Source organism: Paraburkholderia sp. SEWSISQ10-3 4 (assembly GCF_030464785.1).
GTDB lineage: Bacteria > Pseudomonadota > Gammaproteobacteria > Burkholderiales > Burkholderiaceae > Paraburkholderia > Paraburkholderia aspalathi.
On sequence record NZ_JALPRI010000002.1, the window covers coordinates 517,740 to 575,410 of the forward strand.

Consider the following 57,671-nt stretch of genomic DNA (forward strand, 5'->3'; position numbering starts at 1 on the left):
TGAACATGGTCGGTACGCCGTACAGCGCCGTGCATTTTTCTGCCTGGACAGTCTCCAGAACGGCTTCGGCGTCGAAGCGCTCCGCAGGGTAGACGATCGTCGAGCCATGGGTCAGACAAGCCAGGTTGCCCATCACCATGCCGAAGCAGTGGTACATCGGAACCGGAACGCAGACTCGATCCACGTGAGTGAGCTTCATGCACTCGCCCACGAAGAAGCCGTTGTTCAGGATGTTGCGATGACTCAGCGTAGCGGCCTTGGGAAGCCCTGTTGTCCCGCTGGTGAACTGGATGTTGACGGCATCGTCCGGGCGCACGGCGCGGCGTACGTCCTGAAGCTTTGCGCTGTTTGCATCGCCGGAGCGGAGCAGGTCGGAGAAGCGTTGCGCGCCGGCTTCATCCGGACAGTCCGCATCGTCGATCCACCAGATCGTCTCAAGGCTCGGAAGCCGGGCCTTTCCCAGCTCCCGCAACATGTTCAGATACTCGCTCGACCGGTATCGGACCATCGTCACGATGGCTTTGCACCCCACGAGGTTAAGCGCATGCTCCAGCTCAGAGGTCCGATAGGCCGGGTTGATGTTGACGAGTATCAACCCGGCCTTCGCCGTGGCCAACTGCAGTAGCAGCCAGGCGAGGTTCGTGTGGGACCAGATTCCGATCCGCTCGCCCGGCTTGAGTCCTGACTCGAGAAGCGCGGCCGCAAGCCGATCCGATTTTTCGCGAAGTTCGCCGTAGCTTAGCTGCACTCCTTCATGCCGGCTGACTACCGCGACGTGCTCACCCATCTTGCTGGCGATCTCGTCAAATGAATCGCCAATGGTTTTGTCGATCAGCTTTGGGGAACGTGTTCCGCGCTGATATGAAAGTGTGTTCATCGGACTCTTCCGTGCAATGCGCCTGACAAACGGCTTATTTGCCGACAAATACGACCGGAGTCGGTTCTTCGCCTCGAGCGAAGGCTTCTGCACGCGCAGTTCGCCCTTTCCTGGCGTCTTCCGTCATGTGCAGCCCCATGGTGAGGTCGAGGATCAGCGAGTCCGCACCGGGCACGCCGCCGCCTGACCATGCCTTGAGAAGGGCCCGAATGGCGCCATACGAGCGCGTAGGGCCGTTCGCAAGCTTGATGGCGAGATTGTCGGCAACGTTTTCGACCTCATCTTCGCCGACGACGAAGGCGGCAACGCCGAGCCGACCGGCGGTCGCGCCGGACATGGGTTCGCTCAGCATCGCGTAGCGCGCGGCATACGCACGACCCGCTCTTTCCGCGAGGCGCTGCACGCCGCCAGCGACAGGCGCCGAGCCAACGGACGCTTCAATGCAACGGAAGGTAGCGTTCTCCGCCGCGACGATGAAGTCGCAAGCAAGAGCGAGTTCGAATGCGCCGCCGAACACCGCGCCGCGCACGGCGGCAACTGTCGGGATCTGAAGGGATTCGATTGACCGATAGGTATGGTGAATCTGCGAGATGAACGTCCGCCAGTCATCGAAATCTTTGTCGATGAAATCGAGGACGTCGCCGCCCTTGCTGAAATCGGGGCCTTCCGCACGGATCAGGAGCGACCGGATATCGGTCTTGCTGGCGTCCCGGACGGCCTTTTCAAGGCAGTCAGCGAAATCAGCCGCGATGAGATTGGAGGGCGGGTTGGCCAACACGATATGGCCTACGTTCTGACGACGTTCAAAGTAGATGCTTTCCATTGAAAGGAATCCTTAATAAATGATGGCGATCGTAAAAACCTCGATGTCTCCTGCCGGGCACTGCACTGCATATATTCAACAATAGTGAATGCGTGCAGCATTGTTGTATATTAGGATGCCGGTGGAGACGTGTCAACCATTCGCTGATGACGTTCTGCCGTGCGCAATGGTGCTTTGCCATTCGGGACACTGGCGAGCGACCGTTGTGGATATAGGATTCCAGACGGGTCGAACCACAAACCATCGGCAATTTCAGTCGTTAGCGATTTGACCTGTGCTTCGCACGGCCCAGCCGAAAAAGTTCGGCATAGGCGACATTGGAGAATGTAATGAAGGCGATTGGCTATAAAGCAAAGGGTGGCGTCGAGGTTTTGACCGAGCTCGAACTTCCGATGCCGGAACCTGGCCCACGCGATTTGCGGGTCGCCGTGAAGGCGGTGTCGGTGAATCCTGTGGATGTGAAGCGCCGTCGCTGGGAGGATCCTTCGGAGAGTCCGCTGCCGAGAGTGTTGGGCTACGACGCGGCAGGCGTGGTCGACGCGGTTGGAAGCGAGGTCACGCTCTTCAGGCCGGGCGACGAGGTCTTCTATGCGGGGGCGATGGATCGCCCCGGGACCAACTCGGAGTTTCATCTCGTCGACGAGCGGATCGTCGGGCCTAAGCCCACCTCGTTGTCGTTCGCCGAGGCGGCGGCCTTGCCGCTTACTTCGATAACTGCATGGGAAATGCTCTTCGATCGCATGAAGGTGCCGCGTGGCTTGCACGCACCTGGCGGCACGCTGCTCGTTCTGAACGGCGCAGGGGGCGTTGGCTCCATGCTGATCCAGTTGGCGACCCGCCTCACGGGCCTCACTGTCATCGCTTCTGCGTCCCGGCCCGAAACTGTCGAGTGGGTGAAGAAGCTCGGCGCGAAGCACGTTGCGGACCACAGCAAGCCCATCGACGAAGCGCTGCACGCAATCGGCTTCGATGGCGTGGACTATATCGGGGCGATCACTTCGATGCCCGGTAGCGCCCCCAGTCTCGCCCGTGCGTTGAACCCCCAAGGCCATATCACGCTGATCGACAACTTCGACGACAGCATTGCGCCGTTCAAGCCGAAGAGCATCACGATTTCGTGGGAGATGATGTTTACCCGGTCGCTGTTCCAGACAGCGGACATGGATGCGCAACACCGCTTGCTGAAAGAAGTGTCGGAGATGGTTGACGCCGGCCTGCTGCGGACGACGCTCACGCACGTGGAAGGGCCCTTGACGGCAGCGAATCTTCGCCGCGCACACGAACGGATCGAAACAGGAAAGGCTATCGGGAAGACCGTGCTGGAAGGCTTCCAGTAATGATTGTCGAGTGTCGTTTCCGCGTGGCTTGGTCAGCGCCGCGTCATGATTGCGGGGTGTTAACCACACTTGACATTATATTTTCCAATCGTATAGTAATGCGACGAGGCGTGCATGGAGCGACATGGCTTACGAGCCGATGCTTCCAGCGTCGATCACGCGAGATTCGCAAAAATGCTTTGTCGGAAGAACCGCTGCAACAATCTTTGATGCCGGTTCGGCTGCTGACACAGAGGATGGCTAAACGATGTGGAAAGCATTGGTGGATGAATTTGCTCAGCAGGATGAACGTGAACCCGACTCATTGCGAGTGGCGCGGTCCGCGATCCGGCGAAAGAACGGCAGACTTCCGGAGGCTCCAACGGACGATCTCCGGAACACCATTCTTGAAGCTGCAGTAGCGCTTTTCTATCGCGAGCCGATCGAGTCGTTGAACCTCGATCGGCTCGCCGATCAAACGCGGCTCAGTAAGCGCCACATCTATCGAATTTTCGGCTCGCGCAAGGCGTTTCTACAAGCTTATGCTGAGCTGCTCTGTGATCGTCAGCGTGCGCAATGGCGGGAAGCTGGACATCGATCCGGCGAGGAGCCTGTCCAGCACTTGCTCGAGCTCTTTATCGATGTCGCCGTCGAACTGGCTTCCGATAGCCATCAGCCCAGGCAGCCGCAATTGTCGCCGATACAGTTCTCCGACGAGGATCATCCTGTCAGGCTATCGCGTATCGAACTTGGCCGGGAGTTTCGCGCACTATTGATGCGACTGGCTATTGCCGCACATGCAGTAGATGCCGAGGCGTTGGTGGATACCTTGATGATGCTTTGGGAAAATGCCACAAGCAACGCCAGATCAGGCAGCGATTCCCGGCGGGTCGCTCAGCGTCTGCCGACCCTGGTCGACCACGTCATCAGGAGCTATGTGATGTTGTAGGCACGCAGGGTGGAGGTCGCATCATCCGCTCTTGCATACTCAACGGCGACGTTCGCCGATTGTTGCCGCATCAGCAACAGAGAGTTCAAAAACTAGTACTTACCCTAACGATTTTTGCCCTTTAGACTGCGTGCAGCCTTGGCAGCGAAGCTGCTCTGAAGCGCAACTAAAACAATCGTTGAGGTAGGTCACCATGAAGTCGTTCACCAGGATGGTTCTCATTGCTGCTGTTTTTGCAGCACCCGTCGCATCGTTCGCCCAGTCCAGTCAGCCGGTAAGCCGTGAGCAGGTGCGTGCGGAGCTGGCTCAGCTCGAGAAAGCCGGTTACGACCCGCATGACTGGCTTCACTATCCGGAGAACATCCAGGCAGCTGAAGCAAAAGTCGCGGCGCAAAATGCCGCAGCCCAAGCCCCTGTTTCGGGCTACGGTGGTGCTGTTGACGGAACGTCCCGTTCAGGCGCAGCAAGCGGTCTGTAATATCGATGTAAAAGCGCGATTCTCGAAGATCGCGTAATTTGCGGCTGAGGCTTTCCACCGGTATTGGTGGGAAGCCTCAGCCGCTTTGCTTTATGGGCGTCTGCCAGCCATTATTCGAATGCGTTGATTAACTCTTGTCGTTCTGCCAAAAGCAACGATCCGTTGCACCCGCGGAGCTATGCGCCTAGGCATTTCAGCCGTAGCCTTCAGGTCGAGTCATCATTTCCCACCGTGGTACCACGCAGGTATAGGAAGGAGATCGAAATGTCGAAAGTTCTGGTTCTATATTATTCCTCGTATGGCCATGTCGAAGCGCTAGCGGATGCCGTCGCCGAAGGTGCGCGCTCCACGGGCGCCACGGTCGACGTTAAGCGCGTGCCGGAGACTGCGCCGGCGGACGTAGCCAAGGCCGCGTACTTCAAGCTCGACCAGCAAGCGCCGGTAGCGACCGTCGCCGAACTCGCCAACTACGACGCTATTGTCGTCGGCACGCCGACCCGATTCGGGCGCATCTCGTCGCAGATGGCGTCATTCCTGGATCAAGCCGGTGGGCTATGGATGAGCGGTGCATTGAATGGCAAGGTTGGCGGTGCGTTCACGTCGACGGCGAGCCAGCACGGCGGCCAGGAAACGACGCTGTTCTCGATCATTACCAATCTGCTGCACTTCGGCATGACCGTCGTCGGCCTGCCGTATAGCCACCAGGGGCAGATGACGCTGGACGAAATCGTCGGCGGTTCGCCGTACGGCGCCACGACCATCGCCGGTGGGCAAGGTCAACGCCAACCGAGCGCAATCGAGCTCGCCGGCGCTCGCCACCAGGGCGAACTGATCGCCCGAACGGCCAACAAGCTGTTTGGCTGAACGTTAGACCTGGTCGCACCGTTGGCGCGCGCATGAGACGGCCAGGTGGAAATCCGCCTGGCCGGCATGACCTGGATACGGACCGTCCTTCGACATTCGCCGAGGACCGGTGCCATTGACAACCATTCATTCGAAAGAGCTGAGCATGCAACGTTCGACAACTGAAGGTGCGTTGAAGGATTTCGTCGTAACCCATCCGCTCGACCCGGAAGACGCGAAGATCACCGCCGCGGCGCGAGCCATGGCAAGCCCCATGAAAGGCAAACTGAGGGGCATCGAAGCACGCGAGCCTTTCGACGCCATGATGGAGCGCGTTTCGCCACGCGACGACGTGAGCTTCGAAGCCGACACGGTTGGCGGCATTGCGGGCCTCTGGGTTCATCCTGCGCATGCCCGGTCTGACGAAGCGATCCTCCATCTGCACTCCGGATGGTTCAACCTGGGAAGCGCCAAAGCATTCCGTCACCTTGTTGGGCACATCGCCGCGAGGGCGGGCGCGAGCGCATTTATCCCGGACTATCGGCTTGCACCCGAGCATCGTTTTCCCGCGGCCGTCGACGATGTGCTGGCGTCTTACCGCGGGCTCGAGGAAAGGGGAATTCGCCGGATCGCCATCACGGGCGACTCTGCCGGCGGCAATCTCGCCCTGGTACTCGCCGCACGCGTCTCCGCCGACGCGGCTTCCGCGAAGGCGGCGCTTGTCGGCGTGGCCGCACTGTCGCCGGTTACCGATCTGACGCTCACGAGCGAGACGTATGTGACGCGCGCGGATGCCGATCCGTATTTCACCCTTCCGCAAGTCGCGGAACTGGTGCACGCCTATCTGGGGAGTGCCGACCCGAAACTTCCGCTGGCTTCGCCGCTCCACGGGCAGCTTTCCGGCTTGCCTCCCGTTCGCATTCATGTCGGCGACGACGAAGTCTTGCTCGATGATTCGCGCAGCTATATTGAGCGTGCGGTGGCCGCCGGAACCGATGCCCGGCTCGATGTCTGGATGGGGATGCCGCATGGCTTCGCCGGCAGCGTTGGAAGTTTGAAGGCGTCGGCACAAGCGCTGGATGCCATCGGCGGGTTTCTCACGGAGAAGCTGCAGGCAGGCGCCGACCCGCATACAGCACGCTGAAACCGCGCAGAAGGGCGGGCTCGTTGCGTGCCAACGCTCAACGAACGAACGCTCTAGCGCTGCCGGTTCTGACCTTCGAATCCGGCCACGAGCGTATCGAGCAAATGACGCACGGCCGGCACCATGCCCCTGCGCGTGGGAAAGATCGCATGCACGAGGCCCGGCGTGCTAGCCAGACCCGGCAGCAGGTGCTGCAGGCGGCCGGCCTGAATATCAGCCTCAACCAGTTCTCTCGGCAGCATGGCCACGCCGACACCGGATATCGCCGCCACGCGAAGGCTCGCCAGGTCGTCGGTGGCGAGGCGGGGCTGGTGCGCCCATGAGGTCACGCGCCCCTCAGCGTCGACCAGATTCCACACAAATCGCTCATTGCTGCTCGCCATGGAAAGGGTAGGCCATTCCTTGACGGATTCGATTGAGCTGGGCGCCGGATGGCGCGCGGCCAGTGCGGGACTGGCAACCAGAATGTGGATCGACAAACCCAACTGGCGGACGGCGAGATCGGTGTTCTCCAGCGGCGGCAGCCTGACCCGGATGGCAAAGTCCAGGCCTTCCTCGACGACATCCACGCGGCGGTTGGTTGCATCCAGCAGGACCTGGACATCAGGGTTGTCTTGCACGTATCGCGCGATGATCGTGGAGATTCCGGACTCCAGTAGGGCCACCGGGCAGGCGATGCGGACGGTGCCCTGCGGCTTGGAGCGCGTGCGCTCCACGATCTCTTTCGCGGCCTTGGCTTCCGCCACTAGCGCCAGGCAATGCTGGTGGAACTGCCGCCCGGTTTCCGTCAGGGAAAGGCTCCGGCTGGTGCGATTAAGCAGGCGAACGCCAAGCTCTTCTTCCAATGCGCGAACGCGCCGGCTGAGTTTCGAGGTCTGCAAGCCGAGGCCGCGCGCGGCCGCCGTATAGCTCCCACGCTCGACCACCTCTGCGAAGAGCCGAAGATCATTGAGGTCAGTGATTGCGTTCATAGGCGGACTTCAACTCCTTCTAATCGTTCTATTGGTGGCAACGAAACGTTTCATTGTAGGAGATATGCGCGAGTTCATTGCGAATATAGCATTCTTCCCATCAGCCGCATCACTTGTATCAGTGCCGAATCCGACCGGTCGTACAGGTGACAAGCGCCGCATCGGCGGCGGGAAATGGTGGCGAGAAACGGAGATGGACATGCTCACACACAGGCGTTGGGACTCACTGGACACGGCGAACCGGGATTGGCTGCGCGCGAAATACCATTTTGCGGTGAGCGCCGACGGCAATCCCGACCATGCCGCTCTCGGTCCCCTGATTGTGTGGAACGACGACGAGATCGCGGTTGGCAGCGGTTTCCCCATGCACGGGCATCGCGACATGGAAATCATCACCTATGTGCGCCAGGGCATGCTCGGGCATCGAGACACTTTGGGATCCGAAGGAACGATCCACGCAGGCGATGTCCAGGTCATGAGCGCCGGCACGGGCATACGCCACGCCGAGTTCAACAAGGGCGAAGTGCCGCTCAAGGTCTATCAGATCTGGCTGCTGCCGCGCAAAGCCGGTGGTGAACCCGCATGGGATACCAAGCCGTTTCCAAGAGGCGACCGGTCAGGGCGCTTTGTAGCCCTTGCCAGCGGGTTTGCCGGCGACGAAGGAGCGCTGCCGATTCGCGCCAATGCGCGCGTGTTCGGCGCAATGCTAAAGGCAGGCGAAAGCGTTCAGCACGAGTTGAGTGCGGGGCGTCGCGCCTATCTCGTCGTGGCCTCGGGACGCATCGAAGTAAATGGCGAGCCCGTTGGGCCGCTGGACGGCGTGGCGATTACGAAAGTCGCCGCGGCACAGATTTCTGCTCTTGAAGATTCCGAGCTGGTGATGGTGGACGCCGGCTAATTCTCTTTCTCTTAATCCACCTGCGTAAATTTATCTTAGGAGTTAGTCATGGAACGTTTTAAATTTCTTCCGTTGTTGGGTCGTGTTCTGATCGGTGCACCGTTTGTCATGAGCGGGCTGGGCAAACTCGCGGCGTATGGCGCGACGGTTGGCTACATTGCGGCCATGGGGCTGCCCGTGCCGCCACTCGCGTTCATTCTTGCCGTGCTGACCGAGTTGGGTGGCGGCCTGCTGCTGCTGTCGGGTTACCGCGCTCGCACTGTGTCGTTGGGGATGGCGGTGTTCTGTGTGGTCACGGCGCTGTTCTTTCACCATAACTTCGCCGATCAAAACCAGATGATTCACTTCCTCAAGAACGTGATGATGGCCGGTGGTCTGCTGCAAATCACCTGGTTCGGCGCCGGCGCATTCAGCCTGGACGCGCTCACCGGCCGGACAGCTTTGCGTGTCTCGCCTGCGAACGCGAGCTAAAAGTCTGATCCGCTGAGACGACCGGCCAACCAGCTGACCGGCTGGCTCGTCTCACCGGGATCGGCGCTCGCTGCAACGCCAGCGGGGCGCTGTCATACCGCTTACTTCCCCAACTGTGCAATGAAGGCGCGAGCGGCCGGCCCCGGCGGCGCGTCCTTGCGGTAAACCACCTTCATCGGCATCGTTACGTCGCGCGGCAGGCCTTCAATGCGAATCGCCACCAGGGTGCCGCTGTCGAGATCCTCCTTGACCATGTGCAAGGGCATATGCCCCCAGCCCAGGCCGGCCTTCAGAAATGCATACTTGGCCCCCAGATCCGCGAGCCTCCACGTCGAGGTGGACAGCACGCCGAATTCGCGTCCCTCGGTCAACGCGGTTCGGTCGCTGAGTACGAGTTGCACGTGCTTCCTGATTGCGGTGGCGGAAACGATGCCCCGGCTATTTGCGAGCGGATGAGCGGGGCCGACTACCGTCACCAGTTTCAGCTCGCGCAAGGATTCGACCTGTAGTTCATCTGTCACGATCGGCAGCGTGCCGATCACGCCAATGTTGCAGGTCCGGTCGAGCACCAGCTTCATCACACCGCCCAGCGCCTCGACATAGAGCCGCAGCGGCGTGTGCGGATAATCCTTCTGGGACTGAGCCGCCGCGCGCGTCAAACTATCCATGGGGTACATCACGTCCATCGCGACGGAGAGTTCGGGCTCCAGACCCTCTCGCATCGCGCGTGCTCGCGCCTTGAAACCGTCGATCGTGTCAGCCACTGAGCGGGCGTCGAGCAGCAAGCTCTTGCCTGCGTCGGTGAGTTGCGGGTAGCGGGCCGTGCGATCGAACAGCTTCACTTCGAGCTGTGCCTCGAGATTCGCAAGGGTCTGGCTAACCACCGATTGCGCGCGCCGGAGCTTGCGTCCGGCTGCTGAGAAGCTGCCTTCATCGACCGCGGCGATGAAGGTCCGAAGCTGGTCAAGCGTTACGCCGTCAAGCATATCCATCGCTCCAAACGATACCTAAAATCTAAAAATATAGGCTTTTCAGATGGAGTGCAAGCTCTTACCTTACGTGTATCGCGTTTTTCTTAAGGCAGAGCCATGAACACCGACACAGCCATACTCACCCCGATCGCAGAGACAACGCTGGCGCCGCGCCGGGTCGCATTTCGCACCACTGGCAGTGCGCACGGCGGCATTACGCGTCTCGCCAGTCCCTCCGATATCGGCGAGTTGATCAAGCCTTTTGTGTTCCTCGATCACGCCGTGGTCGTGCCGACCGGCAAGCCGATGTTCGGGATGCACCCGCACTCGGGGCTCGCCACACTCACCACCGTGCTGAGTGGCGGAATTTCCTATGCGGACACGACCGGCAAGAGTGGCGAACTTCACGCCGGCGGCCTCGAATGGATGAAGGCCGGCAATGGGGTCTGGCACGACGGAAACGTACTGCCGTGCGAAGCCGTGCGCCTCTTTCAACTCTGGGTCGCGCTGCCGCCCTCGCAGGAGAACTCGCCGGCGGAAAGCCAGTACATTTCGCCAGCCGAGGTTCAGCGGGATGGGCCGGTTCGCGTCATCATCGGCCGCCACGGATCGGCGACGAGCGATATCCGCGCGCCTGAAGGCATCAACTACTTTCATGTTGAACTGAACGCCGGGGAGACGTGGCGCTACGTGCCGCCCGCCGGACACAACGTCTCGTGGCTGGCGATCGACAAGGGGAGGCTGAATGCATCCGAGCCGATCGAGGCAGGGGAGCTCGCCGTATTCGAGGAATCCGACGGGGCGCCCATCGAGTTGCATGCCGAGCAAGCGACATCGTTCGTCATCGGCTCCGCAATCAAGCATCCTTATCCGCTGGTGCTCGGCTACTACTCGGTGCATACGAACGCCGATGCGCTTGCGCAGGGCGAGGCCGAGATCCGTCGCATCGGTCGCGATCTGGCCACGCAGCGCCGCGCCCGGTAAGCGCGGACATCGATGGAATGCGTGCCCGCCGTAGAAGGGTTCCCCGTGACGGTAAGTAAGTCACGGTAACCCCGGCGGGCACGATCTGCTTGCGAGATCGCCGAGCCGCCGGTTCACGCGATTTCGATACGTCACCGTGCGAATCCTAAAGCACGCCCGGACGAGCCGCGACACCATGATCGAAGTCAAACCGTGGCCGCCGGCATATGTGCCTGCACGCCCCGTTACCGGGAAAAGGAGGCGCATCGTGAATTACCCCCACGCTCATTCAGGTTCGCTGCCGCCCAAGGGGGCGGCTAAGTCCGTTGCGGTACGTCGGCAGGAGGCGTCATGACCACGGCAGCGGACTATCTGGTCGATGCCCTGACACAGGCCGGCGTGAAGCGCATTTATGGCGTCGTCGGCGACTCGCTGAACGGCATCTCCGATTCGCTCAGGCGCTCCGGCGAGATCGACTGGATCCACGTGCGGCACGAGGAAGGCGCAGCCTTCGCGGCCGGCGCGGAAGCGCATCTCACCGGTCAACTGGCGGTATGCGCCGGCAGTTGCGGACCGGGCAACCTGCACCTGATCAACGGACTATTCGACTGCCACCGCAGCGGCGTGCCCGTGCTCGCGATCGCCGCGCACATTCCCAGCTCGGAAATCGGCATCGACTACTTTCAGGCGACGCATCCGGAAATCCTGTTCAAGGAGTGCAGCCATTACGTGGAACTGGTGTCGCACGTCGACCAGTTGCCGCAGATCCTGACCCGCGCAATGCGCGCCGCGGTCGGACGGCGCGGTGTGGCGGTCGTCGTGATTCCGGGCAATGTCGCGCTGTCACCGACTACGGCCAAGGTCGCGCCCTGGCTGGTGCCGTCGGCGCCGCCCGTGCTGCGTCCCGCTGACGAAGAGATCTCGCGCCTCGCGGATGTGCTGCACGCGGCGTCGCGCGTGACGCTGATGTGCGGCGCGGGCTGCGCGGGCGCGCACGACGAAGTGGTCGAACTCGCGAAGCGCCTGAAGGCGCCGATCGTGCACTCGCTGCGCGGCAAGGAGCACATCGAACATGACAACCCCTACGACGTTGGCATGACGGGTATGGTGGGGTTCGCATCGGGCTACGCCGCGATGAAGGCGTGCGACATGCTGCTTCTGCTCGGCACTGACTTTCCGCACCGGCAGTTCTATCCCGAGGACGCCACGATTGCGCAGATCGACGTGCGTCCCGAAGCGCTCGGTAACCGCTGTTCGCTCGATCTTGGCCTTGTCGGCACGGTCAAGGACACGCTCGCCGCGTTGCTGCCGGTCCTCAAGGAAAAGACCGATTCGTCGCATCTCGACAGCGCGCTCGCGCATTACCAGAAGGCGCGCAAGGATCTCGATTCGCTTGCAGAGAGTAATCCGTCGAGCACGACGATCCATCCGCAGTATGTGACGCGGCTCGTGAGCCAGCTGGCGGCCGACGATGCGATCTTCACCTGTGACGTAGGCACGCCGATCGCCTGGACCGCGCGCTATCTGAAGCTGAACGGCCGGCGGCGGCTGATCGGTTCGTTCAATCACGGCTCGATGGCGAACGCGATGCTGCATTCGATCGGCGCTCAGGCCACGTACCCTGGCCGCCAGGTGATCTCGATGTCCGGCGACGGCGGCTTCACGATGATGATGGGCGACTTCATCACGCTGGTTCAGGCGAAGCTGCCGGTGAAGGTGATCGTGCTGAACAACGGCACGCTGGGTTTCGTCGAGATCGAAATGCGCGCGTCGGGCTTCGTCGATACCGGCACCGATCTCGTCAATCCGAACTTCGCACGCATGGCCGAAGCGATGGGCGTGAAGGGCATTCGCGTCGAGAAACCGCAGGAACTTGAAGGCGCGATCGCGGCAGCGCTCGCCCACGACGGACCCGCGCTCGTCGACGTCGTCAGCGCGCGCCAGGAGCTGATCATGCCGCCGAAGACCACCGTCGATGAAGCCTGGCATTTCGGCCTCTTCATGATGAAGGCGGTGATGGACGGACGTGGCGGCGAGTTGATCGATCTCGCGAAAGTGAACCTGACGCGCTGAACCTTGGTATCCGGAATGTCCGGTGCGCCAGGATCGCGCGATTCGGTTGAGTCGTAATGCTTCATTGCCTGCCATCAGGGAGAGACGGCGATGTCGAGTGGTGTGCGCCGTAGGCGCCATGGATGGACGGTCCTGATGTCGTGCGCGACGTTGACGCTGACAGCGTGTAGCGACGCGCCGTCGATCGGCGTGCTGGGCGCGTATTTTCCGGACTGGCTGTTTTGTATCGTGGGCGGCGTGCTGCTGGTCGTATGCGTGCACGTGCTGCTTTCGCGAAGCGGCCGTGGCGCCTGGCTCACGCCGCCCGCAATCGTCTATCCAGCGCTGACGGTGCTGTTTTCCATCGCGCTCTGGGTAGCAGGCTTCAACCTTTAACGCTTTTGATGATCCCTTTAACCTTTAGCTGATCGTGTGACCATGACTGCTGCCCAAAGCACGGACGCAGGAAAGCAGCGTCCGCGAACCTGGCCCGCCATCCTGCTGATCGTGCTGGCCGTGATCGCGATCATCGCCGTGATCTGGCGCGTGGATACTGTGCCGCGCACCGATGACGCCTATGCGTACGCCGACACGATCGGCGTCTCGCCCGAAGTCAGCGGCAAGATCGTGACGCTCGCGGTGCGCAACAACCAGGCGGTGAAGCAGGGCGATCTGCTGTTCGAGATCGACCCGCGGCCGTATCAGTTCGCGTTGCAGCGCGCCCAGGCGGCGCTCGCGCAACTCGATGCGCAGATTCCGCTGACGCAACGCACCGTCAATGCACAAGGATTCAGTGCCGAGGCGGCGAAGTCGTCAGTCGCACGGGCCCAGGCCGCCGCGAAGCAGGCGGGGGATACGCTGGCGAGAATGGAGCCGCTGATCGGCAAGGGCTACGTTTCCGCCGACGATCTGGATCGCGCGCGCACCACGCAACGCTCGGCGCTCGCCGAGCTTGCTGCGGCGCAAGCGCAGGCCCGCGAGGCGCAGGCGGCGGTCAGCAGCGTCGCCGCGCTCGTCGCGCAGCGCGCGGTGCTGACGGCTGAAATCTCCTCGGCGCAGCTCAACCTGGAGTACGCGACCGTGCGCGCGCCGTTCGATGGCCGCGTCGTCGAGTTGCGCACGTCCGTCGGGCAATTCGTGTCCGCGCAAAAGCCTGTTTTCACGCTGATCGATACGCGGCACTGGTACGTGATCGCTAATCTCCGCGAGAACGAGCTTGGCAACATCCGGCCCGGCACCCGCGCGACCGTGTACCTGATGAGCAATACGCGCATCCGTTTCAGCGGTTCGGTCGACTCGATCGGCTTCGGCGTCGATCCGCAGGACGGCAGCGGCACCGCGAACGGTCTGCCGAGTATTCAACGCAGCATCAACTGGGTGCACGTCTCACAGCGTTTCCCGGTGAAGATCCTGGTCGATCACCCCGATCCGCAGATGTTCCGGATCGGCACGTCCGCGGTCGCCGTACTGCAGCCCGAACGCCGCGAAGATCGTGACAATCGCGCGACGTCCAACGGAGCGCCGTCATGAGTGGGCTCGACGGTGTCGGGCGTCATCTTGCCTGGCCGCGGCCGCTCGGGCAACTGTCCGCGTTCCTGCGCGCGGAGCTCAGCGCATTTCCGGGGCGCGCCAACCTGACCATGCGCAGCGTGCTCGGCTGCGCGATCGTGCTGGTCGTGTCGATGACTTTGCGGGTGCCCGAGGTGGCGTTGTCGCTGATCGCGGTTTTTTTCGTCACGCAGTCGAACATCGTGCTGACCCGTCTCGTCGCATTGTTGGCCGTGATCGGCACGACTTGCGCGATCGCCTGCATCATCGGCGTCTTCAAGCTGACGTTCGACTATCCGCTGCTGCGCATCGTCGTCGCAAGCGCCATCTTTTTTTGCAGCGCCTATATGATGCGGGCCGTGGCGAAACTGGGGCTGGTGTTCTTTCTCGTCTCGCTGATCGTGATTTACGCGCAGACCTTTGCCGATCGGACCGATAACGCGGAAGCGCTGGTGCGTGCCTGTCTGTGGGTGTGGGTGGCGGTCAACTACGCAGTTGTGCTGTCGCTGATCATCAACACGCTGTTTCTGCCGGCCGAACCGGAGCAGCAGTTGCGCGCCGCCATGCAAGGGCAGCTCGCGACGGCCCGTGCGCGGCTCGCGATCATGATCGACGCGAATGCGCCGGCCGTGCGCATCGGCGCGCTCGATCTCGAGCGCGCCGCCCTCACGTTGCAGAAGCTGCTGCGCTTTTCGACCATGCGTCACCACTACAGCGAGGAAGATGCCTCGGCGTGGTTGGCCTGCGTGACGGTGGTATCGCGCATCTTCGAAGCTGCGGCGGTGCTGCCTGAGCATGCAGTCGCGCACGACGCCGGGCAGATCGATGCCATCCGCGTGGTGCAGGACGAACTCGTGTCGCTCGAACACGCGATTGGCGACAACCTGCAATGGCGGCATTGGGGCGCATCGCGTGAGGCGCCGGTGTTGACCTCGATACCCGCGCTCGACGCGATGCAACGTGCGCTCAACGTGTTCTCCGAGGCCACGCGAGGCGCTGTCGCGCCGCCGCCGGAAGACGCGGCCGCCGGCAGTGCCGCGGCCAGAGAGGCGAAAGCGGAGCAGGCGACGAAAGCGGCGGCGCCTCCCGCGCAGCCCGAACCCGACATCTTCGCGAATCCGCGTTACGCGCGCTTCGCGCTGCGTACGCTGTTCTCGGTATTGATCTGCTACGTGTTCTACAACGCGGTGAACTGGCCGGGTATCCACACGATCATGCTGACGTGTCTCGTAGTTGCGCTGCCGAGCCTTGGCGCGTCGAGCCGCCAGGGCGTGCTGCGGATCACCGGTGCACTGATCGGCAGTGCACTGGCGCTGTTCATGGTCGCGTTCGTGATTCCGCAACTGGAAAGCGTGACGGGGCTGCTGCTGATGAGTTTGCCCGTGATCGCGCTCGGCGCCTGGGTGTCGGCGGGTTCCGAGCGGAGCGCCTATGCTGGGATCCAGATCATGTTTACGTTTGCGCTGGCGCTGCTCGAATCGTTCTCGCCACCGTCGGATCTCACTGAGATCCGCGACCGGATCGTCGGCATCATTCTGGGTGTCGGCGTGGCCACCTTTATCCAGATGTCGATGTGGCCGGAGCGCGAATCGGATGGCCTGCGTGCGCAACTGACGTCGATATTGCGCAAGATCGCGGCGTTGGCTCGCATCGAGGCGAAGGCGGTACAGAGCGGCCCACGCGCGACGGATTCTGCAGCGGTGGTTGAAGCGTGGACCATGGTCGGCGATTGCGAGATGGCGCTCGCGCGTGTCGCGCTCGAACCCGACTGGCGCGAGGGGGAGACGTCACGTATCACGCTATTGTCGCAGACGGTGCTCGCGCAGAGCCGGGCGATGCTTGTCGCGCTCGAAGCATTTCACCATGAAGCGATGATCAATGCGTCGGCAAGCGCGCCGATGGAGCGCGCAGCGAAGTTTCAGTCGGATGTCGCGGATGCGCTGGAGCGATACGCGTCACAGCTCGTGGCTGAGCCATCGGCCGCGATGACGCCGGCGCGGCTCGATTCGAGTGGATTGCGCGCCACGCCGACGCATGCAGGGGCGGTAGGGGCGACGGATGGGCAAACGCTGGAGCGGCTCGCGCAACGCATTGACGCGGCGCTCGCCGGGTTGCCACGCTGGTTGCCCGACGAACATGCGTCCGGCGAATTTGCGAGTGCGGGGTGATCGGCGATGACGCACTTCGTTCTCATCCTGCGCCGTCTGCCGCGCTTACTGAGCGCACGACTGTTCAACCACTGGCTCGCGTCGCTCGCGCTGCCCTGGCTCGCCTCGTGCGCGATCATTCACCACGATAGTCCGCCGGCCGCGATGATCACGCCGCAGCAGATCCGTCTCGCCGACGACATCCATCTGGCCAACGAAGGCTGGCCGTCGGCACGCTGGTGGGAGCAGTATCACGATCCGCAGCTCAATACGCTCGTCGATCAGGCGCTCGCGCACGCGCCTTCGCTCGCCATTGCGCGCGAGCACGTCTCGCAAGCTCATGCGCAAGTCGAGCTGATCCGCGCGGGATCCGGTCTGCAGATGTCCGCGCTCGCGGAAGCCGATCGCGAGCATGTCTCGGGTCACGGGTTCCTCAGCGCGTACGCGTCGCACGACCCGCAGATCGGAGCGTTTGGGCCGTGGTACTGGACCGGGCTGGTGGGCGTCGACGCTCACTACGATATCGACATCTGGGGCAAGCAGCGCGACCTCGTGCGTGCGGCGATCGGCGAGCAGAACGCGCGGCGCGCGGAGGCGGCGCAGGCCGAGCTCGAACTCTCGGCAGGCGTCGCGCAGCTTTACTACAGCATCCAGATCACTTACGCGAGCCTTGATCTGTTGCGCCAGCTTCGCGAAGTGCGCGCCTTCGAACTCGATACGCGATCGGCGCGGCACGAACGCGGCCTCGAAGCGTTGACCCAGACCGCCCAGGCACGCTCGCAGGTGCTCGCGATTGACCAGCAGATCGCCTCGAGCGAGGAGCAGATCGTCCACGCACGCGAAGCCCTGCGCGCGCTGGCGGGCGTCGGTCCCGACGATCTGCCGGCAATCGCACCGGTGCCCTTGCCGGCGCCGTCGGCCTCGCTGCCGTCCACGTTGTCCTATGAGCTGCTCGCGCGGCGCCCGGATCTGCAGGCCATGCGTTGGCTGGTACAGGCGTCGTTCGACAAGATCGATGCGTCGAAGGCCGCGTTCTACCCGAGCTTCGACATCACGGCGTTCTTCGGTTTCAACGCGTTGCGAATGCGCGACCTGTTCCTGCATTCGAGCCAGCAGATCAACCTCATTCCCGGCCTCACGCTGCCGATCTTCGACGGTGGCCGCCTGAACGCGAACCTGCACGGCGCGCGCACGGCGAGCAACACGCTGATCGAGCAGTACGACCAGGCCGTGCTCGACGCGGTGCGCGACGTCGCGCAGAGCGGCAGCGCGATCGACGACCTCGATCACCGCGCGCATCTGCAGCGTGACCGGATCGACGCGTTGCGCTTTGCGAGCGACAGTGCCGAGGCGAGCTACCAGACCGGCCTCGGCGACAGGACGAGCGCGATGCAGGCGAAGGCGCCGGTCATCGCCGGGCGTCTCGAACTCGTGCAACTGACCGGCGACGAAATCGAAGCGGGCATCGTGCTGACTCGCGCGCTGGGTGGCGGCTATCGCAGCGACGACCTGCCGGCGGAGTCGGCCAGCACGAACAAGCCCTAGGCGGCGAGCACGCTGGCTTCTTTAATGCTGCCGGTTGCCCGCGCGAGCGTGTCGCCCCTCTGTCGGGGGATGGCTCGCCGTGCTTGCCGATGCAAACGCCGATGCAAACGCCGACGCTGACGCTAACGCGACCGATGACCCGTCTGCCATGGAGCCAGGTCATGAAGAATCATGATGCTTCGGAAATCCGTACGCCACTTCGGGCAACGCCGTTGCTCTGCCCGGAGCCGTTGATCCGTCGAGGCCGGTCGTGACGCAGGACATCAATCTGATCGAGCTCACCGCCGAAATCGTGGCGAGCTTCGTGTCGTGTAATCCGTTGCCGGCAGACGACTTGCCGGAGTTCATCTGGAGCACGTACGCGGCGCTGGCCGCATTGCACACGACGTCGGTACCGGCCGCGCGGCAGCGGGCGGCGGTGCCGATCGAGGAATCGGTGCGCGACGATTATCTCGTCTGTCTCGAAGACGGGCGCAAGCTGAAGTCGCTCAAACGCTACCTGCAGCGCCACTTCGCGATGACCCCTGACGAATACCGCGCGAAGTGGGGCCTGCCCGCGGACTACCCGATGGTCGCGCCGGCCTATTCCGCGCTGCGTTCGTCGATTGCGAAGCGCCATCCCGCCGGCGCAATCAAACCGCGTCGCGGTGCCTAAGATCGTACGAATGAGGGATGCCGCTCCCGTCGTACTCACCCAATGAGGGGATGTTGCGCCGCCGCCAGACTGCGCAAGATAGGGTCCGTCGACTTACACCCTGCGGAGGCGCACATGTTCACGCGGAGACTCAATGCAGCGTGCGGCAACGAGCCGGCAGACTTCGCCGCCGACGATGAGACCGCGCTCGACGAAGCCGAACGGGTCGCCGACGCGTCTCATCGGCGCCACTCGGACAGCGCCTGCGACGCGATTGTCGCTCGCCTCGTCGCGCAGGCCACTGAGCAAACGCGGCCGTCCACGCGGCGCGCGGCGTCGCTGCCGCAGTGGCGTCTGCGGCGCGCGCTCGACTTTATCGAAGCGAATCTCGCGCAGCCGATCGGACTAGCCGATGTGGCCGCCAGCACCGGACTCACCCGCATGCATTTCGCCGCGCAGTTCCGCTCGACAACCGGTTATTCGCCGCATGCGTATCTGCTACGGCGCAGGATCGAGCATGCCCAGATGCTGCTGCGCTCGTCGGCGCTCAGCGTGCTCGACGTCGCGCTCAGTTGTGGCTTCGGATCGCATGCGCACTTTACGACCGTGTTCGGGCGGATCGTCGGCGAGCCGCCCAACAGTTGGCGAACCCGCATGCGGGATGAGGAGCCGATCGCGGAGCCGGCGGTGGCTATCGACCCGCGCCGTGGCGACAGAGGAGCTTGATCATGCAGACCGACCTGGCGGATGATGCATGCTGGTGCGCCGCGTTGCGCCTGCTCGATGGGGGCGCGTGGGAGTGGGCCGCGAGCCGGCTGGCGCCGCGCGTCGAAGCGGCAAAGGTGCGGGGCGCGCCAATCGATGCGTGCCGCGAATGCGTAGTACGGGTGCTCGATCGCCTGTCGACAAAGGTAGTGGTCGTCTACTGGTGCGATGCAACGTCCTGCCGCTACGGCGACCAGTTGTGGCGGGTGGGCGTCTCGAGGCGGCGCGGCCGCTGCGCGTTGTCGGGTGCGCCGATCAAGGCCGGCGACGTGGTTTATCGTCCGCGCCAGGGGCGGCCGAGGCCCGTCAACGCGACCGCGATGATGCTGGCCTCCGAGGTCGAACGCGTCTCACCCGGTTGATCGCCGGCTGCATTACAAATCCCGGTATTGATTGCTTTCGTTTCAGTTTCAGTCCGGGCAATACCGGGCAACAACCCATCCTTTACCAAAAAAGAACCGAATCATCACGCTTTTCCGGACGGTCATCTCTAGTCTGGACGGTACTGCGTTCGTCCAGCGATTGTGACGATCAGGTGTCCGACGGAGCGAGGAATGAACGAGGCATGGGTCTGCGAAATTCATCAGGAAGCGGGGCATCTTCAACCCCGCGCGGCGCCGCCGCGAGGGCAGTCCGATGCCCTCTTGACGCGGGCGCTTCATGTCGTGCCGCCCGCGCCGGTGTTTGCCGACGAACTTCGGTCCGAACTTCAGTCGCTCGCGCGCGTCGGCCGGGAACGGCCTGCAGCCAGTGTAGCGCGCATCCATCTGGATCTGGCGCGCGCGTGGCAGATGGTGATCCGCGGTGAGGCCGCCGAAGCGCTGCTGAGCGCGCAGCGGCTTGAAGGGCAGGTCGGTCCGCTAACTGGCCCGGTTGCCGTTGCGGTGCGTTGCGAGATCGCGGCCGTACGCGCTGCGGCGCTCCTGCTGCAGGACGACGCGGGGGCCGCATTGGCCGCTGCGCTTTCCGCGCTGCGGCTCGGCACCGCAACACCCACCGCGCACGTCGCGCTGACGGTGTGCCGCTGCGCTTACTTGCGCCTCGGCGACCCCGAGAGTTTCTACGCGGTGGAACGCCGCGCGCCGGACGCTCAGCCGGGCCGGCTGCGCGCGGTCACCACGATGCTCGACATTGCGCTCGATGCCGCGGTCGAATTCGCCCAGATGCATTTCAATGCCGCGCGCCTGTTGGCCGATGACGCACTCGATGTCGCGCGCCGTTTCGGGGCCGGTCCGGCGACAATCGACGCGCTGCCCGCCTGCGTGATGGCGCAGGTGCTGTACGAGGAGGGCCGTGTCGACGAGAGCGAGGCGCTGGTCGCGGCACGGTTGCCGGGAATCCGGCAGGGCGGTGCGATCGAAGGCGCGGTGCGCGCTTACGGACTGCTTGCGCGCATCGCCGCGAACCGGCGGCAACCGGGACAAGCGCTCCTGCTGCTGGCCGAGGCGGACGCGCTTGGGATCAAGCGCAACTGGCCGCGGCTGCGCGCGGCGAGCCTCGCGCAGCAGGTCGAGATCCACGCGGGTGCGGATCGCCTCGACGAGGCGGCGCTCTGCGCACAACGGCTCGCCGTGCTGGCCGGGCAATGCGGCGCCGCGAGCAGCAGCGCGCGCTTCGAGATCGCGCGCTACCACGTACTTGCGCAGGCGCGGCTTGCGCTCGCAAAGACGCATTCATCAGCATGCGCTCCCGCGTTTCCTCAGGCACCCATCGAGGTATCCGCCGCGATCGATCTCGTAGCGCTGCGGCAGCTCCATAGCGATACCGTTCTAAGGCGTGACCGATACGGCGCGGTGACCATCGCGCTATTGCTGATCGAAGCGTTGCTGGTCGCCGGTCTGCGAGACGACGCGATCGAGGCGCTCGTCACGCTGCTCAAGCAGGGGGCTTCGGCGGGACTGCAGCAAACGCTCGTTGACTGCAGCGAGCGCGTGGCGAAGCTGATCGACGGGATGGCGCGCGGGTCGATCGTGCCCGCAGGCGACGTCCGCGAGCTGCTTCCCTATGCAGGCGCTTTGATGTCGCGACGCCGGCGTGGCGCCGCCCATGCGCAACCGGCGAGTGATACGGCACGGGACATCGCCCGGTCCGTGGCCGCCATGGGCCTGAGCGAACGTGAACGCGTGATCATCGGACTGATGGGGCGCGGGCTGACCAACAAGCAGATTGCGATCCGGCTGTGCATCGCGCCCGAGACAGTGAAGTCGCACGCCAAGCATCTCTACTCGAAGCTGTCGGTGAGGAACCGGATCGAAGCGGTGACGCTGGCAAGCCGCCTGGGTCTCGTCCGGCTATCCGCGTGTGGGCACGCCGGTGATTAACCCGCTTCGAACGTCTCGCGCAGACGATGACCCGACGGCAGCTTGGCAGCGAGTGCGTCTTTCATCGTCTTGCTGAGTGCTGCGTGGTAGTCGGCCGTTTGCATGTCGCCAGCCAACTCGCTGGCGCGGGCCGCGGTGCGATGGATACGCCAGTCCGCGAGCGGCGTCTGGTAACCCTGAGTCGCGTCGAGCGCATGCTGCACGCAGTGCAACGCATGGGTTGCATCATCCTGTTCGCACGCAACCCGCGCGCGCGTCTCCCACGCGAAACCCTGCCACGTGCGTTCTTCAATCGACGTCGCCAGTTTGACGAGACGGTCGGCATGCGTGATCGCAGCGTCGAGATCGCCGTCCGCCAGTGCGGCGCCCGCGAGCCCCCATTCGAGTGGCAGACGCCAGTACCAGTCGAAGATCACCGGCAGCGCGTCCATTCGCTGCATCACCTGCGTGAGCGCGTCGCGTGCGGCGCGCGTATCGCCGAGGCCGAGCTGTGCGAGCCCGGTCAGCAGCAGGCAGAGCCGGTATTCGGCCGGCAGGATCGATTTGCCGCTGCCCGGTTCGGGCGACTTGCCCGCCAGCACCTGCGTGCAGGATTGCAGCATGGCGTCAAAATCCATTGCGTGGAATTGCACCCAGCAGCGATAGAGCGTGAGCGTGTCCGCGCCGTACGGGTTGCCGTTGTGCGCGAACATCGCGATCGCCTTGTCGAACTCGCGCTGCGCGCGGTCGAAGTCGCCGAGATAGAGCTGCGTCCACGGCACACCCAGATGCACCATCCAGGTGGCGCGCGCCATGTTGAACTCGGGGCGGTTTTCGTCGTTCTCGACGAGGAAACGGTAGCTTTTGAGGATGGTGTCCTGGGCTTCCTGGTAGCGCGACGACACGAGCAAGACCATCGAGTATTCGCACAGCGACCAGGCGGTCGTGTAGGGATCCTCGCCGGCGCGCAGGGGGACGAGCGCGGCTTCGCAGCGCGCGATGTCTTCGGCGCACCAGCCGCGCACCCACATCCGCCAGACGTAGCAGCTGATGCGGGTGCGGGCCTGCTGCTGCGGGTCGGTCTGCCGATCGCTAAGCGCGAGCGTTTCGCCGATGATCTGGCTGCAGCGCAACTGGTCGCGCCAGCTATACGTGTACGCGAGGCTCATCAGCGCCCGGCTCTGGATATCGATCAGGCCGTGCTGCGCGGCACGTTCCGCGAGCTGCTCGCAGGTTTCCCGCGCGCGGGAATCGTGGGCCGCCGCGAAGATCGACGCCCGCCCTTCGAGGAATTCCGTTTCCGCCGCCGCGCGAGCTTCAGTGGGCAGGTTCGCCGCGAACATCAGCGCGCGGTCGAGGACCGCGAGCGCGTCGTTGTACGCGAGACGCTTCTTCGCCGTCTGGATCGCAATGCGCAGATAGCCGACTGCACGTTCCCAGCGTTTCGCGGCGGCGAAGTGCTGGGCGAGTTCGGCGGCGACCCCGCCGCGCTCCTCGGGTGCGAACAGCGCCTCGAGCGCTTCGGCAACGCGCAGATGAGAGCGGATGGTGCGCAGTGGTCCTTGCCGCTCGTAGAAGGTCTGCCGGTACATGGTGTGGCGGAACGCATAGGTGCTCGCGGCGAAGCCGTCCTCGAGCGCAGACGACGGTTCGCGCCGGATAAAGCTTTCCTGACGGCAGAGCGCCTCGCAGATATCTTCGAACAGCTCCTGGCTCAAGCCGGCGGCCGGCGCCGCGGTGATGACGCTAAACGCGAGGCCGGCGACGCTCGCGCCTTCGAGCGCGCGTTGCTGGTCGTAGTTCAGCCGCTGGATGCGATGCTCGATGACCTGGTTCAATGTGAGCGGCACTTCCAGCCGCACTTCCGAGGGCGACAGGTGCAGCTTCCAGCCCTCGGGCGTCGATTGCGCGATGCCTTGTTCGACCAGGTGATCGAGCGTCGCGACCATGAAGAGCGGGTTGCCGCCGGAGCGCTCGCGCACCAGCTGGGCGAAGCCGTTCGCGCTATCGGGCCTGGCATCGCGCGGGCCACCCGTCAGATATTCGGCGATGGCGCCTTCGCTCAGTGGTTCGAGCACGATGTCGTGACACAGCTTCTGCAAGCCCAGATCGCGGTTCAGCCGGCACAAGGGATGTTGCGCAAGTTCGGCGTCTTCCGGGCGGTACGTCGCGATGACCATCAGACGTGCGCCGCTACGATGGCGGGCAAGCGCGGAGAGCATGTCGACCGTCGAATAATCGGACCAGTGCAGGTCTTCGAACACCAGTGCGAGCGGCCGCTCCAGCGACAGTGCTTCGAGGAATTCGCAGATCTCCCTCAGCATGCGCCCGCTCGCCGCGCCGATCACCTGATGCTGAAGTTCGGCGCGGTATTGCTGCGGCACCGATCCCAGCATCTGGAGCGCCCAGGTCGGCGCGATCGACACGAGCGTGCGGGTGATCATCGGGCCCGCTTCGCTGCGAGTCAGTTGGGTGAGCGCGTCGAGCACTGGGTAGTAAGGCTCGATGCCGCCATAGCCTTCGACGCAGCGCCCGAGCGACGTCAACACCGTGGCATTGCCGTCGAGGGAGTCCAGGAAACGATTGACGAGCGTCGTCTTGCCGATGCCAGGTTCCCCCGCCACGAACACGATGCGCGATGCGCCATTGCGTGCCTCATCGAACAGCGTCTTCAAGCGGTTCAGTTGCTGCTTGCGGCCGACAAACCCGCCATGGCTGCGCTGGTCCGCCTCGCGCGGGCCGTTGCTGGAACTGGCGGAGAGCGGCGCAATGAAGCAATAGCCGCGGCCGCGATGGGTTTCGATAAAGCTTGGACGTGCGGGATCGTCGCCGAGCGCGGTGCGGATGGTCAGCATGTGTGCCTTCAGCACTTCGGGCTGGACATGCACGTTTTGCCAGAGGGCATCGAGGAATTCCTCGTGCGTGATGAGCCGCCCGGCATGGTCGATCAGGTATTGCAGCATGTCGTAGGCGCGTGGCGCCAACGTGAGCCTGCGGCTCGCGCCGTCGGGCGCGCATTGCCAGACGCATCGATTCACTCGATCCAGCCGAAAGGGTGGGAAATCGATCACCTAGGTTCTCCGATGGAGCTGCAGCCCGACTTGGTTGCCGCGATTTTATACTGCGCCTGTCGGTCATGCTGAGTGGAGCATTTCATTACACAATCAGGACCAGAAAATCACCCCTCCGGATTTCGAACACCTTACCCTGACGGGAGAAGTGTGCGTCTCGTCCTGGCAGGCGGGCGCGTTTGTTCTTCAGAGGGTTGGATAAAGGCATGAGGAGCAAGGTTGGCATGAAGGCTCATTCGAGCAGGATATCGTCGGTCAGTTTTGAAGGCTTTCGTCTGGATACGACGAACGAATGTCTTTGGCGGCTGGCTTCCTCCAGCACGGCGCCCGAGCGCATCGACCTGACACGCAAGACCTTCGGCGTGTTGCGGTTTCTGATCGAGAATCGCGGTGCGCTGATTACTCATGACGCGCTGCTCGAAGCCGTGTGGCCTGATGTGCACGTGCAGCCGGAAGTCGTGAAGAGCCACATACAGACGATCCGGGCGCGGCTCGGCGATAGCGCGCAGCGCCCTCGCTACATCGAAACACTGCGTGGACGCGGCTATCGTTTTGTCGCGCCCGTAGAGATTCCTGTCACGGAGCTTGTGCCGGCTGTGAACGGGGAGAGCTTCGGCGGCTTTGCCGGGCGCACGAGCGAATTGCAGCAACTGTGCGCCGCCATGGACCAGGCCCGATGCGGAAACACTCAGGTCGTGGTGGTTACCGGTGAACCGGGCATCGGCAAGACAGCGTTGCTCAGGCAGTTCGTTGCCGCGCAACGGTTCGAACGTGACGACGCGTGGGTTGCCGAAGGGCATTGTGTCGAGGGCTATGGCGGCACGGAGCCGTTTTATCCGGTTCTGCAGGCGCTCGGCCAACTGTGCCAGGGAACCGGCGGCAGCGAAGTCGTGAAAGCGCTGGTGACGCTCGCGCCCACGTGGGCATGGCAGCTCCCGGGCCACGTGGCGAGTCAGGTGCGCGAGTCCCTGCATCGGCAGCTTCCTGGCGCGTCGCGCGAACGCATGCTGCGGGAGATCCGGGGCTTGCTGAGCTCCCTGACGCAGACGCAACCGCTGCTTCTGATATTCGAAGATCTTCATTGGGCCGACTACTCGACCGTCGATTTTCTGGCGGCGCTGGCGCGCCAGCCAGGCGCGCTGCGTCTGATGGTTGTCGTCACTTACCGGCCGGACGAAGCGGCGCTGACCGAACACCCCATCGAGCAACTGCACCACGAGCTTGCACTGAGGGGGCTATGCCGCGAACTGGCGCTGGGTCCATTGCCTCGCGATGCCGTGCTTGCGTGGCTGACAGACCGCGATCACACCGACCCTGCCGAAGAAGAACTGTCTTTTCTCATCGCGCAACGTTGCGGCGGCAATCCATTGTTTATGCGGGCGACGCTTGCCGATCTCGTGGAGCGCGACATGGTCCGCAAAACGGTGACGGGCTGGCGGCCGCTCGCGCCACTCGCCGCGATCGGCGCGGCAGCGCCACACACGATAACCCGGACGCTCGAGGGCAGAATCCGGCGCCTCGGCGCCGACGAACGGAATCTGCTTGAAGCCGCCAGCGTGGCAGGACTCTGCTTTTCATCGGCGACCGTGGCCGAGGCCGCGGGGCTGTCGGCGGAGCAGTTCGACGATCTGTGCGAGGCCCTGGCACGCACTCAACGCTTTATTCAACGTAGCGGCGTAAAGCGCTTCCCCGACGGGGGAACTGCGGCGACGTTCTGTTTCGACCATGCTCTCATTCGTCACGCATTCTATGGGCGTCAAGGGCTGACCCGCCGCTCCCGTTTGCATCGGCAAATCGCGGAACGGCTCGAGGCGATCTACGCTCGCGATCAGCGAGCCGAGGTGGCATACGAGCTCGGACATCATTTCGCCGACGCGCGAGACTGGCTCAAGGCGATCGACTATCTACGCATTGCGCTGCAAACCGCGAAGGTTCGGTTTGCGTATCGCGAGGCGCAGTCGATTCTCGATTTTGCCGCCTCGCTCACCACCAGGTTGCCGGCTGATTTGCGCCCGTTGAAAAGCTTTGAGTTTGCTGAGGCGCGTGCGTCGCTTTACGCAGCGGCGCACGATCCGCGCGCCGAGGCCGCCTGGATCGAACTGGAGGAGCAGGCACGCACGATTGGTCGGCTCGATGCGCAATTGCGCGCCATGCTCGGCCTGGCCTACGTTTTTAGCTGGAGCGACCGGCAACGTTGCATCGAGGTGCTCAACGATGCGCTGACGCTCAGCGCATCGCATCCTGACCTGCGCGTCAGTGCGCTGGTGCGCGTAAGTGCCTACGTACGCCGTATCTGGACCGACGGCTGGTCGCATGCCGATCTGACCGAGTGCGAGACGGCGATGCGTGCGCTGCGCGAGACGGGGGATCCCTTGCTGATCGCCCGGGCGAATATGGAGCACAGCATGCTGTGCATCATTTCCACCCGCTATCGTGAAGCACTCGGCACGGTACGGGCGAATTACCAGATCCTCTTTGAGCATGCGGTGGAACATCCGGGCTTCGACCTCGCGAGAGCGACGTGGATGGTCCGGCTGGGTACGGCGTGGGCTCAACTCTTCCTGGGAGAGTTGGGGCGCTCGATGGAATCGTTCGAGCAGGGCATGGCGTCGTACCACGAGAATGGCGACTATTTTGCGGCTCGCACACTCGAGGTCTATCGGGGTTGGTTGTTCGTGCACACAATGGACTACGAGTCAGTCATTGACATGTACGAACGCTTCGTGCCGGCTTCAAACTCCTCCGATCGAGCGGTCGAAGCCGACGCCGGCGCGCTGCTGCCCGTGCAACACCGTGCGTGCATCGTACTCGCGGGCCTCGCGTATATCGGACTGGAGGACGGCGCGCGCGCCTCGGCGCTATTTGCTGAAGCGCAACGGCAACTGGACGCTACACCCATCATGTTCGACTGGTACTGGCGGCTGGCAATCGAATGGGGTACCGCCGAGGCCGCGATGATGGCGGGCGACCATCGCACCGCGAGATCGCGCGCCGAGGCGTTCCTCAAGCTCGCACTCGCCACCGAAGACCGGACGTGGCAGGCGCTTGCCTGGGACATCGTTGCGCGAGAGGCGCTCGCGAGTGGCGATGCGGTCGTTGCACTCGAACACATCAACGCCGCGTTCGCGGCCACGGAAGGCTTCGAAACCCCGCTGGCGGACTGGCGGCTTCATCGTACGGCGGCGGCGATTCACGAGGCCCGCGGCGACGCCGAACAGGCGGATGTGCAGCAGCGCCATTTCATGTCGGCGCTCGAGCGGCTATCGAATCCCTTGCCGCGTGGTGGTCAGATCGGCCAGCGCCTGCTTGCTCTTTCAACAAGCTGATAGATGCTCCAAGCAAGAGGTGCAAGACATGAGACACGGGGGAGCCATCATGACGCCGATCCCCCCGCTGGGTGATATCGACCAGTAAGGAGTCGATGCAAGATAAGTGGGTCCTCCACCGATTGGCCCCTGTCTGGTTGTCTCTCACTTGCAGGAGTAGACTCGCCGGGGTTGCTCCTTGATACCACGCCGATCGTCGCCAAGCGCCGACAAGTGCATGGTGAACAGGATGGATCGAAAACACAGTTCGAGTGGCATCGGGAAATTTGAAAATGCGTCTGCCAAAGGTTGACCTGAATCTCTTCGTTGTCTTCGAAGCCGTCTACAGAACACGAAACCTGACGCGCGCAGCGGAGATGCTGTTCATTACCCAGCCTGCTGTCAGCAATGCATTGTCGCGGATGCGCAAAACATTCGACGATCAGCTGTTTGTGAGTACGTCGGCCGGCATGATGCCGACGCCCGTTTCGGAAAACATCATCGGCCAGGTTCGTGAGGCGCTGCAGCTGCTCGACTCGAGTACGCACGTCGGCGGACGCTTCGATCCCGGCTCGTCCGAGCGCACGTTCCGGCTCAGCATGACCGACCTCACGGAGGCGCTTCTTCTGCCTGCGCTCGAGGAGGTGCTGCAGCGACTGGCGCCCGGCATCCGCATCGAGAGCTACTTCACGACGCGTAAAGAGGTTCCGGAAGCGCTAGCGAGCGGTGCAGTCAATCTTGCGATCGACGCGCCGCTGATTGACGATCCTTACCTCGAGCAGGAACCGCTCGGCCGCGACCGCTATGCCTGCATGCTGCGTCGCGACCATCCGTTTACGAAGAAGAAGCTGACGATCGACGACTACCTCAGCTTCGGTCACATCCACGTATCCAGCCGCCCCCAGGGATCGGGTCTCGTCGATGGCGAGCTGACCAAGCTCGGCGTCAGGCGATCGATTCAGACGCGGGTCCAACACTATCTGGTGGCCCCGTTGATCGCGATGCGAACCGATCTCGTCCTCACGGCCCCCCTCGTGCTCCTCAAGCGCTATGACGCGCGAATCCTGGAACTGCCGTTCGATCTTCCGGATCTTCAGTCGCATGGCTACTGGCATCGAAGCGTGACGGGGGACCCGGCTCATCGTTGGTTGCGCGAGCAGGTTGGCCGGCTCATGCTGGAAATGAACCAGTAGCGCGGATCTACGGGGCAGGCGAGGGATGTGGGATAGACGCCTGGTGTCACGAAAATCTATAGCCAACTATCACAACAATAAATTTCCTGAATGATGCGGCGCTGGGTATTCTGCTAGCCATGTTGACGCGAGGCTGGCATGGCAGAACTCTATCTTGTACGGCATGGTCAGGCGTCCTTCGGCGCTGACAACTATGACGAGCTATCACCTTCCGGTCGTACCCAATCGAGCTGGCTCGGCGAATACTTCGCGCAGGCGAACTTGCGGTTCGATCGTGTTGTCATCGGCACGATGCAGCGGCATCGGCAAACCGCCGACGCCATTCTCGCCGCAATGGGCGGCCCGCCAATCGAGCTCGCGCAAGACGCGGGTCTGAATGAATACGATTTCGAGGCGTTGTTCGCTGCTCTCGGTGAAGAGGGCCTGCCGTCAAGTTTATCGGCCACCAGTTCAAAAAAGGACTTCTACAAAGGGCTGCGGCACGTGCTTCAGCTCTGGGCCGATGACCGCTTGCCGGGCGCTGTTCCAGAGACATGGCAGCAATTCCAGACACGTGTCCAGCGTGCGCGCAACGACATCCAGCGGGCCGGCGGCAGGCGCGTTCTGGTGGTGAGTTCGGGTGGCCCGATCGCGGTCACTGCCCAGCAGGTTCTACAGGCGCCCGCTGCGAGCGCGATTGCACTGAACCTGCAGATTCGAAACAGCAGTGTTTGCCAATATGTCTTTAACGACGACGCGATGTCGCTCGTTAGCTTCAATTCAGTGCCTCATCTCGAACATGCCGAGAGGCGTGAATTTGTCACCTACGGCTGACCTCAATCCGGATTCCTGCTAGATGAACCACCCCAGTCTCCAGTTCGACATCGACGAACTCACACGTTATCTGACGGTGCACGTGCCCGGGTTTCAAGGACCGATGTCCGTCGAGAAATTTCCCGGCGGCCAATCCAATCCGACGTTTCTTTTGAAGGCGCAAAGCGGAAGCTACGTGCTGAGGCGTCAACCTCCCGGCGATCTGCTCAAGGCCGCGCATGCGGTTGATCGCGAGTTTCGTGTGATATCGGCGCTCGGCCGGACACCGGTTCCCGTTGCTCGCGCGTATCACCTTTGCGAGGACCGCGATGTCATCGGCAGCCTGTTTTACGTCATGAGCTACGAAGACGGGCGAATCTTATGGAACCCGGCGCTGCCCGAAGTATCCGTCGAGGAGCGCGGCGCGATATACGACGCACTGCTCGGAACAATGGCGGCTCTCCACGACGTGGATATCGATGAAGCCGGATTGTCCGACTACGGCCGACCGGGCAACTATTTCGAGCGTCAGATCGACGTCTGGACGAGGCAATATCGCGCCGCGCAAACCGATACGTTGGCGGCCATGGAGTCGCTGATCGAATGGCTGCCTGCCCACTGTCCGGCGGAAACGGGAAAGCCTTCGCTCGTGCACGGCGACTTTCGTATCGACAACATCATCTTCACGCGCGATGCACCTCAAGTCCGCGCTGTTCTCGATTGGGAGCTCTCCACGCTCGGCAATCCGTTGGCTGACATCGCGTACTTCTGCATGTGTTTGCGGCTTCCGCCCGGCAGCCATATCGCCGGACTCGCAGGCTTGAATCGAGGCGCGTTGGGCGTGCCGGATGAGGCGTCGATTGTCGAGCGATATTGCGCGCTGCGGGGCATTTCGTCGATTGAGAACTGGAACTTCTACCTGGCGTTCAGCTTCTTCCGACTCGCCGCGATTGCACAGGGCGTGAAGAAGCGGGCCCTGGGCGGCAACGCATCGAACGAAAAAGCGCGGCAGGTGGGGGAGATGGCCGGAGCGCTTGCGAAGATGGGCATTGACCTGATTTGAAGACAGGCAGGAAATCGGAACGTAGAAATAGGAATACTGATCGTGACTACAAATCTGTTTGACCTGAAAGGAAAGATTGCGCTGGTGACGGGCGCGAGCCGGGGTATCGGCGAAGAGATCGCGAAATTGCTCGCCGAGCAGGGTGCCCACGTGATTGTGTCGAGCCGCAAGCTGGAAGATTGTGAATCCGTTGCAAGCGAAATCAAGGAAGCGGGCGGGAGCGCCGAAGCGTACCCGTGCCACGTGGGGCGTCTCGAGGACATCCACGCGATCTTCCAGCATATTCGGGCACGGCATGGCCGGCTGGACATTCTCGTCAACAACGCGGCGACCAATCCGTATTTTGGCCACATTCTCGATACCGATCTGTCGTCCTTCGAAAAGACGGTGGAAGTCAATCTGCGCGGCTACTTCTTCATGTCCGTCGAGGCGGGCAAGTTGATGCGGGAGAACGGCGGCGGCGCGATCGTCAACACGGCTTCGGTCAATGCATTGCAGCCTGGCGACAGACAGGGCATCTACTCGATCACCAAGGCCGCCGTTGTCAACATGACGCGGGCCTTCGCGAAGGAGTGCGGGCCGTTCGGGATTCGCGTGAATGCGCTGCTTCCCGGACTGACCAAAACCCGCTTTGCAGGGGCGCTGTTCGCAGATCAGGCCACGTACGAGAGCTGGGTGTCGCAGATTCCGCTGCGACGTCATGCGGAACCTCGCGAGATGGCGGGTACCGTGCTGTACCTGGTGTCCGACGCTGCGAGCTATACCAACGGAGAGTGTGTCGTCGTCGACGGTGGACTGACGATCTAGTCATGGGGTCGAGGCACGGTACTGGCCACGTCGTTGGCCGTGCATCGACAACACCAATCAGATTATGGAAGAGTAAAAATGGACTTTGCATACAGCCCGAAAGTCGAAGCGCTGCGTACTCAGGTGCGTGCGTTCATGGACACGCATATCGTTCCGCGCATCCGGCAATGGCACGATGAAGTGAGTGCCGGTCAGTATCCGGTTTCCTTTATGGAGACCTTGAAGGACAAGGCGCGTGAAGAGGGTCTCTGGAACCTGTTCTTGCCGCATCTGCGCGATGACGAGCCCGGTACCCGCCTGACCAATCTCGAGTACGCGCCTCTCGCTGAGATCATGGGCCGGGTGTCGTGGGCGTCCGAGGTGTTCAACTGCAACGCGCCGGACACGGGCAATATGGAATTGCTGCATATGTTTGCCACGCCCGCTCAGCGCGAGAAGTGGCTCAAGCCCCTTCTCGACGGCAAGATCCGTTCGGCGTTCGCGATGACGGAGCCGGCGGTGGCCTCTTCGGACGCGACCAATATCACCACGTCGATTCGTCGCGACGGGGACGACTATGTGATCGACGGCCGCAAGTGGTTCATCACGAATGCAGCCCATCCGAATTGCCAGATCTTCATCGTGATGGGCAAAACGGATCCGGACGCGCCGAGCCACAGTCAGCAGAGCATGATTCTCGTGCCTCGCGACACACCTGGCGTCAAGATGATCCGCAATATCCCGGTGGTCAATCACGTGGCGCCGGAAGGCCACTGCGAGATCGAGTTCAAAGGCGTGCGCGTGCCGCGATCGAATCTGCTCGGTGAAGAGGGCAGCGGCTTTGCACTGGCGCAGGCGCGTCTCGGGCCGGGACGGATTCACCATTGCATGCGCTCGATCGGCGCCGCGGAACTGGCGCTCGAGTTGATGGTGGAGCGGGCCCAGGCGCGCACGGCATTCGGCAAGACGCTGTTTGAACACGGAACAGTCGCCGAGTGGATCGCGAAGTCCAGAATCGAAATCGATCAGGCGAGGCTGTTCGTTCTCAAGGCCGCGTGGATGATCGACAACGTAGGTGCGAAGGACGCGCGCAAGGAGATCTCGATGATCAAGGCGCTCGTGCCGACTGTTCACACCGCCGTATGCGAGCGGGCGATGCAGGTGTTCGGCGCAATGGGGCTGAGCCCCGACACGCCATTGGCCGACAGCTGGACGTGGGGCCGTGCATTGCGCTTCGCCGATGGCCCGGACGAGGTTCACTTGCAGAGCATTGCACGGATGGAACTCAAGACGCAGCCTTATGCACCGGGCAAGGTCAATCCTTACCTGACGCCCTCGGTGTAACGGATAGCGCCAGGTTCAAGGGGCTCCTCCTTGCTGAAGAACCTGGCGTCGCCCTCATGCGTTCGCGCGTCCGCGCGGTCCGGTCTCGCGCATGAATATAGCGAGCACCATGGCAAGCACGATGCCACCGATCAGCCATGAACCGGCTGCCCGGAATGTAGACAGATCCATTGTGCCGCCGTTCGCATGGTGGGCGAGCAGCTTGCCGTACACCGGCGTGAGCAACGCGCTGAATGTGAACACCAGAAAATTGATCGCGCCGCTGGCGCTGCCTTTCACGTTGTCGGGGTTGACTTCCTTGATCACCGTGTAGGGCAGCATCGCCGCACCGGAGCCGATGCCGAGCAGCAGGCCGAGCACATATGGCGGCGCCACGCCGGCCGGCAGATAAAAAATGCCGGCGCCCGACACCAGCATCAGCAGCGCACCGCCGATCAATACCGGCTTGCGGCGGCCCAGACGGTCGGCCAGGTAGCCTAGCAGCGGGCAGCCGATCACCCAGCCGAGCGGCACCATGCTCGCGCGATTGACGGCCTCTCCATAGCTGACGTTGAGACCGCTGTGCAGGAATGGAATGCCCCAGATCATGTCGCCAATCGTAGTCGGCAGGAACAAAAGGCCGGCGCAGAAGCCGCAAAGGTAGGACTGCGGATTCGTGAGTACCTGCTTGTACGGCGCGAACATCTTCAGCCACGAGCCCTGGCTGGCAGGGCTGTTGTCATGGGCTGCCGGCGTCACGAAGAGCACCAGTAGGGCGATCACAAAGATCACGAGGCCGGACAGCCACCAGAACTGCTGCCATGTGATGACGCCGTGAATGAGCGGCGCGACGGCGAACTGACCCGCGGAACCGCCCAGCATACCGAAGCATTGAGTGAAGCCTACCGCCGTCGCAAGAGAGCGTGGCGGAAAGCCGTGCGTGGCGAGATACACCGCGCCGATAAAGCCACACGCCGACCCCGCGCCTTGCAGCAGGCGACCGACCTGCGCCGCCTCCACGCTGCCAAGGCCGAACAGCGCCGCCCCAACAGCCACGAGAACGATGCCGGCCGGAATGACCGCCTTGCCGCCGAGCCGGTCGAGCAGCGCACCGCAAAGAATCGAGAACAGCGCATAGGTGTAGTAGTACAGGCCGACGAGCGCACCCACGCCCAGCGCATCGCGCGCGAACGCCGCACTCAGCTCGGGCACCATCACGCCCGGCGCTGAACGCAGCATGTACTGCATGAAGTAGAACGCGGCACAGAAAAGCCATGCGATGACGAAGCCCATGTGGATGGGCTCGCGTTCGGATGGAGCATCTACAGTGCCGACGATTTTGCTGGACATGGTTCGAATCCCATTGCGTGGATAACGGTCCCTATACGCGTGCGGACTGCATTACCGGAACAGATTGACCTTTGCGAGGTCGATGAGCTGCTGGCCGCGACCGTCCATGACGGCACGAAGCATGAACAGGCCGAAGTGGTAAGCCTGGTCGGCGCTGGTCGAGGGAGGCATCACGAGCTCCTGACGTGCGCTTACTACGTCGACGAGCGCTGGGCCCGGATGGGCGAACGCTTCGCTTAGCGCACCTTCCAGCTCCGCAGGGTGCTCGACGCGTATGCCTTTGATTCCGATCGCATTGGCCATCGCGGCGAAATTCGGATTCTTGAGGTCGCATCCCGTATCGACGAAGCCACTGGCCTTCATCTCCATTTCCACGAAGCCCAGCGTTCCGTTGTTGAGCACCACGACTTTGACCGGCAAGCCTGCCTGAATCAGCGTGAGAAACTCACCCATCATCATGGTGAAGCCGCCGTCGCCCGACATCGAGATCACCTGCCGGTCCCTGAAAGCGGCCTGCGCGCCAATCGAGTGCAGGAGCGAGTTGGCCATCGAGCCATGATTGAACGAACCCACCAGGCGCCGCTTGCCGTTCATCTTCAGATAGCGGGCTGTCCAAGCGATGGGGGTGCCGACGTCGCAGGAGAAGATGGCATCCTCGTCGGCGAGTTCGCTGACGAGCCGGGTCACGTATTGCGGATGAATGGTGCTGCTGCCCGCTTCGGGCTCGGCCAGCGAATCCAGATTCGCGCGAGCCTTGCGATAGTCGTCGAGCGCGCGATTCAGGAAGCTGCTGTCCGTATTCTGCTGAACCATGGGGAGCAGTTCGGTGAGCGTGTCCTTGACCGTTCCCAATACGCCAAGCTCAATTGGGCATCGATTGCCGAGGGCTTCTGGCCTTGTATCGACTTGAGCGATCGTCACCCCCTCTGGATAGAACTGTCGATAGGGAAAATCGGTACCCAACATCAGGAGCATGTCGCAGCTCTTCATCGCGGAGTACCCGGAGGAGAACCCGACAAGGCCTGTCATTCCCACATCGAATGGGTTGTCGTATTCGATGTACTCCTTGCCTCGCAGCGAGTGCACGATCGGCGCTTGCAGCTTGCGGGCGAGTTCAACGACTTCTGCGTGCGAATCCTTGCAACCCGCTCCACAAAGCAAGGTCACGCGCGACGACTGGTTCAACAGAAGGGCGAGTTTCGCGATGTCGGCGTTTGCCGGGCGAATCATCGGAGCGGACGGTGCGCTCCAGCTCGGCACAGGTTTTGTGAGCGGGCCGAGCGCCACGTTGCCGGGTATCACGACAACAGCGACGCCTTTGCGCGCAACGGCCGTCCGGATCGCACGGCCCAGAATCTGCGGCAGTTGGTCGGGATGGGTGACGAGCTCGACGTAATGACTGCATTCCTTGAACAGCACTTCGGGATGAGTCGACTGAAAATAGTCGATGCCGATTTCCGAACTGGGAATATGCGCAGCGATAGCGAGCACAGGAACGCCGCTGCGTTGGCAGTCGAACAGGCCGTTGATCAGGTGCAGGTTCCCCGGGCCGCAACTCCCGCAACAGACTGCGAGTTGTCCTGTGAGATGCGCTTCGGCTCCCGCGGCGAAAGCCGCGCTTTCTTCATGCCGCATGTGAACCCATTCGATGGAACCTTCGCGACGCAAGGAATCCGTGAAGCCATTCAGCGAATCGCCCACCACGCCGAACACACGCTTCACGCCCGCATTGACCAGTGCACCAACCATGTAGTCGGCAGCAATCGTTGCCATTTCATATCTCCATAGATTAAGAATTCGCGGCCCATCGGATGCTTATGGGGAGGTAAAAGAAGCGCATTCCGCGTGAGTGCGTCGTCCTTTGGCGCAGGACGAATGAAGACCCGTTCGCCACGCGATATGTTCGATAGTAGCCGGCCGGTCCTAAGACGACCATTACATGAATCTGGAACATCGTGGCGAGGCAATTCTTGCTCCGCGCCGGCTGAGCAATGAGATCAGGTATCCGAACTTACTGTGGACTACCGCGCTACATAAATATGTAATGTCGCGGCAAGGTGCGAAGCTATACCTTCTCGTCGTGCCATCGCGGCATCGTGAAACTCACGCTCAAGCTTCGCCGGGAAGCCGTTCGCATCCGCCTCGCCGATGCAACATCGACTCGACCTATCCACTAACCGGACGCTGACACGGTGGCCTTCGTGCAACCGTGCGGGTCCTCGCATTCTCGAAAATTGGAGCTACTCATGGCCCATGAACTGTTGACGCCCGACACGTGCGCGCTCGCGCTTATCGATCATCAGCCGCAGATGTTCTTCGGCACGCACTCGCACGAACGCACCACCATCCTTCACAACATTCAGATCCTCGCGAAGACCGCGAAGCTCTTCAAGGTGCCGACCGTTCTGACGACGGTCGCCGCCGATACCTTCAGTGGCCAACTGCTGCCGGAAGTGCAATCGGTGTTTCCGCAGATCAAACCGATCGATCGCACGTCGATGAATTCGTGGGAAGACAAGGGCTTTCGCGACGCGATCAAGGCGACGGGCCGCAAGAAGATCGTGATCGCGGGCTTGTGGACAGAAGTGTGCGTCGCTTTCCCGAGCGTGCAGATGCTGGCTGAAGGCTTCGAGATCTATGTGCCGACGGACGCCTGCGGCGATATCACTGGGGAGGCCCATGAGCGTGCCGTGCAGCGCGTCATCCAGGCAGGCGCGGTGCCGCTGACCTCGGTGCAGTTCATGTGCGAACTGCAACGTGACTGGGCGCGCGGCGAAACGTACGAAGGCTGCATGGAGATTTTCAAGGCGCATACCTCGTATGGCATCGGCGTGCGCTACGCGAAGCAGATTCTTGGCGGGCACGCGAGCTAGGCGAACTGATTGCCTCACGCCATTTTTCACGCGCGACGCGTTTGTCGGCGCGCGTGAAACGCGTCTGACCAACCATCACGGAGAGCGACGATGACCGCACCGATTCAGCCCAGCCGCATTGCGGACCTGGTGATCTATAACGGCAAGATTGCGACGCAGGACGACAAGCGTTCGTTCGTGACGGCGCTCGCCATCGCGAAGGGCGAGATCGTTGCGAGCGGCAACGACCACGACATGATGCAATGGGCGAACGAGTCGACGCGCCGCGTCGATCTGAAGGGACGCACGGTCGTTCCCGGGCTCAACGATTCGCATCTTCACATCATTCGCGGCGGTTTGAATTTCAATCTCGAACTGCGCTGGGATGGCGTGCCCTCGCTGCGCGACGCGCTAGAGATGCTGCGCGCGCAGGTTGCACGCACGCCTGCGCCGCAATGGGTGCGTGTTATCGGTGGATGGAACGAATTCCAGTTCGCGGAGAAGCGGGGCCCGACGCTTGAGGAGATCAACGCGATCGCGCCGGACACGCCCGTCTTCATCCTGCATCTCTACGACAGCGCGCTGCTGAACGCTGCCGCGCTGCGTGCGGTCGGCTATGACCGCGATACGCCGAATCCGCCGGGCGGCGAAATCCAGCACGACCGCCGCGGCAATCCGACCGGCATGCTGATCGCGCGTCCGAATGCGGGTCTGCTGTACGCGACGCTCGCAAAAGGACCGAAGCTGCCGCTCGACGACCAGTTGAATTCGTCGCGCCAGTTCATGCGTGAGCTCAACCGCCTGGGCGTGACGAGCGCGATCGACGCAGGCGGTGGCTACCAGTCTTATCCCGACGACTACGCCGTCATCATGGAACTCGCGAAGCGTAACGAGCTGACCGTGCGAATTGCGTACAACCTGTTCACGCAGAACGCGAAGCAGGAAATCGAAGATTTCGCGAGATGGGTCAAAGTCACCAAACCTGGTGACGGCGACGATTTCCTGAAGATGAATGGCGCCGGCGAAATGCTCGTGTTCTCCGGCGCGGACTTTGAAGATTTTCTGGAGCCGCGTCCGGACCTTCCGGACGTGATGGAAAGCGAACTCGAAGCCGTCGTGCGGCTGCTCGTGCAAAACCGCTGGCCGTTCCGGCTGCATGCCACTTACGACGAATCGATCGAACGCTTCCTCAACGTGTTCGAGCGTGTCAACCAGGACACGCCGTTTAACGGCCTGCGCTGGTTTTTCGACCACTGCGAAACCATTTCGGCGCGCAATATCGACCGCATTGCCGCGCTGGGCGGCGGCATCGCCGTCCAGCACCGGATGGCCTATCAGGGCGAATACTTCATTTCCCGCTACGGCGCCGAAGCCGCGGCGCATACGCCGCCTGTGCGCAAGATGCTCGCGGCCGGGTTGCCGGTCGGCGCGGGGACGGACGCAACGCGCGTCGCGAGCTTCAATCCGTTCGTGTCGCTGTACTGGCTTGTTTCGGGGCGCACGGTGGGCGGCACGCTGATGTACGCCGCGCAGGCCCGGCTGGATCGCATGGAGGCGCTGCGCCGTTATACGGTGGGTAGCGCATGGTTCTCGAACGAAGAGACGAAGAAGGGCGCGCTCGTGCCTGGCCAGCTAGCCGATTTCGCGGTGTTGAGCGACGACTACTTCACGATGGAAGAAGACGGCATCAAGCATCTGAGCTCGGTGCTGACGGCGGTCAATGGGCGGATTGTCTACGCGGCCGAAGAGTTCGAAACGTTTGACCCGCCTGCGCTGCCCGTTAGCCCCACGTGGTCGCCCGTCGCGGAGTACGGCGGCTATGCGCGCTATCGTCCTGCGGTGCCGCTCGTGCAGTCGTGCAATGACGCATGCGTGAACCTGTGCGGTGTGCATCGTCACGCGCATGCGTGGGCATGGCGCAGCAACGTACCCGCAGGCGACGCGAACGCGTTCTGGGGCGCGCTCGGTTGCAGTTGTTTCGCGTTCTAGGAGCAGGCAGGCGATGAAGCGTTTTCTCACTTTCGATGTGGCGCTGCTGTTTCTGCGCGTCACCGCGAGCGTGCTCGTGCTGCTCGTGCATGGACTGCCGAAGGCAATCCACTACACGAGTCAGCTCGAGGCGATCGAAGACCCGTTTCATCTCGGCAAGACGCTGACATTAGGCTGTGCGATCTTCGCGGAGGTCGTGTGCCCGCTGCTGATGATCGCGGGCATCGCGACGCGGCTTGCCGCGCTGCCGATTATGGTGGTCTGCGTGGTCGCGCTGGGTTTCGTGCATCGCGAATGGACGTTGGGCCAGGCGCAATTCGCATGGATGCTGCTGATCATGTTCGGAACCATCGCGATCGGCGGTGCGGGACGCTACCGGATTGCGCTGCCGCGGTTCGTGCAACGGCAAGCCTGAGCGCACGGCGCGTGAGGATCGAATCATGCCATATCTGATCTCGCTGGGAGCTGGCCTCGTGGTCGGTCTCCTGTACTACCTTGTGCGGGTGCAATCGCCCGCGCCGCCGCTCATCGCGCTTGCCGGGCTGCTCGGTATTGTGATTGGCGAGCATGCGATTCCGTTTGTGCAGGCGCGCATACGCACGCCCGATGCACAAACCCAAAGCGCGCCGCCCGTTGCCGGCACCAAACCGACACCGTTATGCAAAGAGGATCAGTAGACGCGGTGGCGTGGTTCGCTGCGCAACCCGGTCAGGTGCCCGGCGAAGACACGTGTCTTGCCTTGATAGCGGGTTATGTCGACACGCTCGGCTTCGTCGCGCTGTTCGGCCTTTTCACCGCGCACGTGACCGGCAACTTCCTTCTGATCGGCGCGGCGCTTGCGCACGGGGGGCATGGTCTGTTGATCAAGTGGCTCGCGTTTCCAGCCTTCGTCGCCGGAATCGTGTTCGCCCGCATGCTTGACAACAGGCTGCTGCATCGCGAACCGCCAGTACGCGCACACGCGTTGTACGTGTTGCAGGCGGTGCTGCTGGCGGCCTATATGACGATGGGCCTGCTGGCTATGCCTGTCACCGATGCCGATGCGCCGCTCACCATCGCCTGCGGCCTGCTCGGCGCGGCGGCGATGGGCGTGCAGAATGCGCATGGGCGGTTGACGACGCGCGCCGTGGTCGCGAACACGGTGATGACAGGCAACGTCACGCAGGCCGTGATCGACGGATTTGATCTGCTGTTTTCATCCAACGACCTGGCCGCGCGGCAGGCGGCGCGCAGCCGGTTGTTGCGCATACTGCCGCCCGTCGCCGGTTTTGCAGTGGGCGCGTGCGCGGGCGCGGCGGGCTTTCTGCTCGCGTCATTCTGGGCGCTGCTGTTGCCGCTCGCCGCGTTGTGCGTGCTCGCCGTGCTGGTGCGCAGGACGGGCACGCCACAGGTCGGAACCTGATTGTGCCGCGCAACGCTGCGGCATCCCTTACCAGCCAGGAGTGTTTTCTATGAGTACCGTCAAGATGGTTCGAGTGTTGCGGGCCGCTGTCGTTTCGATTGTGTCGATAACGGCGCTCGGCATGGCGCTGGGCGCCTCGCCGGTTTTCGCCGAGGCCGATCATCAGAACGTAGGCAAGAGCCTGCCGGTCGTGTCGGTCGGTCCGCAGTACGACACGACGCACGTTTATGTGGCGACCCAGGACATCGACGCGTTCGTCGACAGTTTTGTCGCGACCTTCGGCGGCACGGCTTCGCCGCGCGCCGTGTTCACGGTTACGCCGACGCCGAGCAAGACCGCTTCGCAATACGTTCGGACGCCGGTGGGCATGCTGTCGGTGTTCGCATTCCAGACGCCGATACCGTATCCGTTCGGCAGCGAACGCACGGGCTACCTCGTCACCGATATGGACAAGGCCGTTCGTGCCGCGCGCGCCGCGGGCGCGGACGTGATCGTGGATACGTTCGACGATCCGATCGGCAAGGACGCGGTGATTCAATGGCCCGGCGGCCTGAACATGCAGTTGTACTGGCATACGAAGGCGCCTTCGTACGGTCCGCTCGAGACGGTGCCCGACAATCGCGTCTATGTGTCCGCGCAATCCGCGGATAACTTCATCAAGCGTTTTGTACGCTTTTCGCACGGCAAGGTCGTGTCCGACAACCGTCACGCGGACGGCGGCGAAATCGGCCGATCCGGCGAGACGATCCGGCGCGTACGCATCACATCCGGCTTCGGCACCATGCTCGTGTTCGCGACCGACGGCAAGCTGCCTTATCCGTTCGGCCGCGAAGTCACCGGCTATCTGGTCGCCGATCTCGACGCGACGCTCGCGAAGGCGCAGGGCGTCGGCGTGAAGGTGCTGTCGCCGGCGAACAGGACAGTTGAAGGGCGCACGGCCATGGTCGAATTTCCCGGCGGCTACGTCGCCGAGATTCACGAGCTGGCGAAATGATGCAGCTTCGCTCGCTGAAGCGCGCGACGTCGAAGGCGGCTGCCTGCGCGGCGCTCGCGGTGTGCGGATGGGCAGACGGCGTGGACGCGTTCGCCGCCGACAACGCGGCGGATGCGGTTGCCGGCGTGGCCGCTGCGCCTCAATGCACCGTGAAGCGGCCGTCGCCGCTGTCATTCAACCACTGGCAGGAAGACTGGTCGGTGCTGGCCAATCCGTGCGTGCCGCGCGAGCCGTTCGATGCGCTCAAGTACATCTCGCCCGGCAGCGATCCGTCGACCTATCTGTCGCTCGGCGCGACCCTGCGTGAACGCTTCGAACTGAACAACACGCCACTCTTCGGACTCGGCGCCGCGCGACCCGACAGCTACGTGATCGAGCGCGCCGAAGTGCATGCCGATGCACGCATCGGCATGCATGTACAGGCGTTTTTCCAGCTCGAGGATGCGCGGCCCTTCGGCAAGGATGCCGTTTCGCCCGTCGACAAGAATCAGCTCGATATCGAGCAGGCGTTCGTCGCGTTCGTCTATGGCGTAGGCGGCGGCACGTTCAAGGCGCGCGTCGGGCGGCAGGAGATGGCGTTCGACTTGCAACGGTTCGTCTCGGTGCGTGACGGGCCGAACGTGCGTCAGGCGTTCGACGCGCTGTGGGCCGATTATGAAATCGACAAGTGGCGCTTCATCGGCTATATGACGCAGCCTGTGCAGAATCGCGACGTCACGACCTTCGACGATGTGTCGAACCGGCATCTCACGTTCAGCGGCGTGCGCGTGGAACGTGCGAACACGGGGCCCGGCGATCTTTCAGCATACTGGTCGCGCTACAACCGCGACAACGCACGCTTTCTCGATGCGGCAGGCACCGAGCATCGCGATGTATTCGACGTGCGTTACGCGGGCAAGGTCGCGTCGTTCGATTGGGATGCCGAATCGATGGTGCAGACTGGGCACGTCGGCAAGGACACCATCGGCGCGTGGGCGTTCGGCTTGCTGGGCGGCTATACGCTCGCAACGGTGGCGGGCTCGCCGCGTTTCGGTTTGCAGGTCGACGGCGCATCGGGCGACCGGCATCCGGGCGATGGACGCGTCGAGACCTTCAATCCGTTGTTTCCGAACGGCTACTACTTCACGCTGGCGGGATACACCGGCTACAGCAACCTGATTCACGTGAAGCCGTCGATCACCTTCAAGGTATCGCCGAAGCTCACGTTACTGACGGCACTCGGTTTCCAGTGGCGCGCGACGACGGGCGATGCGATCTACGGTCAGGGGATGGCCGTGGTGCCCGGCACGGCGGGAAAGGGAACCCGCTGGACGGGTATGTATGCGCAGATTCGCGCAGACTGGCTCGTCAGCCCGAATGTCGCGCTCGCGCTGGAAGCAGTGCATTTCGAAGTCGGAGATTCGATCCGCGCGTTAGGGGCGCGCAACGCGGACTACGTGGGCGTCGAAGCGAAGTTCGGATGGTGACCGATGACAGGAGGGGGCCCGCTCAACGCTTCGAGCGGATCTGAATCTTCAGAAGCCTTCTTCCAGGGAGACCGCTTCGAGGACCGTGGCCAGAATCATCGCTTCGATGTTGAGTGGTGTAGGTTGAACCCGCTTGGGTCGATACACGGCATGGCCTCTCTTGATGGCCTGGCCACTCAGGGCGCAAACTCCGGCTTTCTTCGCGACGCAACGCCGCCAATGCTGCTCGCCGTAGCAGCAGGACGTCGCGTCGCTCCACGCAACCGTTGCCGAGCTCCGCCCACGGCGCTCCAGCACCCGGATGACGCATTCGCGGAAGTCGCTTTCGCCGCCCTGCGGGCGGAGGCAACTGGACACAACCGGTGCCTGTGTTTCGCCTTCGTTCGAGAGAAGCGCCATGGTTGACTGCCACGTTCTGTCTGTTTCAATGGGAGCTTGCATGATACGGTTCCTCGATTCACGTTAGAGCTAACCCTCGACCTTGACTGGATGATAGGTAGCAGACTGGCGGGCCGCTATTACATGATTGTGGAGGGCGTCCCTCGTTCGCCCTCCAGCACCGTGCTCCGCTCAGCGACTGGTCGCTCCACTGATCTCGACGTCCGGACACGCGGCGTCATCGCTCGAGACTGGCAGGACGACGCTAAAGGTCGATCCGTAGCCCTGATTATTGGCGGCAGTAAGAGAACCCTCATGCGCTTCGATAATGGAACGCGACACCGCAAGCCCGATGCCCATGCCCTTGCTCTTGGTCGTGACGAATGCGTCGAATATGCTGTCGTCGCCCACGATGCCCGAACCGTTATCGATTACCTCGAGAAGCACGGATCTGTCGTGAAGCGCCCTTGCGGTAATGAGAATCCTGGGCGTGCGCCCCGAGTTTTCCGTGGCCTCTATGCCGTTCGTGATCAGATTTAGCAGGACCTGCTGAATCTGTATCTGGTCGACGAACACCGGCGGCAGGCCATCGGGCAAATCGAGGTCGATGTCGGCGGTATGTCTGGTTTCGTCTTGCCGTAGCAGCCGTACGGATTCGAGGACCATGTCTTTCACGTTACGCTTGCACTTCTGGAATGATTGGCTGTTGAACAGCGCGCGGATGCTTTTCATCGTCTCATCGGCGGAATGGGCATCTCGAACGACGCTTTCCGCGGACGTCCTGGCCTCACTTAAATTGGGCGGGGATGCTGCGAGCCACCGATTGCAAGCCTGCGCATTGGCGATAACGGACGTGAGAGGCTGATTAAGCTCATGCGCAATAGAGGCGGAGAGTTCTGCGACGGTGGCAATCTGGGTTGCCCGTGCAAGTTCAGCCTGAGTGTGCCTGAGCCGGTCCTCTGCACGCTTGCGTTCGTCAATGTCAAGACTGAGGCCATACCATTGAACAATGTTGCCGTCGACGTCCCTCATGGCTTCGCCAATGTGCTGGTACCACCGGTAAATCCCGTCGTTTCGGCGAAGCCGCGCAGCGTGGCAGTACGCCTCGCCAGTCTCGACCGAGTGTGTCCACGCTTGAACCATGGTGTCCAGGTCGTCAGGATGGCAGGTCTTCTGATAGCCGCCGCCCGCGAGCTGCGAAAGATCCATGCCAACGAATTCGACGATTTTTCGATTGATGTAGGTGAGCCCCCCTTGTGGGTCGTTGCTCCAGAGCATGGCGGGGATAGTCTCGATCAGTTCGTGTAGCTGGTGCTCCCGCTGTTCGAGCACAGCTTCCGTTTGCTTGAGATCGTCGATGTCCGTACATACGCCGAACCAGTGCAGGATCTGTCCGCTTTTGTCGCGAAACGGTTCGCCGCGAGCGAGATACCAGCGCAGTGCGCCATCGGCGCCTGCAATCTGGTACGTGTCCTGATACGACACACCTTCGTGGACAGCTTGCCGCCAGCGCGAGCGGACACGAAGACGGTCCGCTTCCGGGATGCGGCGAAGTAACATTTCGCCGTCGAATTCTTCCTCGCTCGCGCCCATGAAGGCGAGCATTTGGCGGCTCCATCTGTCGACTTTGCCTTCCGGTGTGGCTCGCCAGATCATCGCGGGCAATACGTCGACGAGTCTTCGCAAATTGAGCTCTTCCGTGCGAAGAACCTCCTGAGCTAGCTGCCGCTCGTGGATATCCGTCGAAAGTCCATACCAGTTCACGATATCGCCGTTGGCATTCCGCATGGGCGTGCCTTTGCATTGAAACCAGCGATACGTGTTGTCAGCCGCGCGGAACCGATGGACCGAGTCGTAAGGTCTCCCGCTAGCGCGGGAATCTTGCCAGGCATCAAGGGTTGAGGCTGCGTCATCCGGGTGCACCAGGTGAAGCCAGCCGCGCGTTTTCAGATCCTCAAACCGTAGGCCGGTGTAGTCCTCAGCGCGTTTGTTCACATATTCCAGGCGGCCATGAGCGTCCGTCCGCCAGAGCAGGCTGGGAACATTCTCGATCAGCCAGTTCAGTTGCGCTTCCCGCTTGCGGATCAATTCTCTCGACTCGCTTGCCGTTAGCGCCTGTCGAACCTCGAGATCGACATCGTCATCCTTCGAGTGGGCCGTCGAGTCTGGCGGTTGGGTGTAGCGGATGTGCCGCGGGCGTCGGGAGACCAGCTCCGCACAAAGCCATGCCGCGCCGATTGCGAGGGCGCAACGGCCGATCGAGCCGGAGGACAGAGGAGGGTGACCGGCAGTCAGCATCGTGCCGGCGATCCCGAGCGAGACGAAACCCGCGGCGAGACGCCCAAAGCTGCGGTCGAAAAAGTGCGCGACCAGAACAACCATGACGAGGCCGAAGCAGCCGGTGACCGGTTCGAGTAAGCCTGCCATTGCTGACGTGCCCGCGATGGCGACGCTGAGGGCGGCAAGCCGGGACGAGCGTGGTATCAACACGGTAAGCATGTCAACCTCGGAGTTCGTCGACGTATTGAATAGTGCTACTCCACATTTTCACATCAATGGCGGGATTTTCCAGCGAAAAGCTCATTAGCTCGCCAGGCGAGCGGAGAGGGTTGACGGTTACTTCATCTCGTACCGCGAGGTCTGATCGTGCGTGCTGTTGTGGCGCGAATCGATTACGAGGCAATGGTGGAGATAGGTCATACCATTGCAGATGGGTGTCTTTTCGGGAACTGCCGGTCAGGCAAGCTCAGGAAAAAGATCAGGGGAAAAAAGATCAATTTAGAACTTTGCGTCGGATTGCACCATTACATATTCATGTCGCTAACTCATGTTGCCAACTTCAGCATGCAGCTAGTCTGAACCCACAAGGCCGAGGTCCCGTGCACGCGCAACGGCTTGAGCGCGCTTGTCGACGCCGAGCTTCACGAAGACGCTTTTCAGATGAGATTTGACGGTTTCGGCGCCAATTCCGAGCACATTCGCGATTTCCTTGTTCGACTGTCCGCGCGCAATCAGGTCGACGATTTCACGTTCCCTTGAACTCAGCGACCCGCGCTCGGTATCGCGTCGACGGTGGCCGCCTGGCTGATAGAGAATCCGCGCGCCGTCGAGCAGATGATCGACGTAGGCAATCAGCTCGTTCGAGTGCTCCTTCTGCTCCGCGTCTTCACGAACGGCGTCCAGCAGCAATCCGATGTTCGGCCCTACGTCGAGAATGGACTGGTACACGCCTGCGGGCGCGGCGACCTTCAGGACTTCGCGAAAGATCGCGGTCGCACGGGTGCGTTCGTTCGCGGCCAGCCAGACCAGCGCAAGCATGGTTCGCAGGCGTAGCGCCTCGAAATCCGCATGGCGTCGTTCGGCGCTCCGCAGCGCGGCACCCAGCACCGTGGTGGCCTCTTCGGTCCGCTGTTGGGCCGTAGCAACAGCGGCCGCTGCGAATGCGCGATAGTTCTCGATCTCGAGCGAGATGGAACGCGAAGGGTGGGCGTTGGGGGCCGCCATCTGATCGAGTTGCGCGACGCACGCAGCCGCTTCGACCATCCTGCCTTCCGCAAGATAAAGCCGTGTGCGTTCAACCAGGGCGGCGGCGGTCATGCGGTCCCATTGCCGTTCGCAACTCAACGCCTGGCCCCGGTCGAGCAATGCGTACGCCTGCGTCACGTCCGAACGCGCGACGGCGATCCGGATGAGGAGGCGGTAGGCAATCAACACGCTATCGAGCAGGACCGCAACGTCAATGACCGGCATCAACCCGGCAACCAGCGTTTCAGCTTTATCCAGGCGGCCCTGTTCGTACCAGATCTGGCCGATCATCGGTGCGCATAGCGCCACCGAGATCGAATCGGGACCGGCATGCCGTTCGGCCAATTGCATCGATTCCGTGAAATACCGTTCGGCAAGCCCGAAGTGCAACTGTTGCATTTCCGCATGTCCCAGCAGGCACTGCCGGTAGACCGAAGAGTACAGATTGCGCTGATTTTCTTCGGCTGAATAGGACATCCACGGCGTTGCGTAAAGCGCTTCGAGATTGCCGGCTTTCCAATGGGCGAAGCGCACGACGTTGGACGCCACATTGGTGGTCCAGATATCGGTGGTCGGCCGCTCGATGCATGGTTCAGCGATAACGAGTGCGCGCTCGGGATCATCCTGCAGGCCCGCGACGACCGAGCGGATCGCCTGGCATTCGCGCCGGATGTCTTTGGCTTCGGCGCCCGTGCCGGACGCGAGACCATGTTCGACTACATCCAGCATCGCGAGCGCCTCTTCGAAATGCATGGCGAGCGCCATGCCCCAGGCGATCGCCAGCGTAACCTTCACCTGTGCACCGGCCAGACCGGCGGGAAAGCGGCGCTGCAGGTCGAGCAGCGTGAGCAGGTCGCCTTTCTTGACCAGCGCCATCGCGCACCGCTCCATCAGACGAATTGCGTTATCCGTGTTGCCCGCGGCGATCGCGTGTCTGACTGCCTCCGTCCACAACTCCTGATCGGCATACCACGCACACGCACGGCAATGCAGTTCCGCCACCTCGTCGGCGTGCAGTGCCTCGAGTTGGGCCCGCAAGTATTCGCCCATCAGAGGGTGATAACGGAACCATTGCCCATTGTCGTCGAGCGCCTGCAACAGCAACTGCGCCCCGGCGATTTCGTCCAGCATCGGCTGGCTCGTGCGCAGGCCCGTCACCGCCTCGCAGAGCGGCGCACTCAACCGGTCGAGTATCGACGTGCGCAGCATGAACCCGACCATGTCGGGGGACAGGCGCTCGAACATGTACTCGATATAGGCGGCGAACGGCCGCGACCTACCGGAAGGCGCATCACGCTCCCGAACCGTCTCGCCATCCTTGCGCGATAGCATGGACATCTGGATGCGCAGCGCCGCAGCCCAGCCCTCCGTGCCCGCAAAGAGCGTCTGGATGGTCGAAGCGTTCAGCTCTCCGGGCAACGTGCGTTCGACAAAGCGCCTCGTTTCGTCGAAGTCGAAACGCAACACCGACCCGTCGATTTCCAGCAGATCGTCTCCTGCTCTCAGCCTCGCGAGCGGCAGCGGCGGATCGGTGCGGCTGCAGAGGACCACATGCACATGAGGCGGCGCCTTTTCGATCAGGAACGACATTGCATCGTGTACGGCCGGCAGGCGGACCTGGTGATAGTCGTCAAGAAACAGGACGACCTCGTCGTCGACTTCGACAAGCTCGTTGACCAGTGTGGAAACGACGGCGTGTAACGGGACGAATGCGGCGTCGGCAGTCAGGCTGATCGCCGCGGCGCCGACCTTGTCGCAGGCATGCCGCAACGCGTGCGCCAGATAGTTGAGAAAGCGCGCGGGTTCATCGTCTTCCGTGTCGAGCGACAGCCACGCCACTAATGCACCGCTCGCGCGCAACCGGTCGAGCCAACTGAGCGCCAGCGAAGTTTTGCCGAATCCGGCGGGCGCCTTGATCACGGTGAGACGTTTGTTCGCGGCGCGCTCGGCGAGGCCGGCGAGCCGAGGACGCGCGATGAGATCGACCGGCACGCGCGGCGGAACGATCTTCGTTGCGAGGAAAAGGTGCAGTCCGCTCGCGGACGTCTCTCCAGTCACACGCATGTTTCAGTCACCCATTGTTTTAAGCCAGCCAATTGTTGGGAGGCGCGCTTGCCACCCCCTCATTTGTAGAAGCACTCCCCCGGGCCGGGGGAGGGTGTGACTCTCCCCAATCTGGGGGATGGCAGGTCGCGCCGCGCCAGGCGACCATACGTGCACATCCGCGCCTCGCCAGGACCGACTCATTTTTCGCCCCATGATACGCCGCGTCGAATCCCATTGCGCCGGCGCTCCTTGTCCTTCGAAATCGTGCGTCCGTTATTGATGGGTGTCTATCCGTGTTAGCCAATGTTCCAAGAATCAGCGATTACTTGCGGGAAAAAACTGTTTCGATCGCAGCTGATCTGACGCATGTCGTCGAACGCACGCTGGCGATACTGACGCAGATGGACGGATACAGGTTGCTCGCACCGGCGGCGCAGCGGGATCTTCGCGAATCGGTCGCGCTGTCGGCCAAAGTCTGGTTCGAGACGCTGTTGTCGGGTGAACTCCCCTCGGCGCAGGACATGGACGTGTTTCGGGAAATCAGTCAGCGACGTGAACATCAACGCGTGCCGCTGCAGAGCCATCTGCAGGCGTTGCGCCTCGGGTTGCGGGAAATCTGGAGCATCTACATTGCGCTCGGCGAACTGGACGAGCGTATTGCCAAAGAACTTCTGGCCGACGTCTCGCTGTATCTGCTGGATCACTTCGATTTCGTTGCACAGACTATTGTGCGGACCTATCTGGGTGAGCAATACCGGCAACCGCGGTGGGCGGAACTGGCTGTTGCAATCGAGGAAGGTGCGCGCCGTTCCGAAAGCGTGCGGCATCATCTCGTCGCACTCCTCGAGCAATTATTGACCGAGCCGGACTTGCTCTCGACGCTCGAAGTCGAGCAGGTTCGGGAGCACCGCGGCACCGAAGGGGCCGGCGCGCAAGTGATGAAGTTCTTCGGCCTCGACGTGGACATCGACGACGGCGCGGAATTATCGAAGGCCTTGCGCGACGCGCAGGAGAGGCTCGCGCAGGCGTCGCGGCTCGCGGCCGTGGCTGAACTCTCCGCTTCCATTGCCCACGAACTCAACCAGCCGCTCCAAGCCATCGTGGCGCATGGGCAGGCCTGCGTGCGATGGCTCGCTGCAACGCCGCCCAGGCTCGACGAAGCCCGCTACTCGGCCGAGCAGGTTGTGCGCGACGCGAATGCCGCGGCAGATGTGGTAAGCCGCATTCGCGCTCTTTTCAGGCATACGGCTCCGCAAAAGGTTGATCTCGATGTCAACAAGCTGATTCTTCAGGTATGCACGCTGATGGCCGACGACATCCAGCACAACGCGGTTTCGCTCGAGACAATTCTCGGCGAGGACGTGTCGAAGATCAGCGCGGATGCGGTTCAGATTCAACAGGTGATCGTCAACCTCGTGCGCAACGCGATCGAAGCGTTAGCGGCAACGGAGGAGCGACCGAGGCTGCTGGTGATCCGCTCGCGTCGCGATGCCGGCAATGTGGTGGTCGATGTGGAGGATCACGGTGCGGGGCAGGTGAACTTCGAGAGGATCTTCGAGCCGTTTTTTACCACGAAGAAAACAGGCATGGGCATGGGCCTGGCAATCTGCAAGTCGATCGTGGAAGCACACGCGGGCCGGATTGGGGCCGTGCGCAACGTGTCCCGCGGCGTGACCTTCAGCTTCAGCCTTCCGATAGAGAGATCGAACGCAAGCTCAAGTTGACGATAGACGAGGGTATCCTCAGCAGCCTCTGGCAACGTGCTGTGTCTACACATCTTCCCAGCCTACTGCTTCATATCGGGCCGTGATATTACATATTTATGTAATGCAGAACACGGCTGCCTATTCTTCCGGACGACGATTCCGGCGGCTATAATTTTTTGTCGGCAGGACCACGTAAGAACAACATTCAACGAGATTATCGTGGACCGTCCGTGCCGACGTCACGCTGGGTTTTCACCCGGCAACGGAGAAGGCGCATGAAATCCGCAAGTGAGGTGGTGTATGTGGTCGACGACGACAGGCGGGTGCGTGAAGCACTCACCTCGCTGCTGCGTGCAAACGGAAGAGATGCCCGCGCATTCGATTCCGGCACGGAGTTTCTGGAAACACCGCGTCAGAATACTGTTTCATGTCTGATTCTGGATTTGCGAATGCCTGGCATGGGTGGGCTGGAAGTTCAGAAGCTCGTCAGGGACTCGCAGATTCCCGTCATTTTCATTACTGGAAAGGGTGATGTGCCTTCCACGGTGCTCGCCATGAAGGGCGGCGCGGTTGATTTCCTCACCAAGCCCCTCGATGAAGATGAGTTGATGCGCGTGGTTGCTGCGGCGCTCGCAAGGGCGCACGTTCTTCGCAAGGAGGCGGACGATGCGGCGCTGCTCCATGCGCTTTATCAAACGCTGACGCCGCGTGAGCAGGAGCTCCTGCCGCTGCTCGCCAGTGGTCTGCTCAACAAGCAGGCGGCGGCAGTACTTGGGATTACCGAATACACGGTGCAGGTTCATCGCGGCCACATCATGAGAAAGATGCGAGCGGATTCGTTTGCCACGCTGGTCAGGCAGGCGGGCAAACTGCAGCTCGAGACGTCGCCCATAACCACTTTCTGCGCCTGACGCCAACGCCAATTCGGTGTTGGACTCGATGACCGGAGAAAAAAAATGTCCACGCCTCCGGTTCGAACCGTGGCCGTGATTGATGATGACCGACGCGTTCTGACGTCTCTGGCGAACCTGCTGGCCTCCGGCGGGTACGGAACACGGGCGTACGAATCCGCTCTGGATTTTTTTGCCGATGGCTACGCGGGTCTGGTATGCGTTATTACCGATCTGGGCATGCGGCCCATTGACGGCATTCAGGTGCTCGATAGAACGGTTCATTCAGGCGCAGCCACGCCGGTCATCATTATCACGGGCAAACCCAGCCAGCATACGGAAGACTACTATCTGCGCAGAGGCGCATTAGGTTTCTTCCGCAAACCGGTTGATGGAAACGCGTTGCTGGACATGCTGGATAGCATTACCTGATAACGGCGCTCAGGCCTCCCCAACCAGCTCGCGATGTAATGCCATGAATTCCAGAGCAAGCTTATGCCGTGGATCGAGGTGAACCATCGGCTTGGCGTGCTGATGCGATTCGCGAATCCTCACCGAAGAAGACAATCGGGACTCCAACACCGGCAAGCCCTCGCTGACCAGTTCCTCAACCAGCTGGAGAGGCAGGCTCGCGCGCGGCTGAAACTGGTTGATCACAATCCCTTCGACTTCCAGATCGGAATTATGGTCCTGCTGAATTTCCTTAACGTTGTCGAGCAGCGTATAAAGCGCGCGACGAGAAAAATCGTCACAGTCGAACGGGATCAGGCAGCGTTCGACCGCAATCAATGCGGAGCGGGTATAGAAATTCAGGGCCGGCGGCGTGTCGATATAAATCGCGTCATACGCATCATCCAGTTCGTTCAGCGCGTCGCGTAGCTTGTAGATTTTGTAGCGCGATTCGAGCTTGCCGTGCAATGCGTCAAGCTCGGGATGAGAGGGCATCACGTCGAGATTCTCGAACGGCGTGGGATGGATGAAGGTCGAGACCGGTGTGGGCTTGAAGCTGAAACTCAGGGCCGTTTCGAAGAAGTCCGCCACGCTCGGTTTGAGGCCGCTCGCCTGCTCGCCGAGAAGGTATTGGCTGGAATTGCCCTGAGGATCGAGATCGATGACCAGGGTGCGCATGCCCTCGCTGGCGCTGATCGCCGCCAGGTTGCATACGATGGTCGATTTACCCACGCCACCCTTCTGATTGAAGACGACACGCCGCATCTGGTTTGCCCCTTTTTGCGAGAACTGGCGAAAACTTGCGAAAGGCACAGCTTACCCTGGCGGAACCCCCGTTAGCCCCTGCCTCAACGGCCTTACCGCGCCGCGGCCCTTGCTGCGCGGCTACTTCCTGACAGTTCCCCTGTTCGGGGGATGGCTCCCCCTTGGCAAACACTCGATGATGACTTCACTCGGGATGCCACCGTGCGCGACAAGCACCGACTGACTTGTGTTAGCCCGACCCATTTCTCGACTTGAGGAGACGTAGATGCAGGACGCCGTGCAGGGATCGATGCCATCCCCTTATGCCTACCCGCTGCTGATCAAGCAACTGCTGCATACGCCGTTCGTTCAGGCGCCGGATCAGGAGATCGTGTACCGCGGCCAGCTGCGGATGACCTATACCACGCTGAGAGAACGCATTGCGCGACTGGCCAATGGCCTTCACGAGCTCGGCGTACGGCACGGCAGCACCGTGGCCGTCATGGACTGGGACAGCCACCGCTATCTGGAATCGTATTTTGCGGTGCCGATGATGGGCGCCGTGCTTCAGACGGTCAACGTGAGGTTGTCGGAGGCGGAGATCGCCTACACGATCAACCACGCCGGCGCAGAGGTGCTGTTCGTCCACACCGATTTCCTGCCCGTGGTCGAAGCGATCAAGGACCAGCTCGAAACAGTCCGCACCTTCGTGTGGATCGACGAGCCGGGCAGTGAAGCGAGCGCGCACACCATTGCATTCGCCACCGAATACGAGGCGATGCTTGAAGCGAGCGCGACGAGCTACGACTTCCCCGACTTCGACGAGAACACCCGGGCCACCACCTTCTACACGACGGGAACCACTGGCCTGCCCAAAGGCGTGTACTTCTCGCATCGCCAGCTGGTTCTGCACACCATCACCTTGATGGGGGCGCTGTCGAGCCCGGTATCGGGACAGCGCTTTCATCGCGGCGACGTCTATATGCCGCTCACGCCGATGTTCCATGTGCACGCATGGGGCATGCCCTACATCGCGACGGTGATGGGCGTGAAGCAGGTCTATCCGGGCCGTTATGTGCCCGATCGTCTCGTGCAACTGATCCGCGAAGAAGGCGTCACGTTTTCGCACTGCGTCAGCACGATCCTGCACATGCTGCTCTCGTGCGATGACGCGAAGCACGCGGACTTCAGCAAATGGAAGGTCATCATCGGCGGCGGCGCGTTGCCGCACGGTCTCGCGCGCGCCGCGCTCGACCGCGGCATCGACGTCTTTACCGGCTATGGCATGTCCGAGACCGGTCCCGTGTTGAGCCTCGCGCAACTTCCGCCTAACACCGGGCCGCTCGATCTTGAAGAAGAGGTACGCCTGCGTTGCAAGACCGGTTTCCCCGTTCCGCTCGTCGACTTGCGCATCGTCAACGAGGACATGGAAGACATCGTGCACGACGGCCGGGCCTACGGCGAGATCGTCGTGCGTGCGCCGTGGCTGACGCGGGGCTATCTGAACAATCCGGATGCATCCGTGCAGCTCTGGACAGGCGGATACCTGCATACGCAGGACATCGCGAACATCGACGCGACCGGCAACATCCAGATCACGGACCGTATCAAGGACGTCATCAAATCGGGCGGCGAGTGGATCTCTTCGCTCGAAATCGAAAGCCTGATTTCGCTGCACCCGGATGTCTCGGAAGTCGCGGTGATCGGGATCAAGGACGAGAAATGGGGCGAACGGCCAGTTGCGCTTGTGGTTCTGAAGGCGGGCGCTGCAGTTACCGAAGACGACGTCAAAGCACACGTCATGGGATTCACCAAAACCGGACGGATCTCGAAGTACGCGGTGCCGCAGATCGTCAAGTTCGTCGACGCGCTGCAGAAGACGAGCGTCGGCAAGATGAACAAGAAGTGGTTGCGCGAACAGTTCGCCTGACCCGTCGCAAGGAGCAAACACGATGAGCATCAAAGGATATAGCGTCGCCACGATTGACGACTTCGTTGGCCGCGAATTGGGCGTGTCGGATTGGGTTGTCGTCGATCAGGCACGTATCGACGCCTTCGCGGCCTGCACGGGCGACAGGCAGTGGATTCACGTGGATCCTGAGCGCGCGAAACGCGAAAGCCCGTTCGGCGGCACGATCGCACACGGCTATCTGACGCTGTCGCTACTGGCGTCGCTCGCGATCGAGATCGGACTCATTCCTGAGGACGCATCGGCTGGACTGAACTACGGGCTGGACAAGGTGCGCTTCATGACACCGGTGAAAGCGGGAGGGCGGGTGCGAAACCGCGTGACGCTGATTTCGGTGGAAAAGAAGGGCGGCGGCCGGATCATCGTGAAGACGATGAACGAACTGCAGATCGAGGGCGAGGAGAAGCCGGCGCTCATTGCCGAGACATTGGCGATGCTGGTCTCGCAAGCGTAAGCAGCGCTGGCGACGAAACGGATAGGGATGTTAGAGGAGCAGCAAGATGGCGGCAAATGACGACAGCAAGGCACGCAGCGAGCAGACGAACGACCTTGCGGCGTCTGCCGCGGAAGGCATGCTCGGACCGAATCCGTTCGTGGGATTGCGGCCGCAAGACATTATGGCAACCGCGCAGCAGATCGGCACCCAGGCGCTGCGGCAACCCACCTTGCTCATGGAGCAGGAGGCGGCGCTCGTCCGCGACCTGATCGCCGTGCTTGGCGGCAGCGCGGACAGTACGCCGCCTCAGGGCGACAAGCGCTTCACCGACCCGGCGTGGCAGACCAATTCGCTTTACCGCATGACGCTGCAAGCTTACGTGGCGTGGCGCAGTGCATTGACAGGGTTTGTCGACCGCTCCGCGCTTGACGCGAAGAGCAAGGAACGCGCGCAGTTCGTGCTGTCGCTCTTCACCGACGCGCTGTCGCCAACGAACACGCTGCTCGGCAATCCGGCTGCGCTGAAGAAAATCATCGATTCGGGCGGCGCCAGCCTGCTTGGCGGCATGCGCAATCTCGTGACGGACATGGTGCAGAACCAGGGGATGCCCGCGCAAGTCGACCGGTCGGCGTTCAAGGTGGGCGGAAATCTCGCCACGTCGCCGGGCTCGGTGGTCTTTCGCAATGAGGTGCTCGAGCTGATCCAGTACGCGCCGACGACCGAGCATGTATATGCCCGCCCGCAACTGATCGTGCCGCCCCAGATCAACAAGTTCTACGTGTTCGACCTCTCCGAAGGCAAGAGCATCGTCGACTATCTGGTGAAGAGCGAGTTCCAGGTGTTCATGGTGAGCTGGCGCAATCCCACCGCCGCACAGAGTCACTGGGACCTCGATACCTATGTGACGGCGCTGCTCGAAGCGATCACGGCCGTGCGCGACATTACCGGCAGCGACGACGTCAACCTGCACGGCGCCTGCTCGGGTGCGATGACGATTTCCGCGCTCCTTGGCCACCTCGCAAGCCGCGGTGACAAGAGCGTCAATGCCGCCACGCTGATGGTCGCGGTGCTGGACAACACGGCTGATTCACAGCTCGGTCTTTTTGCAACGCCGGAAGCCATCGCGGCCGCGAAGCAGAACAGCACATCGAAGGGCGTGCTCGCCGGTGAAGAAATGGGCCGCGTGTTCGCGTGGATGCGACCCAACGATCTCGTCTGGAATTACTGGGTCAATAACTATCTGCTCGGCAAAGCGCCGCCCGCTTTTGACATCCTGTATTGGAACAACGACGCGACCCGGCTGCCCGCGGCGATGCATGGGCAACTGCTCGATATCTTTACGGGCAATCTGTTCAGCAAGCCGCGCGCGCTGACGGTGCTGGGTACGCCGATCGATCTCTCGGAAGTGAAGTGCGACAAATACGTCGTCGCGGGCATGACCGATCACATTACGCCGTGGAAGGGCGTGTACAACACGGCGCGCACGTTCGGCGGCAAGACGCGCTTCGTGCTGAGTTCGAGCGGTCATATCCAGAGCCTGATCAACCCGCCAGGCAATCCGAAAGCGAAGTTCTTTCTCAACAGCGATTTGGCCGCCACTGCCGACGCATGGCTTGCCAATGCCCAGGCTGAAAAGGACTCGTGGTGGGCGGACTGGCGCACATGGCTCGCCGACCATTCCGGCGAGCGGCGTGCCGCCCCGGCGGCAGTAGGCAACAAGCAGCACCCCGCGGGCGTGGAGGCGCCGGGAACGTATGTCATGGAGGCCTGAGGTACATGCCCTGGTGCACGCATTGACCGCACCGTAGTCAACATTTTCTTAACGTAGTTTCAATGGAGTATCGATGATGGATTCAACCAATTTCAACAGCATTTTCGCCGAGTATAAAAAGGTCGTTGGCCAGTTCAAGCTGCCCGGCATCGACGTGGGCGCACTCCTCGAATCGCGCCGCAAGGACGTCGAGGCGATCGTCGAAGCCAACACGACCGCGCTGGCAGGCGTGCAGTCGCTCGCCCAGAAGCAGTCGGAGATTCTCCGCACGACGCTGACCGAAGTGCAGTCGCTCGTCAGCCGCGTTGCCCAGTCGGGCGGCCAGCCGGCGGCCAATACGGGTGAAGTGGTGCAGCAGGCGTTGAACAAGGCGCTGGTGGACATGCAGGAACTCGCGGACACTGCGTACCGTGCGCAGGCCGACAGCGTCGCCGTGGTCACCAAGCGCGTCGCCGAGCACGTCGAGGAACTGAAA

The 57,671-nt window shown here is 62.2% G+C and carries 48 protein-coding genes (2 of these 48 cut by a window edge); 37 read left to right on the forward strand and 11 right to left on the reverse strand.

What is annotated here, in order from left to right; translation table 11 throughout:
• Positions 1-877, reverse strand: the 5' portion of a protein-coding gene (locus M0D68_RS08080; protein WP_266224187.1) for an AMP-binding protein. It extends 785 nt beyond the left edge of the window; 877 of the gene's 1,662 nt are visible here — the first part of the coding sequence; its start codon is at positions 875-877; its stop codon lies beyond the left edge, outside the window.
• A gap of 34 nt (positions 878-911) precedes the next feature.
• Positions 912-1,700: an enoyl-CoA hydratase/isomerase family protein gene (locus M0D68_RS08085; protein WP_266224143.1), complete on the reverse strand. Its 789-nt coding sequence runs from the start codon at positions 1,698-1,700 to the stop codon at positions 912-914.
• A 329-nt stretch (positions 1,701-2,029) separates the two neighbouring features.
• Between M0D68_RS08085 and M0D68_RS08090 the strand changes: the two genes are divergently transcribed.
• The 5 genes from M0D68_RS08090 to M0D68_RS08110 all read left to right on the forward strand — a co-directional run bounded on the left by M0D68_RS08090 (position 2,030) and on the right by M0D68_RS08110 (position 6,430).
• Positions 2,030-3,037 (forward strand): zinc-binding alcohol dehydrogenase family protein, encoded by a 1,008-nt coding sequence (locus M0D68_RS08090; protein WP_266224144.1) that lies wholly within the window; start codon positions 2,030-2,032, stop codon positions 3,035-3,037.
• A 247-nt stretch (positions 3,038-3,284) separates the two neighbouring features.
• Positions 3,285-3,965 (forward strand): TetR/AcrR family transcriptional regulator, encoded by a 681-nt coding sequence (locus tag M0D68_RS08095; RefSeq protein ID WP_266224145.1) that lies wholly within the window; start codon positions 3,285-3,287, stop codon positions 3,963-3,965.
• Positions 3,966-4,158: 193 nt separating this feature from the next.
• On the forward strand, positions 4,159-4,443 hold the full coding sequence (locus M0D68_RS08100; protein ID WP_093639982.1) for a DUF4148 domain-containing protein: 285 nt from the start codon (positions 4,159-4,161) through the stop codon (positions 4,441-4,443).
• Positions 4,444-4,707: 264 nt separating this feature from the next.
• Positions 4,708-5,307, forward strand: coding sequence for an NAD(P)H:quinone oxidoreductase (wrbA, locus tag M0D68_RS08105; RefSeq protein WP_093639979.1), 600 nt, complete (start codon positions 4,708-4,710; stop codon positions 5,305-5,307).
• Positions 5,308-5,452: 145 nt separating this feature from the next.
• Positions 5,453-6,430 carry an alpha/beta hydrolase gene (locus M0D68_RS08110; protein ID WP_266224146.1) on the forward strand — a complete coding sequence of 326 codons (978 nt, stop codon included), beginning with the start codon at positions 5,453-5,455 and terminating at the stop codon, positions 6,428-6,430.
• A 53-nt stretch (positions 6,431-6,483) separates the two neighbouring features.
• Here the strand turns inward: M0D68_RS08110 and M0D68_RS08115 are convergent, their stop codons facing one another.
• A complete protein-coding gene (locus M0D68_RS08115) occupies positions 6,484-7,401 on the reverse strand; it encodes a LysR substrate-binding domain-containing protein (protein WP_093639973.1) in 918 nt (305 codons plus the stop codon).
• Positions 7,402-7,600: 199 nt separating this feature from the next.
• On the opposite strand from M0D68_RS08115, the gene M0D68_RS08120 reads away from it, so the two are divergent.
• Positions 7,601-8,299 (forward strand): pirin family protein, encoded by a 699-nt coding sequence (locus M0D68_RS08120; RefSeq protein WP_211705638.1) that lies wholly within the window; start codon positions 7,601-7,603, stop codon positions 8,297-8,299.
• A gap of 48 nt (positions 8,300-8,347) precedes the next feature.
• Positions 8,348-8,770, forward strand: coding sequence for a DoxX family protein (locus M0D68_RS08125; protein ID WP_093639967.1), 423 nt, complete (start codon positions 8,348-8,350; stop codon positions 8,768-8,770).
• Positions 8,771-8,871: 101 nt separating this feature from the next.
• Here M0D68_RS08125 and M0D68_RS08130 read toward each other — a convergent pair whose 3' ends face one another.
• On the reverse strand, positions 8,872-9,756 hold the full coding sequence (locus M0D68_RS08130) for a LysR family transcriptional regulator (protein ID WP_266224147.1): 885 nt from the start codon (positions 9,754-9,756) through the stop codon (positions 8,872-8,874).
• A 102-nt stretch (positions 9,757-9,858) separates the two neighbouring features.
• On the opposite strand from M0D68_RS08130, the gene M0D68_RS08135 reads away from it, so the two are divergent.
• The 10 genes from M0D68_RS08135 (at position 9,859) to M0D68_RS08180 (ending at position 21,716) form a co-directional block, all read left to right on the forward strand.
• On the forward strand, positions 9,859-10,725 hold the full coding sequence (locus tag M0D68_RS08135; protein ID WP_266224148.1) for a pirin family protein: 867 nt from the start codon (positions 9,859-9,861) through the stop codon (positions 10,723-10,725).
• A gap of 330 nt (positions 10,726-11,055) precedes the next feature.
• On the forward strand, positions 11,056-12,777 hold the full coding sequence (gene poxB / locus M0D68_RS08140) for a ubiquinone-dependent pyruvate dehydrogenase (RefSeq protein WP_266224149.1): 1,722 nt from the start codon (positions 11,056-11,058) through the stop codon (positions 12,775-12,777).
• Positions 12,778-12,912: 135 nt separating this feature from the next.
• On the forward strand, positions 12,913-13,152 hold the full coding sequence (locus M0D68_RS08145) for a YtcA family lipoprotein (protein WP_234487777.1): 240 nt from the start codon (positions 12,913-12,915) through the stop codon (positions 13,150-13,152).
• Between the two features lie 42 nt (positions 13,153-13,194).
• Positions 13,195-14,286: a multidrug transporter subunit MdtN gene (gene mdtN / locus M0D68_RS08150; RefSeq protein WP_200619094.1), complete on the forward strand. Its 1,092-nt coding sequence runs from the start codon at positions 13,195-13,197 to the stop codon at positions 14,284-14,286.
• The gene (locus M0D68_RS08155; protein WP_266224150.1) at positions 14,283-16,472 is read left to right on the forward strand and encodes an FUSC family protein; all 2,190 of its coding nucleotides are present in this window, start codon (positions 14,283-14,285) and stop codon (positions 16,470-16,472) included. The genes mdtN and M0D68_RS08155 overlap by 4 nt, the downstream gene beginning before the upstream one ends.
• Before the next feature lie 6 nt (positions 16,473-16,478).
• On the forward strand, positions 16,479-17,996 hold the full coding sequence (locus tag M0D68_RS08160) for an MdtP family multidrug efflux transporter outer membrane subunit (RefSeq protein ID WP_266224151.1): 1,518 nt from the start codon (positions 16,479-16,481) through the stop codon (positions 17,994-17,996).
• 250 nt (positions 17,997-18,246) lie between these two features.
• Positions 18,247-18,651: a MucR family transcriptional regulator gene (locus M0D68_RS08165; protein WP_054035276.1), complete on the forward strand. Its 405-nt coding sequence runs from the start codon at positions 18,247-18,249 to the stop codon at positions 18,649-18,651.
• 114 nt (positions 18,652-18,765) lie between these two features.
• On the forward strand, positions 18,766-19,356 hold the full coding sequence (locus M0D68_RS08170) for a helix-turn-helix domain-containing protein (RefSeq protein WP_234486632.1): 591 nt from the start codon (positions 18,766-18,768) through the stop codon (positions 19,354-19,356).
• A gap of 2 nt (positions 19,357-19,358) precedes the next feature.
• Positions 19,359-19,757, forward strand: a complete 399-nt coding sequence (locus M0D68_RS08175; protein ID WP_200652276.1) for a DUF3331 domain-containing protein — start codon at positions 19,359-19,361, stop codon at positions 19,755-19,757.
• Positions 19,758-19,949: 192 nt separating this feature from the next.
• Positions 19,950-21,716: a helix-turn-helix transcriptional regulator gene (locus tag M0D68_RS08180; protein ID WP_266224152.1), complete on the forward strand. Its 1,767-nt coding sequence runs from the start codon at positions 19,950-19,952 to the stop codon at positions 21,714-21,716.
• Here M0D68_RS08180 and M0D68_RS08185 read toward each other — a convergent pair.
• Entirely contained in the window at positions 21,713-24,733 is a 3,021-nt protein-coding gene (locus tag M0D68_RS08185) for an AAA family ATPase (protein ID WP_266224153.1), read from the reverse strand. The genes M0D68_RS08180 and M0D68_RS08185 overlap by 4 nt on opposite strands.
• A 257-nt stretch (positions 24,734-24,990) precedes the next feature.
• Here M0D68_RS08185 and M0D68_RS08190 point away from each other — a divergent pair, with 257 nt between their 5' ends.
• From M0D68_RS08190 to M0D68_RS08215, 6 genes are all read left to right on the forward strand, one after another.
• Positions 24,991-28,092: an AAA family ATPase gene (locus M0D68_RS08190; protein WP_266224154.1), complete on the forward strand. Its 3,102-nt coding sequence runs from the start codon at positions 24,991-24,993 to the stop codon at positions 28,090-28,092.
• Positions 28,093-28,364: 272 nt separating this feature from the next.
• The gene (locus M0D68_RS08195; RefSeq protein WP_266224155.1) at positions 28,365-29,264 is read left to right on the forward strand and encodes a LysR family transcriptional regulator; all 900 of its coding nucleotides are present in this window, start codon (positions 28,365-28,367) and stop codon (positions 29,262-29,264) included.
• A 138-nt stretch (positions 29,265-29,402) separates the two neighbouring features.
• Positions 29,403-30,077, forward strand: a complete 675-nt coding sequence (locus M0D68_RS08200) for a histidine phosphatase family protein (protein ID WP_266224156.1) — start codon at positions 29,403-29,405, stop codon at positions 30,075-30,077.
• 22 nt (positions 30,078-30,099) lie between these two features.
• Positions 30,100-31,119: a phosphotransferase gene (locus M0D68_RS08205; RefSeq protein ID WP_266224157.1), complete on the forward strand. Its 1,020-nt coding sequence runs from the start codon at positions 30,100-30,102 to the stop codon at positions 31,117-31,119.
• A gap of 42 nt (positions 31,120-31,161) precedes the next feature.
• Positions 31,162-31,926, forward strand: a complete 765-nt coding sequence (locus M0D68_RS08210; protein WP_266224158.1) for an SDR family oxidoreductase — start codon at positions 31,162-31,164, stop codon at positions 31,924-31,926.
• A 78-nt stretch (positions 31,927-32,004) separates the two neighbouring features.
• Positions 32,005-33,249, forward strand: a complete 1,245-nt coding sequence (locus M0D68_RS08215; RefSeq protein WP_200652269.1) for an acyl-CoA dehydrogenase family protein — start codon at positions 32,005-32,007, stop codon at positions 33,247-33,249.
• Between the two features lie 54 nt (positions 33,250-33,303).
• Here M0D68_RS08215 and M0D68_RS08220 read toward each other — a convergent pair whose 3' ends face one another.
• Positions 33,304-34,578 (reverse strand): MFS transporter, encoded by a 1,275-nt coding sequence (locus M0D68_RS08220; RefSeq protein ID WP_093639911.1) that lies wholly within the window; start codon positions 34,576-34,578, stop codon positions 33,304-33,306.
• Positions 34,579-34,629: 51 nt separating this feature from the next.
• Entirely contained in the window at positions 34,630-36,351 is a 1,722-nt protein-coding gene (poxB, locus tag M0D68_RS08225; protein WP_266224159.1) for a ubiquinone-dependent pyruvate dehydrogenase, read from the reverse strand.
• 473 nt (positions 36,352-36,824) lie between these two features.
• Here poxB (M0D68_RS08225) and M0D68_RS08230 point away from each other — a divergent pair, with 473 nt between their 5' ends.
• The 7 genes from M0D68_RS08230 (at position 36,825) to M0D68_RS08260 (ending at position 43,281) form a co-directional block, all read left to right on the forward strand.
• On the forward strand, positions 36,825-37,451 hold the full coding sequence (locus M0D68_RS08230; RefSeq protein ID WP_093639905.1) for a hydrolase: 627 nt from the start codon (positions 36,825-36,827) through the stop codon (positions 37,449-37,451).
• A gap of 90 nt (positions 37,452-37,541) precedes the next feature.
• Positions 37,542-39,419: an amidohydrolase gene (locus tag M0D68_RS08235; protein ID WP_266224160.1), complete on the forward strand. Its 1,878-nt coding sequence runs from the start codon at positions 37,542-37,544 to the stop codon at positions 39,417-39,419.
• A gap of 13 nt (positions 39,420-39,432) precedes the next feature.
• A complete protein-coding gene (locus M0D68_RS08240) occupies positions 39,433-39,834 on the forward strand; it encodes a DoxX family protein (RefSeq protein ID WP_093639899.1) in 402 nt (133 codons plus the stop codon).
• Between the two features lie 25 nt (positions 39,835-39,859).
• The gene (locus M0D68_RS08245) at positions 39,860-40,096 is read left to right on the forward strand and encodes a DUF1427 family protein (RefSeq protein WP_200619105.1); all 237 of its coding nucleotides are present in this window, start codon (positions 39,860-39,862) and stop codon (positions 40,094-40,096) included.
• The gene (locus tag M0D68_RS08250; protein WP_266224161.1) at positions 40,078-40,821 is read left to right on the forward strand and encodes a YoaK family protein; all 744 of its coding nucleotides are present in this window, start codon (positions 40,078-40,080) and stop codon (positions 40,819-40,821) included. Before M0D68_RS08245 ends, M0D68_RS08250 begins: the two co-directional genes overlap by 19 nt.
• Before the next feature lie 49 nt (positions 40,822-40,870).
• Positions 40,871-41,815 (forward strand): VOC family protein, encoded by a 945-nt coding sequence (locus tag M0D68_RS08255; protein ID WP_200619107.1) that lies wholly within the window; start codon positions 40,871-40,873, stop codon positions 41,813-41,815.
• Positions 41,812-43,281 (forward strand): alginate export family protein, encoded by a 1,470-nt coding sequence (locus tag M0D68_RS08260; protein WP_256455113.1) that lies wholly within the window; start codon positions 41,812-41,814, stop codon positions 43,279-43,281. The genes M0D68_RS08255 and M0D68_RS08260 overlap by 4 nt, the downstream gene beginning before the upstream one ends.
• A 48-nt stretch (positions 43,282-43,329) precedes the next feature.
• On the opposite strand, the gene M0D68_RS08265 is transcribed toward M0D68_RS08260, so the two are convergent.
• The 3 genes from M0D68_RS08265 to M0D68_RS08275 form a co-directional block, all read right to left on the reverse strand.
• Positions 43,330-43,722, reverse strand: coding sequence for a DUF3331 domain-containing protein (locus tag M0D68_RS08265; RefSeq protein ID WP_093639885.1), 393 nt, complete (start codon positions 43,720-43,722; stop codon positions 43,330-43,332).
• 129 nt (positions 43,723-43,851) lie between these two features.
• Positions 43,852-46,158, reverse strand: coding sequence for a PAS domain-containing protein (locus M0D68_RS08270; protein WP_266224162.1), 2,307 nt, complete (start codon positions 46,156-46,158; stop codon positions 43,852-43,854).
• A gap of 351 nt (positions 46,159-46,509) precedes the next feature.
• Positions 46,510-49,248 (reverse strand): LuxR C-terminal-related transcriptional regulator, encoded by a 2,739-nt coding sequence (locus tag M0D68_RS08275; RefSeq protein ID WP_266224163.1) that lies wholly within the window; start codon positions 49,246-49,248, stop codon positions 46,510-46,512.
• A 308-nt stretch (positions 49,249-49,556) separates the two neighbouring features.
• Between M0D68_RS08275 and M0D68_RS08280 the strand changes: the two genes are divergently transcribed.
• From M0D68_RS08280 to M0D68_RS08290, 3 genes are all read left to right on the forward strand, one after another.
• Positions 49,557-50,954, forward strand: coding sequence for a sensor histidine kinase (locus M0D68_RS08280; RefSeq protein WP_266224164.1), 1,398 nt, complete (start codon positions 49,557-49,559; stop codon positions 50,952-50,954).
• Between the two features lie 257 nt (positions 50,955-51,211).
• The gene (locus M0D68_RS08285; protein WP_200621913.1) at positions 51,212-51,847 is read left to right on the forward strand and encodes a response regulator transcription factor; all 636 of its coding nucleotides are present in this window, start codon (positions 51,212-51,214) and stop codon (positions 51,845-51,847) included.
• Between the two features lie 45 nt (positions 51,848-51,892).
• Positions 51,893-52,258, forward strand: a complete 366-nt coding sequence (locus tag M0D68_RS08290; protein WP_093639870.1) for a response regulator — start codon at positions 51,893-51,895, stop codon at positions 52,256-52,258.
• Positions 52,259-52,267: 9 nt separating this feature from the next.
• Here M0D68_RS08290 and M0D68_RS08295 read toward each other — a convergent pair whose 3' ends face one another.
• A complete protein-coding gene (locus tag M0D68_RS08295) occupies positions 52,268-53,041 on the reverse strand; it encodes a ParA family protein (RefSeq protein ID WP_093639868.1) in 774 nt (257 codons plus the stop codon).
• 265 nt (positions 53,042-53,306) lie between these two features.
• Between M0D68_RS08295 and M0D68_RS08300 the strand changes: the two genes are divergently transcribed.
• The 4 genes from M0D68_RS08300 to M0D68_RS08315 form a co-directional block, all read left to right on the forward strand.
• Positions 53,307-54,950, forward strand: coding sequence for a fatty acid--CoA ligase (locus M0D68_RS08300; protein ID WP_266224165.1), 1,644 nt, complete (start codon positions 53,307-53,309; stop codon positions 54,948-54,950).
• A gap of 22 nt (positions 54,951-54,972) precedes the next feature.
• Entirely contained in the window at positions 54,973-55,443 is a 471-nt protein-coding gene (locus M0D68_RS08305) for a MaoC family dehydratase (protein WP_054035292.1), read from the forward strand.
• Between the two features lie 46 nt (positions 55,444-55,489).
• Entirely contained in the window at positions 55,490-57,196 is a 1,707-nt protein-coding gene (locus M0D68_RS08310) for an alpha/beta fold hydrolase (protein ID WP_266224166.1), read from the forward strand.
• A 76-nt stretch (positions 57,197-57,272) separates the two neighbouring features.
• Positions 57,273-57,671 carry the 5' portion of a phasin family protein gene (locus M0D68_RS08315; RefSeq protein WP_093640219.1) on the forward strand. Its footprint extends 24 nt past the window's final position, so the window shows 399 of its 423 coding nt (coding positions 1-399); it begins with the start codon at positions 57,273-57,275; its stop codon lies off the right edge, out of view.

Bases quoted from the DNA above. Each gene is read 5' to 3' on its own strand.
- M0D68_RS08085 (WP_266224143.1), bottom strand. From the start codon at position 1,700: ATGGAAAGCATCTACTTTGAACGTCGTCAGAACGTAGGCCATATCGTG.
- M0D68_RS08090 (WP_266224144.1), top strand. From the start codon at position 2,030: ATGAAGGCGATTGGCTATAAAGCAAAGGGTGGCGTCGAGGTTTTGACC.
- M0D68_RS08095 (WP_266224145.1), top strand. From the start codon at position 3,285: ATGTGGAAAGCATTGGTGGATGAATTTGCTCAGCAGGATGAACGTGAA.
- M0D68_RS08100 (WP_093639982.1), top strand. From the start codon at position 4,159: ATGAAGTCGTTCACCAGGATGGTTCTCATTGCTGCTGTTTTTGCAGCA.
- wrbA (WP_093639979.1), top strand. From the start codon at position 4,708: ATGTCGAAAGTTCTGGTTCTATATTATTCCTCGTATGGCCATGTCGAA.
- M0D68_RS08110 (WP_266224146.1), top strand. From the start codon at position 5,453: ATGCAACGTTCGACAACTGAAGGTGCGTTGAAGGATTTCGTCGTAACC.
- M0D68_RS08115 (WP_093639973.1), bottom strand. From the start codon at position 7,401: ATGAACGCAATCACTGACCTCAATGATCTTCGGCTCTTCGCAGAGGTG.
- M0D68_RS08120 (WP_211705638.1), top strand. From the start codon at position 7,601: ATGCTCACACACAGGCGTTGGGACTCACTGGACACGGCGAACCGGGAT.
- M0D68_RS08125 (WP_093639967.1), top strand. From the start codon at position 8,348: ATGGAACGTTTTAAATTTCTTCCGTTGTTGGGTCGTGTTCTGATCGGT.
- M0D68_RS08130 (WP_266224147.1), bottom strand. From the start codon at position 9,756: ATGCTTGACGGCGTAACGCTTGACCAGCTTCGGACCTTCATCGCCGCG.
- M0D68_RS08135 (WP_266224148.1), top strand. From the start codon at position 9,859: ATGAACACCGACACAGCCATACTCACCCCGATCGCAGAGACAACGCTG.
- poxB (WP_266224149.1), top strand. From the start codon at position 11,056: ATGACCACGGCAGCGGACTATCTGGTCGATGCCCTGACACAGGCCGGC.
- M0D68_RS08145 (WP_234487777.1), top strand. From the start codon at position 12,913: ATGTCGTGCGCGACGTTGACGCTGACAGCGTGTAGCGACGCGCCGTCG.
- mdtN (WP_200619094.1), top strand. From the start codon at position 13,195: ATGACTGCTGCCCAAAGCACGGACGCAGGAAAGCAGCGTCCGCGAACC.
- M0D68_RS08155 (WP_266224150.1), top strand. From the start codon at position 14,283: ATGAGTGGGCTCGACGGTGTCGGGCGTCATCTTGCCTGGCCGCGGCCG.
- M0D68_RS08160 (WP_266224151.1), top strand. From the start codon at position 16,479: ATGACGCACTTCGTTCTCATCCTGCGCCGTCTGCCGCGCTTACTGAGC.
- M0D68_RS08170 (WP_234486632.1), top strand. From the start codon at position 18,766: ATGTTCACGCGGAGACTCAATGCAGCGTGCGGCAACGAGCCGGCAGAC.
- M0D68_RS08175 (WP_200652276.1), top strand. From the start codon at position 19,359: ATGCAGACCGACCTGGCGGATGATGCATGCTGGTGCGCCGCGTTGCGC.
- M0D68_RS08180 (WP_266224152.1), top strand. From the start codon at position 19,950: ATGAACGAGGCATGGGTCTGCGAAATTCATCAGGAAGCGGGGCATCTT.
- M0D68_RS08190 (WP_266224154.1), top strand. From the start codon at position 24,991: ATGAAGGCTCATTCGAGCAGGATATCGTCGGTCAGTTTTGAAGGCTTT.
- M0D68_RS08195 (WP_266224155.1), top strand. From the start codon at position 28,365: ATGCGTCTGCCAAAGGTTGACCTGAATCTCTTCGTTGTCTTCGAAGCC.
- M0D68_RS08200 (WP_266224156.1), top strand. From the start codon at position 29,403: ATGGCAGAACTCTATCTTGTACGGCATGGTCAGGCGTCCTTCGGCGCT.
- M0D68_RS08205 (WP_266224157.1), top strand. From the start codon at position 30,100: ATGAACCACCCCAGTCTCCAGTTCGACATCGACGAACTCACACGTTAT.
- M0D68_RS08215 (WP_200652269.1), top strand. From the start codon at position 32,005: ATGGACTTTGCATACAGCCCGAAAGTCGAAGCGCTGCGTACTCAGGTG.
- M0D68_RS08220 (WP_093639911.1), bottom strand. From the start codon at position 34,578: ATGTCCAGCAAAATCGTCGGCACTGTAGATGCTCCATCCGAACGCGAG.
- poxB (WP_266224159.1), bottom strand. From the start codon at position 36,351: ATGGCAACGATTGCTGCCGACTACATGGTTGGTGCACTGGTCAATGCG.
- M0D68_RS08230 (WP_093639905.1), top strand. From the start codon at position 36,825: ATGGCCCATGAACTGTTGACGCCCGACACGTGCGCGCTCGCGCTTATC.
- M0D68_RS08235 (WP_266224160.1), top strand. From the start codon at position 37,542: ATGACCGCACCGATTCAGCCCAGCCGCATTGCGGACCTGGTGATCTAT.
- M0D68_RS08240 (WP_093639899.1), top strand. From the start codon at position 39,433: ATGAAGCGTTTTCTCACTTTCGATGTGGCGCTGCTGTTTCTGCGCGTC.
- M0D68_RS08245 (WP_200619105.1), top strand. From the start codon at position 39,860: ATGCCATATCTGATCTCGCTGGGAGCTGGCCTCGTGGTCGGTCTCCTG.
- M0D68_RS08250 (WP_266224161.1), top strand. From the start codon at position 40,078: ATGCAAAGAGGATCAGTAGACGCGGTGGCGTGGTTCGCTGCGCAACCC.
- M0D68_RS08255 (WP_200619107.1), top strand. From the start codon at position 40,871: ATGAGTACCGTCAAGATGGTTCGAGTGTTGCGGGCCGCTGTCGTTTCG.
- M0D68_RS08260 (WP_256455113.1), top strand. From the start codon at position 41,812: ATGATGCAGCTTCGCTCGCTGAAGCGCGCGACGTCGAAGGCGGCTGCC.
- M0D68_RS08265 (WP_093639885.1), bottom strand. From the start codon at position 43,722: ATGCAAGCTCCCATTGAAACAGACAGAACGTGGCAGTCAACCATGGCG.
- M0D68_RS08270 (WP_266224162.1), bottom strand. From the start codon at position 46,158: ATGCTTACCGTGTTGATACCACGCTCGTCCCGGCTTGCCGCCCTCAGC.
- M0D68_RS08275 (WP_266224163.1), bottom strand. From the start codon at position 49,248: ATGCGTGTGACTGGAGAGACGTCCGCGAGCGGACTGCACCTTTTCCTC.
- M0D68_RS08285 (WP_200621913.1), top strand. From the start codon at position 51,212: ATGAAATCCGCAAGTGAGGTGGTGTATGTGGTCGACGACGACAGGCGG.
- M0D68_RS08290 (WP_093639870.1), top strand. From the start codon at position 51,893: ATGTCCACGCCTCCGGTTCGAACCGTGGCCGTGATTGATGATGACCGA.
- M0D68_RS08295 (WP_093639868.1), bottom strand. From the start codon at position 53,041: ATGCGGCGTGTCGTCTTCAATCAGAAGGGTGGCGTGGGTAAATCGACC.
- M0D68_RS08300 (WP_266224165.1), top strand. From the start codon at position 53,307: ATGCAGGACGCCGTGCAGGGATCGATGCCATCCCCTTATGCCTACCCG.
- M0D68_RS08305 (WP_054035292.1), top strand. From the start codon at position 54,973: ATGAGCATCAAAGGATATAGCGTCGCCACGATTGACGACTTCGTTGGC.
- M0D68_RS08310 (WP_266224166.1), top strand. From the start codon at position 55,490: ATGGCGGCAAATGACGACAGCAAGGCACGCAGCGAGCAGACGAACGAC.